We start from the raw sequence: 57,671 nt of genomic DNA, 5'->3' as shown, positions 1-57,671 counted from the left end.
GGCACGTCGACGACGTGGAGCGGCCTGACCAACGGCGTGGCGTACACGGTGCGGGTGCAGGCCGTCAACGGCGCGCCCGACCCGTCGGACTGGAGCGTGCCGTCCGCCCCGATGGTGCCGGCAGGCCCGCCGGAGCGGCCGGGCGCCCCGAGGGCGACGCGCACCGACACCGCCCTCGGCGGCGTCGCCCAGGTGACCTGGAGCGCGCCGGACGGCAACGGCGACGGCCCCACGCGCTACCACGTCACGACGGTGCGGGACGGGCAGTCGATCGCCACGGACACCGTCACCGGCACGACGTTCGAGGCGCGCGACCTCGACCCGGGCGCGTCCTACGCGTTCGTCGTGGTCGCCGAGAACAAGGCCGGACGCTCGCCGGCCTCCCCGGCGTCGGCCGCCGTCGTGCCCTACGGCACGCCGGCCACGCCGACGGGGGCGAGCGCCGCGGTCGACCCGGCGACGCCGTCGGGGCGCGTGATCGTCTCCTGGTCGCGGCTGGCCGCCGCGGACCTGCGCGGGCCGGACGGGTACTACCAGGTGCGTACCGCGGGCGGGGAGTGGAAGACGGGCGACCAGGCCACCACCGACTCCGGCAGGTTCGTGTACACGGGGCTGAGCAACGGCACGCGCTACACGTTCCAGGTGCGGGCGTGCAACCAGTACAGGTGCGGTCCCGCCGCGGACACGAACGCGGCGACGCCGTACACCACGCCGGACCGCCCGGGCGTCAGCTACTCGCGGACCGGCGAGCAGACCGGCCGGTTCACCGTGCGCGCGGGCGGCGACGGCGGCGAGAGCGTCGACCGGCTCGAGTACCGCCTCAACGGCGGCGGCTGGCAGCGCACCGGCGGGACCGTCGACGTCGGGCCCGCGTGGGCGACGACGTACACCCTCGAGGCGCGGGCGTGCAACGCTGCCGGCTGCGGGCCGTCGCAGTCCGCCTCGGGCCGCACGGACCCCGACCCGGCCACGCGCACGATGACCATCACCAAGGGCGCGAGCAGCGACAAGGGCACGGCGGACGACGGCTGCTACACGGAGACCTACGGCCCGGACGTGCAGGACTGCCACTACCTGCACCTGGAGCTGCGCAACGGCACGCCGAGCACCACGGTGACCTACACGTGCTGGACCACCGACGACTACTGGGGCAGGGCGGAGTCGCCGCGGCAGTACGCGGGCCCGTACACGTTCCGCACGGACGGCAACGGCAGCTTCTCCGGGGACCTCACGTGCCAGCACACCTACGTCGGCGAGTCCACCTGGATCGTGGCGACGAGCCCGGCCTGGGGCGAGTCCAACCACGCACCGTGGTGACCGGGACAGGCGGCCGGTGACCGCGTCCGGGGGATGGGGAGCGCTCCCCATCCCCCGGACGAGACGCGCCGCAGGCCTCCGGCTATCCTCGTCCCGGCGCGACGTGGCAGGGCGGCGCCGCACCGGGGGAAGGGACGCCCCACGAGGGCACGGGGGACATTCGTGAGCCTGAGGGGCATGCTCGGCGAGAAGCGGCGCGCCGTCGCGTCGACGACGGTCGTGACGGTCGCGGCGACCCTGGTGGTCGCCGCGGTCACGTACGACGGCGAGGCCACGGCCGACGTCGCCCTCAACGACTCGGGCGTGTGGGTCACCAAGACGTCGGCCGGCCTCCTCGGCCGGTTCAACGCCGAGGCGCAGGCCCTCGACGGCACGCTGCTGGCGGGCAGCTCGACCTTCGACGTCCAGCAGGACGCCCAGCGCGTGCTGCTCACCGACCCCGGAACGTCCTCGGCCTCCCCGGTGGACCCGGCGCACCTCGAGCTCGGCGGCACGCTGCGCGCCCCGTCCGGCGCGCAGGTCGCCTCGGGCGGCGCGACGACGGCCGTCCTCGACGCGAAGGACGGGAAGCTCTGGGTGCTGCCGTTCGCCTCGGCGACCAGCTTCGACCCCGAGGAGACGGAGCCGGTCCGGGCGTTCGAGGGCGCCGGCGCGCTCGCCGTCACGCGCGACGGCACCGTCCTGGCCGCGCTGCCGCACGAGGGCGTGCTGGTCGAGGTGCCGACCACCGCCAACGGGGTGGCCGAGGAGCCGCGCGAGCGCGAGCTGGACGTCGCCCCCGGCGCCGAGGTGGAGGTCACCGCCGTCGGCGACGAGGCGGTGGTGCTCGACCGCTCGGCCGGCCGGCTCGTCCTGCCCGGCGGCGACGCCGTCGACCTCCCTGACCCGGGTGAGGCGCGTCTGCAGCAGCCGTCCGCGGCGTCCGACGTCGTCCTCGTGGCCACGACCTCCGGCCTGGTGAGCCAGCCGCTCGACGGCGGCGACGCGCGGGTGCGCCCCGCGTCCGGACTGCCGGGCGCGCCGGTGCAGCTCGGGGGGTGCAGCTACGGCGCCTGGGCCCAGTCGGGCCAGGTGGTCCGCGACTGCGCGGGCACCGACCTCGACGTCGACCGGACCCTCGAGGGGCTCGGCACGGAATCCCGGCTCGAGTACCGCGTCAACCGCGACGTCATCGTGCTCAACGACCTGTCGGCGGGCACCGTCTGGCTGGCCGCGGAGGAGTACCAGAAGGTCGACGACTGGGACCAGCAGATCCCCGAGGACGCCGAGGGCGAGGAGACCGAGTCCGAGGAGACGACCCCGGAGCAGGTCGACCAGGTCGTGGCCGACCGCACGCAGCCCAACCGGCCGCCGCGGCCCCAGGACGACGCGATGGGCGCGCGGCCCGGCCGCACCACGGTGCTGCCGGTGCTCGCCAACGACGTCGACCCGGACGGCGACGTCATCACCGCGGAGGTGGTCGAGCCGCCGGCGCTCGAGGGCGTCGAGGTGCAGCGGATCATGGGCGGCGCGGCGCTGCAGGCTGTCGTCGCCGAGGGCGTGGAGGGGGTCGCCACGTTCCGCTACGCCGTCTCCGACGGCCGCGGCGGGGTGGCCGAGGCGCAGGTGACCCTGACGGTCGCGCCGACGCAGCAGAACTCGGCGCCGGAGCAGACCGGGGAGCCGGTGCTCAAGATCGCCAAGGGCGGCACCGCGTCGATCGACGTGCTGCCGTACTTCCTGGACCCCGACGGCGACGACCTCGTGCTGGCGAGCGCCGACGCCACCGCGGCGGGCGACGAGGTGCGCTCCCGGCCGGACGGCACGGTGGAGATGCGCGACGCCGGCACGTCCACCGGCCGCAAGATCGTCGACCTCACCGTCTCCGACGGCCTTGGCCTGGTGGCCGAGGGGCGCCTGCTCGTGGACGTCGTGGCCGCCCCGGAGCCGCCGATCGCCGTCAACGACCACGTCACCGTGGTGGCCGGCCAGCCCGTCACGGTCGAGCCCCTGCGCAACGACACCGACCCCAACGGTGACACGCTGCGCCTGGTGGGCGTCGCGGACGCCGCGCCCGCGGAGATCACGCCGAACCTCGACGCCGGCACGTTCGGCTTCGTCTCGACCGAGCCCGGCTCGTACGACGTCACCTACCAGGTGAGCGACGGCCCCTCGGCGACCACCGGCCTGGTGCGGGTGGACGTCACCGAGCCGCCGGCGCAGGACGAGGGCGTGCCCGTGGTCGTGGCCGACCAGGCGCTGCTGCCGACCGGCGGCTCGACGCTCGTCGACGTCCTGGCCAACGACACCGACCCCGCGGGCGGCGTCCTGGTGGTCCAGTCCGTCGACGTGCCGGCGGACGCCGGCGTGAGCGTGGCCGTGCTCGCGCACGACGTGCTGCGGGTGACCGAGGTGCGCCGCCTCGACGGGCCCGTGACGGTCCGCTACACCGTCTCCAACGGCAGCCGCTCGGCCACCGGCGAGGTCCGGGTCGTGCCCGTGCCCGCGCCGGACCGGCTGCAGCCGCCGGACGCCGCGCCGGACGAGGTCACGGTGCACGCCGGCGACGTCGTGACGATCCCCGTGCTGCGGAACGACTCGCACCCGGACGGCCTGGAGCTGTCGCTGGCGCCCGAGCTCGGCGAGACGCCCGACCCCACGCTCGGCGAGGCGTTCGTGGCCGAGGACGTGGTGCGGTTCAAGGCCGGGAGCCAGGGCGGCACCGCCTACCTGGTCTACGAGGTCACCGACCCCAACGGCCAGAAGGACTCCGCCCAGGTCACCGTGCACGTGCGAGAGGGCGAGGAGAACAGCGCGCCGCGGCCGCCGGACGCCGAGCTGCGGCTGCTCGCCGGCTCCGCCGCCCGCGTGGACCTCTCGCTCGACGGCGTGGACCCCGACGGCGACTCCGTCACGCTCACCGGCGTGGCCACGGCGCCCGCCAAGGGCACCGCCCGCATCGTCGACGGCTTCCTGGAGTACCAGGCGGGTGCCACGTCCTTCGGCACCGACACCTTCACCTACGCGGTGCAGGACGCCCGCGGCGCCACCGCGACCGGCACCGTCCGCGTCGGCATCGCCCGCGCCGCCGACGGCAACCGGCCCCCGGACCCGGTCGACGACGAGGTCACGGTGCGCCCCGACCGCACCGTGGCGGTCCCCGCGCTGCGGAACGACTCCGACCCCGACGGCGACCTCGTGAGCCTCGTGGCGGACGGGCTGGAGGGCGCGGTGGAGCTGCACGGCGAGGTGGTCGACGACCGCGTCGTCGTCACCACGCCGAAGGCCGATGCGGTCGACGCCTTCTACTACACGGTCGAGGACCCGCACGGGGCCCGGGCCGGCGCCGCGATCACCGTGACCACCAGCAGCGACGCCCCGCTGCTGCGGCCCGTGGCCCGCGACGACGTCGTCACGCTGGAGCAGGCGTACGGCAACCCGACCGTGAGCGTGGACGTGCTCGCCAACGACGAGGACCCGGACGGTACCGCCGACGCGCTGACCGTGTCGGTCGACGACGAGCGGGTCACCGTGGCCGAGGACGGCACGCTGGAGGTGCCCGTCACGGACCGGCGCCAGATCGTCACCTACACGGTCACCGACCGCGACGGGCTCGAGGCCCACGCGTTCGTGCACGTGCCCGCCGTGCCGGGCGGCAACCGCCCGCTGCCGGTCATCGCGCCCGGCCCGCCGCTCGAGGTGGTGGCCGGCGAGCCGCTGACCCTCGACCTGACCGAGATCGTCACGGTCGCCGAGGGGCGCGAGGCCCGGATCACGGAGGAGCGCAGCGTCAAGGGCGTCGAGGGCAGGGCCGAGGTCACCGGTCCGCAGCAGATCGTCTTCACCGCGCCCGAGGACTACGCCGGGCCGGCGTCGGTGACGTTCGAGGCGACCGACGGCTCCGGCCCCGACGACCCGGAGGGCAACGTCGCTCTGCTCACGCAGCCGATCACCGTGCTGCCGGTGCAGAACATGCCGCCGGAGTTCGTCGGCGCCACGCTGCAGGTCTCCGCCGGCGAGGAGGCCACGCTCGACCTGTCGCGGGCGGCCACCGACCCGGACGGCGACGACCTGGTCTTCGCCGTCGACGGCGCCGGCAGCGGGATCACCGCCGCGATCGAGGGGTCCGTGCTGCGCGTGCAGGCGGAGGCCAGCGTGCCCAGGGGGACGGCCGTGCCGGTGACCGTCAGCGTGCGCGACGGCGAGAACCCGCCCGTGACGGGCCGGGTGCAGGCCGAGGTCGTCGCCTCGACGCGCCCGCTCGCGCGCGCCAACCCCGACCGCGTGGACGACGCCCACCAGGGCGAGCCCACCACCGTGCCGGTGCTCGCGAACGACACCAACCCGTTCCCGGAGACGCCGCTCGAGCTCGTCTCCGCGGTCGTCGAGACCGGGCGCGCGGACGCGCCCCGGATCTCGGGCGACGACGTCGTCGTGACGCCCGCCGCCGACTTCGTCGGGGTCATGGTGGTGCGCTACCGCGTGCAGGACGCCACGGGCGACCCCGACCGTCAGGTCGAGGGGCGCGCGCAGGTGACCGTGCTGGGCCGGCCGGAGGCGCCCCGCGCCCCGCAGGTGCAGGAGGTGCGGTCGCGCACCGTGGTGCTCACCTGGGACCCGCCGGCCGACAACGGCACGCCGATCACCGGGTACACGGTGCGCACGAACGACGGGCACGCGCAGGAGTGCGCCACCACCACGTGCACCATCACGGGCCTGACGAACGACGTGACCTACACGTTCACGGTGACGGCCACCAACGACGTGGGGGAGTCCGACCCGTCGCCCGCCTCCGAGGAGGCGCGGCCCGACGAGCGGCCCGACCCGCCGGCGCCGCCGACGCTCGAGTTCGGCGACCGGAGCCTCACCGTGACGTGGACGAACAGGACCTACACGGACCGCTCGCCGATCCAGTGCGTCAACCTGGAGATCTCGCCCGCGCCGAGCTCGGGCGCCATCCAGAAGACCTGCCTGGCGGGCGGGTCGGTGACCTGGACGGGCCTGACCAACGGCGTCGCCTACAAGGTGCGCGCGCAGGCGGTCAACGCCGCCCCGGAGCCGTCGGAGTGGGGCGACTACTCCGCCGAGGAGGTCCCCGCCGGCGTGCCGGTCACCCCGGCCGCGCCCACCGCGACCCGCGTCAGCACCGCCCTGGGCGGCCAGGTGCAGGTCTCCTGGCCCGCGCCGGACGGCAACGGCGACGCGCCGTCGGCCTACCGGCTGGAGGTCCTCGCCGGCGGGGGCGTGGCACGCACGCTCACCGTGGCGGGCACCTCGCAGACCGTCCAGGACCTCGACCCGGCGACGACCTACGCCTTCCGGGTGTCGGCGCAGAACAAGGCCGGCTGGTCCGAGGTCGGCCCGCAGTCGGCCGCCGTGGTGCCGTACGGCAAGCCGGCGGTGCCGGGCGGCATCGCGGCGTCGCTCATCGACGGGGACACGTCGGGCAAGGCCCGCGTCACGTGGGACGCCATCGCCGGCTCGGCGTTCTACGGGCCCGGCGGGTTCTACGAGGTCCGGGCCGACGGCGCCGGTGCGCGGCAGGCCACCTCGCCGTACACCTACGACGGGCTGAGCAACGGCACCGCCCACTCGTTCCAGGTGCGCGCCTGCAACGCGTACGACTGCTCGGACTGGTCCGGCGCCTCCAACGCGGTCACGCCGTACACGACCCCGGGCTCACCGGGCGTGACGTGGCACCAGAGCGGGACCAACGGCGGCTACTTCACGGTGACCCGGCCCAACAGCGACGGCGGCAACGCGATCACCAGCGTCCAGTGGCAGTACAGCGGCTCAGCCGGCGGGAACGGCACGAACGGCGGCTTCCCGTTCGACGTCGGGGTGCCGGCCGGCTACGACCGCAGCTACACCCTCGAGGCACGCGCGTGCAACGCCGCCGGGTGCGGGCCGTGGGGCCGCGCGAACGGCAACACCGCGCCGAAGCCGCAGCCGTCGTTCACCGTCGGCCGAGGCAGCCCCACCTTCTCGGGCACGTGCACGGACCCTTCCTGCGCCTCCCTCACCCTGACGATCCGCGACGCCCAGCCGAACGCCGCGTTCAGCTACATGTGCCAGGCCTCGAACGGCGCCATCGGCACGAGCCGGCAGACGAGGATGCGCGACGGCACCGTGGCGCGCACGGACGGTAACGGGAACTTCGGGCCTCTGGAGGCGTGGTGCCACTACGGCTACAAGGGCAAAGAAGTCTGGATCGAGACAGACATCGGCACGACCAACCGCATGATCTGGTGACGACCGGGCCCCGTCCGGCACCTGCTCCACCCACGACCGAACACGAAGGAAGAGACACGACCCGATGAGCACCATGACCCCGGAGCAGGCCGCCTGGTTCGCCCAGACCTTCGACCGGCTGGTCGGCAACGTGGGCCAGGCGGTCCTCGGCAAGGCGCACGTGGTGCGCCTGACGCTGACCTGCATGCTGGCCGAGGGGCACATGCTCCTGGAGGACGCGCCGGGCACCGGCAAGACGATGCTGGCGCGCTCGCTGGCCGCGAGCGTGCACGGCACGAACAACCGCATCCAGTTCACCCCGGACCTGCTGCCGTCCGACGTCACGGGCGTGACGATCTACGACCAGCAGTCCGGCCGGTTCGACTTCCACCAGGGCCCGGTGTTCGCCTCGATCGTGCTCGCCGACGAGATCAACCGCGCCTCGCCGAAGACGCAGTCGGCGCTGCTGGAGGTCATGGAGGAGGGCCGGGTCACGGTCGACGGCGTGCCGCACCCGGTGGGCCGCCCGTTCATGGTCATCGCGACGCAGAACCCCATCGAGCAGGCGGGCACCTACCGGCTGCCCGAGGCGCAGCTCGACCGCTTCCTCATGAAGACGTCGGTCGGCTACCCGGACCACGCCTCGACGGTGGAGATCCTCTCGGGCGCCGCGGTGCGCGACCGCAGCGCGGGCCTGCAGCCGCTGGTCACCACCCAGGCCGTCGTCGAGATGTCCGAGCTGGCCGCGACCACGCACGTGGACCCCGCGGTGCTGGAGTACGTCTCGCGCCTGACCGAGGAGACCCGCGAGGCGCCCGAGGTGCGGGTCGGCGTGTCCGTGCGCGGCGCGCTCGCGCTGGTGCGCTGCGCCAAGGTGTGGGCTGCCGCGCACGGGCGCAACTACGTGCTGCCCGACGACGTCAAGGAGCTCGTCCAGCCGGTGTGGGCGCACCGCATCACGCTCGACCCCGAGGCCGAGTTCGCGGGGGCCACCGCGGCGCAGGTGCTGGACCGCATCCTCACCACCGTGGCAGCCCCGCAGGAGAAGGCCCACGCATGACGCAGGGCAGGACCGGGCGGGCCGCCGCCGCCCGCGGGGCAGCGCGCGGCGCGTGGCGCGCCGCCGGGCGGGCCGTGCGTCCGGCGCTGGAGCGGGTCGACGCCGCCGCCCGGCGCGTCGGCGAGGCGGCCCGTCCCGTCGTGGGCCCGGTGGCCTCGGCGGTGAGCCCCTACGGCTGGGCGGTGCTGCTGGCCGCCGCGGTGGCCTGGGCGCTCGGGCTGGCGTTCTCCTGGCTCGAGCTGCTGGTGGTCGCGGTGCTGCTCACGGTGGCGCTGCTCGCCGCCGTCGGGTTCGTGCTGGGGCGCTTCCGCTACACCGTCGGGCTCGACCTCGCCCAGCGCCGCGTCACCGTCGGCGACCGCGCCGTGGGCCGTCTCGACGTGCGCAACGAGTCGTCGCGGGCGCTGCTGCCGTCGGTCATGGAGGTGCCCGTCGGCACCGGCGCCGCCGCGTTCCCGGTGCCGCGCCTGGCCGCCGGCGCCGCCCACGAGGAGATCTTCACCGTCCCCACCCGCCGCCGCTCGGTCATCACGGTCGGCCCGGTGCGCTCCGTGCGCGCCGACCCGCTGGGGCTGCTGCGCCGGGAGGTGCGCCTGACCGACCGCGAGGAGCTGTTCGTCCACCCGGTCGTCAAGAGCCTCGCCGGGTCCTCGACGGGCTTCCTCAAGGACCTCGAGGGCCGCGTCACGCAGGACATCTCCAACTCCGACGTGTCGTTCCACGCCCTGCGCGACTACGTGCCCGGCGACGACCGCCGGCACATCCACTGGAAGACCACCGCCCGCACCGGCCAGCTCATGGTCCGCCAGTTCGAGGAGACCCGCCGGTCCCACCTCGCGGTGCTGCTCTCCACGCGCGCGGAGGACTACGCCGGCGACGACGAGTTCGAGCTCGCCGTGAGCGTCTGCGGCTCGCTGGGGCTGCAGGCGATCCGCGAGGACCGCGGCGTCACCGTGCTGGTCAACGACGGCCGCCTGCGCGGCGACGACCGCACGCGCCTGCTCGACGACCTCGCGCGCGTCGAGGCGGTGCCCTCGAGCACCCGGCTCGTCGACGTCGCACGCGTCGCTGGCGCCACGGTGGGGGACGCGTCCGTCGTGGCCTTCGTCGTCGGCAGCGGCGTCGGCGCGCGCGAGCTGCGGGCCGCCTCGGCCCGCCTGCCCCAGGAGGTGCACGTCATGGCGCTGCAGTGCGTGCCCGGCGCGGCGATGAGCCGCGACACCGTCGCGGAGCTGACGGTGCTCACCCTCGGCAGCCTCGGCGAGCTGCCCCTGGCCATGCGGAGGCTGAGCGACGCATGAGCGACCGCACCAGCTCCCCGACCCCCGCGCCGGAGTCGACCGCCGGGGCGACCGGCACGAGCACGAGCACCGGCACCGGCACCCGCGCCTCGCGCCGGCTGCGCCCGTCGGACCGCACGGGCTCCACCACCCGGCGCGGTGCGACCACGCGCTCCGCCGGCGACGCGGCGCCCCGCGCCGTCACCCCGGCGGGCGCCGGCGACGGCCTGGCGCTGCTGCTCCTGCTCGGCACGGTCGTCGTCGGCTTCGGTCCCGTGTGGGGCACGACCGGCTACCTGCGCCCCGCGGTCGGCGGCGCGCTGCTCGGCCTGCTCGTCGCCTGGCTCGGCGCCTGGCGCCGCTGGCCCCTCCTGCCCGTGGCGGCGGCCACCGTCGCCGCCTACCTGCTGCTCGGCGGCGCGCTCGCGCTGCCGGGCACCACGGTCGGCGGCGTGCTGCCCACCCTGGGCACGGTCCGCGAGCTCGCGCTCGGCTCCGTGCACGGGTGGAAGGAGTTCGTCACCACGGTGCCGCCGCTGCACTCCTTCCCGGACCTCGCGGTGGTGCCGTTCTGCGTGCTCTACCTCGTCGCCGTCGTGGCCGGCACCGTCGCGTGGCGCGCCCGGCTGGCGGCGTTCGCGCTGCTGCCCGTGGCGGCCGGCCTGGTGGCCACGATCCTGCTCGGCACCGTCGAGCCCGCGCTGCCGGTGGTCCAGGGCCTGGTGGCCGGCGTCGTCGGCCTGCTGTGGGGCGCGCTGCGGGTGATCGAGGCCCGCGTGGGCAGCCACTCGGTGCTCACCGACTCGAGCCGCGAGGCGAGCCGCCGCCTGCGCTGGTACCGCCTGCGCACCGGCGCCACGATCCTCGGCGTCGGCGCGGTCGCAGCGGCGCTCGTCGCACCCGTGCTGCTGCCGGCCGCGCCCCGCACGGTCGTGCGCGACGTCATCACGCCGCCGCTCGACCTGCACGAGTTCGTCAGCCCGCTCGTGGGCTTCCGCAAGTTCGCCAAGGAGCAGCGCGAGGACGAGCTGCTGCGCGTCGAGGGGCTGCCCGCCGGGGCGCGGCTGCGGCTGGCCACGCTCGACACCTACGACGGCGTCGTCTACGACGCCTCGAGCGACCAGCCCGGCTCGGGCGTCTACACCCGCGCGGGCGAGGAGATCGCCACGGCGGACACCACGCCGAGCCGCGAGCTCGAGGTCGAGGTGCTCGGCTACGCCGGCGTGTGGGTGCCGGACGCCGGCAGCCTCACCGGCATCACGTGGACCGGCGACCGCGTCGATCAGCTCGCCGACTCGACGTACTACAACGTCACCACGCGCACCGCGCTGGTCACGGCCGGGCTGCGGCCGGGCGACGGCTACCGCCTGCGCGCCCAGGTCGCGCCGCCGCCCACCGAGGAGGACCTGCGGTCCGGCGAGATCGTGGAGGACACGCCGCTGCCCCCGCTGCCGGAGGACGCCGTGCCGGGCTCGGTCGCCGCCAAGGCCGCGCAGTTCATGGGGGAGGAGACCGACCCGGTCGAGCGGCTGTTCGCGCTGCGCGACGGGCTCGTGGCCTCGGGCATCTTCTCCAGCGGACTGGAGGACCAGGCGCCGTCGCGGCCCGGGCACTCGGCCGACCGCGTCGACTCGCTGCTCGCGGACGACGAGATGGTGGGCGACGACGAGCAGTTCGCCGTCGCGCTCGCCCTCATGGCGCAGCAGGCGGGCATCCCGGCCCGGGTGGTGATGGGCTTCTACGCCGACCCGGAGACCGACACCCGCAAGGACGGCGAGAGCTACACGGTCACCGGCGCCGACGTCCACGCCTGGGTCGAGGTGCCGTTCGAGGGCTACGGCTGGGCGCCGATCGACGCGATCCCGGACGAGGACAACAAGATCCAGCCCGAGCTTAAGAGCGAGGAGGTCCCCAAGCCCCCGGTGCTCGAGGACCCCGAGCCGCCGGAGGAGCCGGCCGACGCCGTGCCCGGCGACGTCCAGGACGAGGACGACGAGGAGCAGGACACCGAGGGCTTCGACTGGGGCCTGGCCGCGCGCATCGCCGCGGCCGTGCTGATCCCGCTGGCGGTGCTGCTGGCGCCGGTGCTGCTGATCCTGGCGCTCAAGGCGCGCCGGCGGCTGGTCCGCCGCACCGCGGGCCGGCCGTCCGACCGCGTGGCGGGCGGCTGGCGCGAGGTGCTCGACGCCGCCACGGACCTCGGCGCGGCGGTGCCGCAGGGCGCGACGCGCCGCGAGGCCGCCGGCGTGCTGGTCGCCACGCTCGAGGCGCCGGAGACGGTGCCGCTGGCCCACCGGGCCGACGCCACGGTGTTCGGCGCCGCCGAGCCCACGGCCCAGGAGGTCGAGGCGTACTGGGCCGAGGTCGAGGCGCTGCTCGGCGGCCTGCACGCCCGCGTCCCCCGGCGGCAGCGGTGGCGCGCGCGCCTGTCGCTGCGCTCCCTGCGCGGTGCCCGCGGGTGGGCGGCGCTGCGCGACCTGGTGCGACGCAAGCCGTCCGGCGGCCCGGGGCAGCCCGGGACCGACGGCGAGACGAAGGGAGAGGCATGAGCGTGTGCGACGTCTGCGGGTCGCCGCAGGCCGCGCCGGGGCCGTTCTGCACGGTCTGCGGCACGCCGCGCGGCGACGGTGCCGCGCGGGGGGCGGAGCACCCGGTCGGGACGACGACGGAGCCGGAGCTCGTCGCCGCCACCCGCCGGGGGACGCCCCCGGCCGAGGAGGCGCCGGCGCCGCTCGCCGGCGTGGGCCGGCGGTTCGCGGTCGCGGTGCTGGACGCCCTGGCCGCGTCGGTGCCGCCGTGGCTGGTCCTCGTGGTCGGGACGGCAGTGACGGGCGACGGCCTGGCCGCGGCGACGACGCCGGCGGGCGCGGCCGACCTGCTCGCCGCCCTGGCCGGCTGGTACCTCGGTGCCGGGCTCCTGTCCCTGGCGCTCTGGCTCGGGCTGTGCGCATGGGAGGGGCGCACGGGCGCTGCCGTGGGCGGGCGCGTGCTCGGCGTGCGCACGGTGGACCAGGACTCCCGCCGGCCGATCGGGTTCGGCCGCGCGGTGCTGCGCTCGCTGGTCGTGGGCCTCGGGTCCCTGGTGCTCGGCCTCGGCTGGGTCTTGGTGCTCCTGAGCCCGTTGTTCGACGCCGGCGGCCGGCTGCAGGGCTGGCACGACAGGGCGGCGCGGTCCGTCGTCGTGCGCGCCGCGGGCCGGGAGCCACGCCCGGCGGCCGCCCGGCCGGCCGCCGCCCGACCGGCTGCCGCAGCGCCGGCCGACCCGTGGGCGTTCCCCGTCGGGGCGCCGCCCGCGGACGGCATCGTCACCGGCGTGCCGGGCGGGTCCGCGACGCCGGCCCCCGCGCCGTCTGCCGCCGCGGCCGCGACGCCCGCGCACCCGGGGCCCGCGCAGCTTGGGCCCGCGCAGCCGGAGCCCGAGGAGGAGGGGTGGGACGCGACGCGGCTGTCCGCCCCGGCGGCCGCCGGCGTGCCCGACGGCGGGGCGCGGCTCACGGCGGCGCCCGTGCGCCCCGTGCCGCTCGAGCTGCCCACCGGCGCGGTGCACGTCGTCGCCGGGCCCACGCTCGTCGGACGTGACCCGCAGGCCGCCGACGGCGGCTGGGCGCTGCTGCCGCTCGACGACCCGCGGCGGTCGGTCTCCAAGACCCACGCGGAGCTCGGCGTCGACCACGGTGGGTTGTGGGTCAGCGACCGCGGCTCGACCAACGGCACTGTCGTCTCGGCGCCCGGGGCGCCGCCGCGCGTCGTCGAGCCGGGCGCCCGGGTGCGGGTGCCGGCGGGCGCGTCGATCCACCTCGGGGAGTACCGCGTGACCGCGCGGGAGGCGAGCCCGACGGGGGAGGCACGGGTGGGGGAAGCATGAGCGGCGCCGAGGGGGTCGTCCTGGCGTGGGGCGCGGCGACGCACCGCGGGGCGCGTCGCACGCTCAACGAGGACCGCTACCTCGTGACGCCGTCGCTCTTCCTGGTCGCCGACGGCATGGGCGGGCACGACGCCGGCGAGGTCGCCAGCACCACGGCCGTCGACGTGCTCGGCGGGCTCGGCGCGCGGGGTCCCGTGGGCCGCGACGACGTCGCGCAGGTGCTCGCCGCGGCGCACGAGCGCGTGCGGGCCATCGCGACGCAGCCCGGCCGCGGCGCGGGCACGACCGTCTCGGGCGTCGTGCTCACCGAGGTCGACGGGGTGCCGCAGTGGCTCGTGGTCAACCTCGGCGACTCGCGCACCTACCTGATGACCCGCGGCCGGCTCGAGCAGGTCAGCGTGGACCACTCCGAGGTCCAGGAGATGGTGGACGCCGGGATGATCACGCGCGCCGAGGCGATGACGCACCCGCGCCGGCACGTCGTCACCCGCGCCCTCGGGTCCCTCGACGCCCCGCAGCCCGACCTCTGGTTCGTGCCCGTCGAGTCCCACGACCGGGTGCTCGTCTGCTCCGACGGCCTGACCAGCGAGCTCACCGACGAGCGGGTCGCGCACGTGCTGCGCGAGACGCCCGACGCGCAGGCCGCCGCGGACCGCCTGGTGGCCGAGGCCCTCGCCGCGGGCGGCCGGGATAACATCACCGTCGTCGTCGTGGACGCCGTCGCGCTGTCCCAGGCGCCCGGGGGCGGGCTGCCCGGCGACGACGCGGACGAGGACACGCGTCCTCGCGCGGCCGCGGTCGGGGCCGGCCGGTGAGGCCGCGCGGTCCGGACGGGCGGCACGTCGAAGGAGGGGACCGAGACATGGGTGTGCGCTACGCCGCCGGGGCGGGTCGCGCCGTCGTGCGGGGCGACGTCGTCGTCGCGCTGCGGCAGCCGCCGGAGCCCGGCGTGCTGGACCGCCTGTGGGAGGCGCTCGACCCCGCGCAGGACGCCGAGCCGGGCGTCGTCGACGCCCTGCACGTGCTCACGGACGGCGTGGGCGGGATGCACCGCGTGCCGCCGTTCGCGGTGGCCGTGCTCCGGGCCGGCGACGCCCACGTCCTGGTGCGCGGCGCCTGCGCCGTCGAGCTCGAGACGCTCGACGGCGGCGCCGTGACCGTCGACGGCGTGGGCGTGGCCACGTGGTCCGAACGGACGGTGCCCGGCGTGGCCGGGCTCACCGTGCGGGTCGACGGCGGCACCGGGCTGCTGCCGGTGCAGGGCACGTGGCCGCTGGCCGGCGGCGTCGTCGCGGCGGGCGCCGTGGGCGTGCGCCCGGCCCTCCCGGCCGGCTCGGCCGCCGTCGGCGAGCCGGCGGCGGTGCCCGAGGAAGCCACCGTGCTCGCCGCGCGGCCCGCGGCGGGCGCCGAGGCCTCGCCCGACACCCTGCTGCCCGAGCACAGCACCATCGGTGGCACCGTCGGCACCGTCGCGCCCGCCGCGGCCCTGCCCGACGCCACGGCCCTGCCCGACGCCGCGGCCGCCGTCGGGACGCCGGCGGACGACCCCGTCGAGGAGACCTACGGGCACCTGTGGGGGCAGACCGTGATGCGCGGCGTGGAGGCCGCGGCCGTGCGCCCCGAGGAGTCCGAGGATCCCGGCGAGCCCGACGACGCGGACGGGGCAGCGCACGCCGCGCCGTCCGCGCCGTCGTTCGCCCCGCCGGCCGCGCCCGAGCCGGATCCCACCACTGTCGCCCCGCCCGTCGACCCCCCGGGGGCTGCTCCCGTCCCCGCTGCGCCCGCGCCGGCCGCGCCCGCCGGCCTGCCCGAGCCGCCGCCCGGCGTCCTCGCGGGCGTCCCGAAGGTCTGGGACGCCTCGCCGGTGGCGCCGCCCGCCCCTGCTCCTGCTCCTGCCCCTGCCCCTGCCCCGGCCACCGCGCCGCCGGCACCGCGGCCACCGGTGGACGACCTCGACCACGACGGCAACACGGTGCTGTCCTCGGCCGTCGCCGGCCTGCGCGGCGCCGCCGTGCCGGCCCCGCCCGGCGCGGCCGGCACGGACGCCGCCGCGCCGCCGGAGCCCGCCGCCGGTCCGCAGATCCTGGCGCGCACCTGCCCGCAGGGGCACGCCAACCCGCCGTCGTGGGAACGGTGCCGTACCTGCGGCGCGGAGCTGACCGGGGACGCCGCCCTCGCACCCCGTCCGCGGCTGGGCCGGATGCGCACCTCCGGCGGCGAGGTCGTCGAGCTCGACCGCACCGTCGTCGTCGGCCGCCGGCCGCGGGGCCCGCGCACCGCTGGTGGCGACGCGGCCCGGCTGGTCACGGTGGACAGCCCCAGCCAGGACATCTCCCGCTCCCACGTGGAGGTGCGGCTCGAGGGCTGGCACGTGCTGGTCAGCGACATGGCCACCACGAACGGCACCACGCTCGTGCGGCCGGGTCAGCCGCCGCAGCGCCTGCACCCCGGCGAGGGCGTGCTCGTCGTCGACGGCGACGTCGTGGACCTCGGCGACGGCGTGACCCTGACCTTCGAGGAGATCTGGTGAGCAGCAAGCGGCCGCCGTCCGCCCCGCCGCGCATCGAGGGCTTCGAGTACGTCTCGCTCGTCGGGTCCGGCGGGTTCTCCGACGTCTTCCTGTACCAGCAGCAGCGCCCGCGCCGCCGGGTGGCGGTCAAGGTGCTGCTCAGCGAGCGCACCGCCTCCCAGCGTGCCGCGTTCGACGCCGAGGCCGACCTCATGGCGACGCTGTCGACGCACCCGTCGATCGTCACCATGTACGAGGCGTCCATCGCCGAGGACGGGCGCCCGTACCTGGCGATGGAGTACTGCTCGCGCCCCAACCTCGGCTCGCGCTACCGCACGGAGCGGTTCTCGGTCGCCGAGGCTTTGCGGGTGGCCGTGCAGATCGCCGGCGCGGTGGAGACGGCGCACCGCGCCGGGATCCTGCACCGCGACATCAAGCCGGCCAACATCCTCGTCACCGACTACGGCCACCCGGTGCTCACCGACTTCGGCATCTCGTCCACGCTCGACGACGCGCGCGCGGCCGAGGGCATGTCGATCCCGTGGTCGCCGCCCGAGTCGTTCGGCGACCCGCCGGTCTCCGGGGTGGCCACTGACGTGTGGGCCCTCGCGGCGACCCTCTACACGCTGCTCGCGGGCCGCTCGCCGTTCGAGGTCCCCGGCGGCCCCAACGGCAGCGCCGACCTCGTCGCGCGCATCGAGCGCGCGCCGCTGCAGCCCACGGGGCGCGACGACGTACCGGCCTCGCTCGAGCGCGTGCTCGCCACGGCGATGGCCAAGCGACCCGAGTCGCGCTACCCGTCGGTGCTGGCGCTCGCCCGCGCCCTGCAGCACGTGCAGACCGAGCTGCGGCTCGCCGTGACCCCGATCGACCTGCTCGACGACTCCGGCGAGGTCGCGGAGGAGGAGCCCGACGACGAGCCCGGCACCCGCCTGCGCAGCGTCACCTCGATCGACCCGGCGGCGGCGCCGGTCGCGCCGCGGCCCGCGAGCACCCCGGCGTGGTCGCCGCAGGCCGAGGCGAGCGAGGCGACGGCGCTGCGCGAGGTCCGCGCCGTCGGTGACGACGCCGTGGCGGACAGCACCATGCTGCGCGCCGCGGCGCCGGACGATGCCGCGGCGCCCACGGCCGAGCCCGGTTCGGCGCGCCGGGGCCTCGGGATCGTCGTCGGCGTCGCCGTCGCCCTGGTGGCGGTCGCCGGCGTGCTGTGGGGCGTGCTCGGCGGGGGTGACGAGGAGCCGGCTGCCGACGCCGTGGCGCGGCAGACGGAGTCGCCCACCGGACCGCCGCGCGACAACATCGGCTCGCTCGTGCCCGCCGTGCGCGGCCTCGAGGGCACGGTGGCGGGCGACCGTGCGACGTTCACGTGGCAGCCGCCCACCGACTCCCAGGACGGCGACCGCTACGCGTGGCGCGTGCTGAGCCTGACCGAGGAGAACCTCTACCAGCCCATCGAGGGCACCACCGTCACCGTGCCGCTGTCGCCGGACGGGCAGACCTGCGTCGAGGTCGTGGTGGTGCGCTCCGGCAAGCAGTCCGCCAGCCCCCAGGATGCGTGCGTCTCATGACCCAGCCCAGCACGGCCGACGCCCCGGCCGCGACCCCCGTCCCCGCGGCGCCTGGCGGCCGCCTCGCCGTCGAGTTCTGCGGGGAGTGGTTCTACCCGGACCCGGACGGTGCGCCCTTCGAGGTGGGCCGCGACGGCGACCTGGCGATCGACGACAACCCGTACCTGCACCGGCGGTTCCTGCAGTTCACCCACGAGGGCGGCATCTGGTGGCTCGCCAACGTCGGGTCGCTGCTGTCGGCCACGGTGTGCGACGCCGGCGGGGGCGTGCAGTCGTGGGTCTCGCCCGGCAACCGGCTGCCCGTCGTCTTCCCGGCCACCCAGGTGGTGTTCACCGCCGGTCCCACCACCTACGAGATCGGCGTGACGCTCGAGGGTGCGCCGTACCACCAGGTGCAGGCCGTGGACGAGGAGGACGGCGGCGCGACGACGATCGGGATGATCCCGTTCACCCGCAGCCAGCGCCAGCTCATCGTCGCGCTCGCGGAACCGCTGCTGCGCCGCGACGGCACGAGCCTGGCCCAGATCCCGTCGTCGGCGTCCGCCGCGGCGCGCCTGGGGTGGACGACCACCCGGTTCAACCGCAAGCTCGACAACGTCTGCGAGAAGCTCGACCGCATCGGCGTGCAGGGGCTGCGTGGCGGGCCCGGGTCGCTGGCCACCAACCGGCGCGCCCGGCTCGTCGAGTACGCCGTCGCCTCGCGACTGGTCACCGGCGCGGACCTGCCGCTGCTCGACGAGCCCGGCGAGGGCGACGAGTGAGCGCCGGTCCCACGCCCGGCCGCGTGCTCGTCGCCTGGCCGGTCGCGGCCGCGGCGGTCGTGCTCGTCGTCGCCGTCGCGCTCGAGGTGCTGCTCCACGGGGCCGGGACGGGGAGCTTCGCCGACCCGTACCGGGCGGCCGGCCGCGCGCTGACCGCCGGGAGCACCTGGGCGGCCGTCGGGCTCGCCGCCGGGGCGGGCCTCGGCGTCGGAGCGGTCCACGCGGTCGTCCTGCGGCGCCGCGGCTGACCCGCACCAGCACGAAGCAGCACCACCAGCACGATCACCAGCACGATCACCAGCACGATCACCAGCACGATCACCAGCACGATCACCAGCACGGCACGAGGCAGGGGAAGCATGCACGTCAAGGCCACGCTGCGCCGCGTCGACGGCACCGCGGACGACGTCGTCATCACCGCGGACGCGGGCGCGACGATCGGCGAGATCGCCGCGACCGTCGCGCGCGTCGACCCGCACGGCGGGTACGGCGACCCGGACGCACCGCGCACGCTCGAGGCGCGGCTGCCCGGCCAGGAGCAGCCGGTGCGGCTGCCGCAGGACGCCGCGCTCGGCGAGGCGTGGATCGGCTCCGGCGCCGAGATCGCCGTCGTCGACCTCTCGCTGCCCGGCTTCGACTACCCGCGCTCGCAGGACGTGCGCGCCCTGGTGCGGGTCGAGGGCGGCCAGGTGTTCCAGCTCACCGAGGGCAGCTGGACGGTGGGCCGCGCGCCCGAGTGCGACGTGGTGCTCGACGACCCGCTGGTGTCGAAGAAGCACCTGCGGCTCGACGTCTCCGAGACCGTCGACGTCGTCGACCTCGGGTCCGCCAACGGCACCCTCGTGGACGGCGCACCGGTGACGCGGCTGCGGGTCGACGGCGTGCAGCGCGTCGTCGTCGGCGACACCGCCGTGGTCGTCGAGCGGCGCCGCGAGGCGGCGCGCATCAGCGGCGTCGCGCCCAAGGCGGGGCCGGTGCCGTTCACGCGCTCGCCCCGGGTCGAGGCGCGCTACGCCGGCGAGACGTTCGAGGCGCCGGACGCGCCCGACGAGATCGAGCCGCGGGAGTTCCCGTTCCTGGCGCTCGTCGCGCCGATCCTGCTGGGCCTGACGATGTTCTTCGTCCTGCACCGGCCCACGGCGCTGCTGTTCGTGCTCATGACCCCGCTCATGCTGCTGGGCAACCACCTCACGCAGGGGCGGCAGAACCGCAAGCGGCTCGAGCGCCAGGTGCAGCGGTTCGACGAGCGGCTGGAGTCGCTGCGCACCGCGCTGGCGCGGGAGAAGGAGCAGGAGCGCTCCGTGCGGCTGCGCGAGGCGCCGGCCACCCAGCACGTGTTCGTCGAGGCCATGCGGCACGGACCGCTGCTGTGGACGCGCCGACCCGAGCACTGGAGCTTCCTCAACGTCCGGTTCGGCCTGGGCACCATGCCGTCGCGCAGCTCGATCAAGACCGGCGACCGCGGCAAGCTGCTCAAGGAGCACCAGGAGCAGCTCGACGCCGTCGTCGCGCAGTACGACACGGTCGACGGCGTGCCCGTGGTGGAGAACCTCTACGACGCCGGAGCGCTCGGTTTCGCGGGCCCGCCGCCGCGGGTGGCCGGCTCGCTCAACGCGATCCTGCTGCAGCTCACCGGCCTGCACGCCCCGAGCGAGCTCGTCGTGACCGCCATGGTCAGCCCCGTGTGGACACGGACGCTGGAGTGGCTCACCTGGGTGCCGCACACCTCCAGCCCGCAGAGCCCGGTCGACGGCCTGCACCTGGCCGACTCGGCCACGGGGGCCGCGCGCCTCGTGGCGCAGCTCGAGGAGCTGGTCGCCACGCGCCTCAAGGTCAACCGGCCGCGCCGGCGCGGGGCCGTCGACGAGGACGACGCCGCGATCGAGCGCGGCGCCGACGTCGGGGCGTCCGCGCACGAGGCCGGCACGAGGTCGCCGATCCCCGCCGTCGTGGTGGTGGTGAGCGACGACATCGACGTCGACCGTGCCCGCCTGGTCCAGCTCGCCGAGCAGGGCCCGGACGCCGGCGTGTACCTGCTGTGGGTCGCCACCGAGGCCTCGCGCCTGCCGGCAGCCTGCCGCACCTTCGTCGACCTCGGCGCCGCACAGCCGCGCGTCGGGCTCGTGCGGCTCGGCCGCTGGGTCGAGGACGTGCAGCTCGAGGAGCTCGACGCAGCCGCTGCGCTCGACTACGGCCGGCGCCTCGCGCCGGTGTTCGACGCCGGAGCCGTCGTCGAGGACGCCAGCGACCTGCCGCGCTCGGTGTCGCTGCCGGCCCTGCTGGGCCACGACCCGTTCGAGTCGGCCGAGGCCGTGCTCGACCGGTGGCGGCAGAACCAGTCGGTGTACGACCGCACCGGCCAGGCGCGGGCGCGGCGGCGCGCCGGGTCGCTGCGCGCCGTCGTCGGCTCCGCCGGCGTGGACGCCCAGCACCTCGACCTGCGCTCCCAGGGCCCGCACGCCCTCGTGGGCGGCACGACCGGCGCGGGCAAGTCGGAGTTCCTGCAGGCGTGGGTGCTCGCCATGGCCGCCGAGTACAGCCCGGACCGCGTGACGTTCCTGTTCGTCGACTACAAGGGCGGCTCGGCGTTCGCCGACTGCATCCACCTGCCGCACAGCGTCGGGCTGGTCACCGACCTGTCGCCGCACCTCGTGCTGCGGGCCCTGACGTCGCTGCGCGCCGAGCTGCACCACCGCGAGCGGCTGTTCAACCGCAAGAAGGCCAAGGACCTGCTCGAGCTGGAGAAGCGGGGCGACCCCGAGACCCCGCCGGCGCTGGTCATCGTCATCGACGAGTTCGCGGCCCTGGTCAGCGACGTGCCCGAGTTCGTCGACGGCGTCGTCGACGTCGCGCAGCGCGGCCGCTCCCTGGGCATCCACCTGATCATGGCCACCCAGCGCCCCGCCGGCGTCATCAAGGACAACCTGCGCGCCAACACCAACCTGCGGGTGGCGCTGCGCATGGCCGACGCGTCCGACTCCACCGACGTCGTCGAGGTGCCCGACGCCGCCTACGTCGACCCCAGCATCCCCGGCCGCGGCCTGGTGAAGACCGGCCCGGGGCGCGTGCAGGCGTTCCAGTCCGGGTACGCCGGCGGATGGAGCACCCGCGCGCCGGAGCGCGCCAAGGTCGCGGTCGCCGGCCTGCGGTTCGGGCGCGAGGAGGCGTGGGAGGAGCCGGTCGACGAGGCGGCGGCGGCCGCCGCCGAGGACCTGGGCCCCAACGACCAGCAGCGACTGGTGGCGCGCGTGCGCGAGGCGTTCGAGGCCGGTGGCCTGCCGACGCCGCGGCGCCCGTGGCTCGACTCGCTCGCGGACGTGTACGACCTGACCCGCCTGCGCCAGCGCACCGACGCCGAGCTGCTGATCGGCGTCGCGGACCTGCCGCAGGAGCAGGCGCAGCGGCCGGTGTACTTCCTGCCCGACCTCGACGGCAACCTCGGGATCTACGGCACCGGCGGCTCGGGCAAGTCGACGGCGCTGCGCACCATCGCCACCGCCGCCGGCATCACCCCGCGCGGGGGACCCGTGCACGTCTACGGGCTGGACTTCGCCTCCGGCGCCCTGCGCATGCTCGAGGCCCTGCCGCACGTGGGGGCCGTGGTGCGCGGCGACGACGGCGAGCGCATCGTCAGCCTGCTGCGCATGCTGCGCGACGAGCTCGAGCGCCGCGGCGAGGCGTTCGCCGCGGTCTCGGCGTCGAACATCACCGAGTACCGGCAGATCACCGGCCGGCACGACGTGCCGCGCATCCTGCTGGTCGTCGACGGGTTCGCCGCCTTCCGCGACGACTGGGAGGTCGGCACCGGTCGCTCCGAGTGGTTCGACGTCTTCCGCGACCTCATGACGGAGGGCCGCGGCCTGGGCATGCACGTGGTCTTCACCGCCGACCGCGCGGGCGCCGTGCCCACCTACGTCAGGTCGCTCGTGCAGCGCAACGTGCTGCTGCGGATGACCGACGACGGGTACCTGTCCTTCAACGCGCCGCGCGACGTCGTGACCGCGACGTCGCCGGCCGGGCGCGCCGTCGTCGACGGGCTCGAGGTGCAGGTCGCCGTCGTGGGCGGGGCGAAGGCCGTGGCCGACCAGGCCGCGGCCACCGAGCGGCTCGCGGCGTCCATGCGCCGTGCCGGCGTGGCGCCGGCGCCGGCGGTGCGCGTGCTGCCGCAGTCGTACTCCGCGGCCGAGCTGCCCGACGCCGTCGACGGGCGCCCCGTGCTCGGCCTCGACAACGTCGGGCTCGCGCCCCTGGCGTTCGAGCCGACCGGCGCGATGGTGGTCTCCGGCCCGCCCGGGGCCGGGCGGAGCAACGCCCTGGTCGCGATCGCGCGCGCGGTGCAGCGGGCCGACCCGAAGGCACGCTGCTACCTGTTCGCGCAGACCCGCTCGGCGATCGCGGGAGAGCTGGCGTGGGAGGACGTCGCCACCGGCCCGGACAAGGTCGCCGAGCTGGCCAAGGACCTGCTCGCCGCCGTGACCGACGAGGACGTCGAGCCCGGCATCGTCGTCGTGATCGAGGGCATCAACGAGTACCTGCAGACGCCGGCCGACAAGCCGATCCAGGAGCTGACCAAGGCGATGCGCAAGAGCGACCACCTGCTCGTCGCGGAGGCCGAGACCGCGGCCTGGGGCTCGACGTGGCCGCTGCTGGCGGAGGTCAAGAACGCCCGCCGCGGGCTCCTGCTGCAGCCGGAGAACCTCGACGGCGACACCATCCTCAAGACGTCGCTGCCCCGTGCCGCCAAGGGCGAGTTCCCGGTGGGCCGTGGCGCGTACGTTGCCCGCGGCAAGCACGTGCGCGTGCAGCTGCCGCTGGTGATCGACGGCTGAGGCGTGGCGGGCGTCGGGCGGCCGGGGGCCGAGGGATGGGGACCGCTCCCCATCGACGGTGCTCGCGGCCTTCGCTAGCTTGACCGCAGCAACGGAACTCGACTGCAGGGGACGGGGATGGCCGGGTACGACCTGAGCATCGACATGGGGACGCTCTCGCAGCTCGCAGGCGACCTCACGACGATCGTGAGCGAGCTCGAGAACGCCGACGACAACGCGGGCGACGCGGCCGAGGCGACCGGGCACGACGAGCTGCGCGACCGGGTCGCCGACTTCGCGGCCAAGTGGGCGATCAAGCGCGAGGAGATGCTCGGCGACGTCAAGACGCTCAGCGACATCCTCAACCAGATCGTCGACACCTTCACCGAGGTCGACACCGAGCTGGGCAGGGCGCTCGAGGACTCGGTCGAGAAGGCCGCGAAGTAGGCCGGGGGGAAACCATGGCAGACACGCCGTACCAGGAGCTCCAGGGGTCGCCGGCCCTGGTGGCGTCCAAGGCTCGCAAGTACATCGAGATCGCCGACGCCATCCAGCGCTCGACCAGCGCGCTGAAGAAGATCTCCGACGAGATCGAGACGAAGTCGCTCGCGATGGACGAGACCCGCGAGAAGGCGGAGAAGGTCCGCGAGAGCATCGAGAAGGCGCAGGACCGCTACCGGGAGACCGGCTCGGCGCTGCAGGACTACGCCACCGCGCTGCGGGCGGCCAAGGACGACGCCCACAGCGCGATCCTCGAGATCGACAAGGCCGAGGCCGAGCTGGCGGTGGCCCGGACCGCGCAGCACAACGCGGAGCGGCACGAGTCGGGCCTGCCTGCGACGGCCACCCCGCAGGAGGCGGTGGAGGCCCGCACCGCGAGCAGCCGCGCGGGCGACCGCGTGTCGGACGCCGAGGGCGACCTGGCCTACTGGCAGGGCCGCTGGCGCGAAGCGTCGGAGGCCAAGGACTCCGCCGCCCGTACGGCCGTCGGGCGCATCGAGGAGGTCGTCACCGGCAAGAACACCCACGGCCTGAAGGACGGCACCTGGGACAAGGTCACGAAGGCCTGGGACTCGTTCTACGAGCTGGCCAAGGTCGTGTGCGACGTCGCAGGCTTCCTCGCGATCTTCTTCTCCTGGGTCCCGGTCCTCGGCCAGGCCCTGCTCATCCTCGCCGCGGCCGGCGCGATCCTCGCCGTCGTGGAGGCGGCGATGAAGTGGAGCAAGGGCGAGGGGTCGTTCTGGGGAGTGCTCGGCGCCGCCGGTCTCGCGGCCCTGTCGCTCTTCGGCGGCAAGGCCATCAGCTCGATCGCCCAGTACTCCAAGGCGCGCATGATCGTCCAGACCTCGGCGCGGATGTCCGGCTCGACCGCCCGGGCGACGTTCGGTCGCAGCGCGATCACCAGCGCACGCAAGGTCTTCGCGCAGACCACCGGCCAGCGCGTCACCGAGGTCATCAAGTCGCCGTTCGTCCGGTCCACCACGGACAAGGCCGTCGCGGGCATGTTCCGCAGCGGCAGCTACGGCCACGGGTTCAGGACGCTGTTCCCCAACCCGTTCACCGGGTCCGGCATGCGCGCGCTGTTCACGAACGACGACGTGAGCGACATGCTGAGGATCATGAACACCGACGGGATCCGGATGGACACCGTCAGCACCGTGACGTCGTCGGTCGCGGTGGGCCTCGCCTACGCCAACAACGCCTACGCCCAGGGCAAGAACCTCGTCGACTTCGCGACCGAGGCGGCCGCCGGCGACTCGGGCCAGGCCGCCAAGCCCGGCGCCGACATCGCCACGTCACCGTTCGGCGGCCCCTACGGCAAGATCGTCGGGTACGGGGCGCAGCTGATCGACAACCCGACCGACGACGCGGTGACCGTCCCGTGACGGCACGCCTCGTGGGGTTCGACCTCACGCTCCCGGAGGCGTGGGTCGTGCTGCCGCGCGCCGTGCCGGACGTCGACCGCTGGGCGCGCGAGACGGCGGAGGCGCTCGTCGCACGCAGCGGGCGTGCGCCCGCCACGACCGGGGTGGACGCGCGGCCCGGGGACGAAGCGCTGGTCGACCCTGCCGTGGCGCTCGCCGACGGCATCGCCGGGGTGGCGCTGGTGGCCGCCGACGCCGGGGTCGCCGGGATGGAGACGGCCTTCCTGGTGCGCCGCCCGGACCTGGGCCGGCTCGACGCGATGCTCACGCTCGTCGCGCAGCAGGGCCTGTCGGCCGAGGCGTTCGACGCCGACCTCGAGCGCGTCGTCGCGGACGGCGAGGAGAACTACCTCGTCGCCGCCGAGATCCGTGGTGACGTCCCCGCCGGCGAGGTGCGGGGGCTGCACCTCATGATCGGCCACACGGTGCCCCACCTGGGGGAGGGCGTCGCCCACCTGGAGGAGCGCGTCTCGCTCGGTGTGTTCGCGCCCGGCTGCCCCGACATGGTCGAGGTCACCGCGATCGCCAACGGCGTGGGCGCGTTCGACGACCTCCCGCAGGCCGTGCTCGACCTGCTCACCGGGCTGACGCTCGAGACGGAGGTGGCCGCGTGACGCGCGCGGTGGGTGCCGCCGGCGGGCGGCTCCGGTTCGTCCTGCCGGGGACGTGGGCCAACGTCCCGCTGGACGACGCCGAGGTCACCGCACGCTTCGTCAAGCAGTTCGTCCGACGTCAGGTCGGCCGCGCGGACCGGCTGGCGCGCGCCCGCCGCGAGGCGGCCACGGAGCTGACCCGCAACGCCGCGGACGCGGCCGCTCTCGGCGCGCACACGTACCTGATGTCGCTGGAGCTCCTGCCGGGCGTGCCGTTCCCGGCGGCGATCGTCGTGTTCGACGAGGGGTGGCCCGACGCGGCGCGCGCGACGCTCGAGCGGGGCGACGTGGCCCAGGCGCTCCGCGAGGCGTACCCGGCGGCGGAGGTCGCGCCGCAGCGGAACGGGCCCGTGGCGCGCGGCGTCGAGATGACCCGCGCGACGACGGACTCCGGGCAGGAGCTCGTGACGATGCGCCTGGAGTACCACGTCCCGTACCCGGACCGCTCGCGCTTGCTGATGGCGCGGGTCAACGTGCCGAACATCCCGGCCGCCGAGCCGTTCGCCACGCTGTTCGACGAGATCATCGACTCGGTGACGTTCACGGACGGGCCGGGGGCCGGCCACGGCCCGGCGGCGGCCGAGGCGGCCGCGGCTGGTAGCGTCCGGTGACCGTGGAGGATCTGCCCCGGTCGGACACCGCCCCTGCCGTGCGCCCGCGGAGCCGCGCCCAGCTGGCGCTGCGTCCGCTCGCGTACCTGTTCCTGGCGATCTTCTGGAGCGCGATGGGGCTCGTGTTCTTCGCGCTCGGCCCGGGCTTCCTCCTCTACGCGCTCCTCGACGGGGAGCTGACGCTCGGCGAGCAGTGGCAGAGCCTCGTCTCCCAGCCCTCGGAGATGGTCGCGTTCGTCCTCGCGGTCCCGCTGCTCTCCCTCCTGTGGGGTTCCGCGGTCCTGTGGATGCTGCCGTGCGCCTCGTGGCCCCTGGCTGCGCTGGCGTGGGTCCACTTCGTGCGGTCGCTGCGCCCCCGCTTCGCCGGCGACGCGCTGTCGTACACGACGGGGGCCGGTCGGGGGCAGACCTTCGGCATCACCGCGACCAACGTGGCGCTGTCGCTGCAGCCGGTGCACCGGTCACGCTTCACCGACCTGCTCATGCGGTTCTACTGGATGGGCTGGACGCCGCGGTGGCGCGAGATCGGCTGGGCGATCCCTGCGGGCCTGGCCTGGCTCCTGTACGTCGTCGTGGTCGCCGCCGACGCCCCGCCCGTGCTGCGCGTCGTCCTCGCGCTCGTGGGTGCCGCGCTCGTGGCCCTGACGGTGGTGAGGCTCCGCGAGGAGTGGCGCGCCCGGTACGACCCGACGTTCGCCCGGCGCGGGGCCGCGGTGCGGCGCAGCCGCCCGGAACGACGCGTCGGCGACATGTCCGCGGTCGAGCGCCGCGAGCGGCTCGAGGAGCTGCGGCGGGCGCGCGATCGCCGCGCCGGCGAGCGCTGACGTCGACGGGCGCAGGGGGTCGACGGGGCGGCACCGTAGCCGGTGCCCCGGGCACCCATGGGGACTCCTCCCCATCGACCTGGGCAGCGCGCCTCCTCTACTGTGCTGGCAGGCGGTACGGCCGAGGGGGCCGGCCCAACGAGGGAGGAATCCTGACATGGCGAACATGAACGTGACCTACGAGGAGCTCAACTCCACCGCTGACCAGCTCACGCAGGGTCAGGCCCAGCTCGAGGACACGCTCAACATGCTGCAGACCCAGGTGAACAACCTGGTGGCCTCCGGCTTCCAGACCGACGCCGCGTCGGGCGCGTTCCAGCAGTCCTACGACGACTTCACCAACGGCGCCAAGCAGACCATCGCCGGTCTCGAGGGCATGTCGCAGTTCCTCAAGCAGGCCGCCACGACGCTGCAGGACGTCGACTCCCAGCTGGCGCAGGGCATCCGCGGCTGACGCCGCTGCACACCGCGGGGCGGTGCCGGGCTCGGGCCTGGCACCGCCCCGCTGTGTTCGGTCGCCGTCCCCACTTCTGCACGCCCCGCTGCTGCGCGGCGCGGGCCGCCCGGACGCTCGCCGCGGGAGAGGCGGTGGGTGCGCTGCTGCTCGGCGGGTGCACCGCGGGCGGCGAAGGGACGGGGGAGCCGCCGTCCTCAGCGGGCACCACCGCGGGCGACCGCGGCGCGGGTCCCAGCACCGCGGCCGACCCGGAGGCGGTGGTGGAGACCCTGTCCCTGACCGCCGGCGGCGGAGAGCTGGACGTGGACGTCCACCCGCTGGTGCGGTCGGCCGGCCACGTGGTCCTGACGCTCGACCTGCGCCCGGCGTCGTCGCCCGACGAGGACGGCGGCCTGCTCCTGGCGGGGCTGCTGGACGGCGAGGTGCTGCCGGACCGGGCCGCGCAGGGCGGCGCGATCCGCCTGCTCGACCTGGAGGCAAAGGCGGTCTACCTGCCGGGCGTCGGAGACGACGGGCGTGCCGTGCGCCGGCTCGCCGGTGGTCAGACGGCGACCCTCGCGGCGGTCTTCCGCGGCATCGAGGGGACGGACACCGTGGCGGTCCAGGTGGCCCTGCGGCCCTCAGCCCGCGAGCCGCGCGAGGCTCAGCGCCGCCGCCGCGCCGGCCAGCATCCACGGTCCGAACGCGAGCGCGGTGTGCCGCGTCGCGCGCCGCGTCATCACCAGCGCGAGCGCGGCGAGCCCGCCGAGCAGGAACGGCAGCACGCCCGTCCACCACACCGCGTCCCAGCCCGCCCACCCGGCGGGCAGGCCGAGCAGCACGGCGAGCTTGACGTCGCCCAGGCCCAGCCCGCGCCGGTTCACCAGGTGCAGCAGCAGGTAGGCACCGCCGAGCACGGCTGCGGCGGCGACGGACCGCAGGAGCCTGCCGTCGTCGTCGCTCGCCGCGCCGGCGAGGCCCAGCAGCAGGGCCGCGGCCGCCACGGCGGGCAGCGTCACGGCGTCGGGCAGGCGGTGCGTGCGGGCGTCGACGACGCCGAGCGCCGCACCGGCCACCGCGGCGACGACGAACGCCGGCGTGGCCCATGACGGGCCGCTCGCCCAGACCGCCCATCCCGCGGCGGGCGGTGCGAGCAGCGCGACGGCGCGTCGGTGCGGCGCCAGCTCGGCGCGCAGCCGGCGCGGAAGGCCGGTGTGGGTCCTCGACGCGGCAGCGGGCACGCCTCGCATGCTAGGCGGCGCCGGGCCCCGGCCGCCCGCCGTCGTCCACAGGGCCGTCGTCCCGGGCTCCGGCCGGTTGGGCCAGCCGGGAGTGGCGCCGGGAGTAGGCGAAGTAGATGACCATGCCGATGGCGAACCAGGCCGCGAACCGCAGCCACGTGACCGGGTCCAGGAACGTGATGAGCCACAGCGAGAACACCACGCCGATCGCCGGGACGAACGGCACCCCGGGGCAGCGGAACGACCGGGGCAGGTCCGGGCGGCGGTAGCGCAGGACGATCACCGCGATGCACACCACCACGAACGCCAGCAGGATGCCGATGTTCGTCAGCTCGGCCGCCTCGCCGATGGGCAGGAAGCCGGCGATGACCGCCGCCGCGCCGCCCAGGATCCACGTCATCCGGGTGGGCACCTGGCGCGTGGGGTGCGTGCCCGACAGCCACCGCGGCAGCAGGCCGTCGCGGCTCATGGAGTACCCGACGCGGGTGGCGCCGAGCAGGAATGTGAACAGCACGGTGAGGATGCCGAGGATGGCGCCGACGGCGATCACCGCGCCGAGGGCGGGCAGACCGACGTCGGCGAAGGCGCTGGAGAACGCGCTCTCGGTGTCGATGTCGCGGAAGGTCACCATGCCGGTCAGGACCATGCAGGCGAGCACGTACAGCACCATCGAGATCGCCAGCGAGTACAGGATCGCCTTGGGCATGTGCCGGCGGGAGTCCTGGGACTCCTCGGCCGCGGTGGACATCGCGTCGTAGCCGAACACCGCGAAGAAGACGGTGGCCGCACCGGTGAAGGCGCCTCCGAGGCCGTAGGGGAAGAAGTCCTGCCAGTTGCCGGTCTGGACGTGGAACGCGCCGACGACGATCACCAGCGCGACGATCGCGACCTTGAGGTACACCAGCGACGTCTCGAAGCGCGCGGCCGAGCGCATGCCGCGGTTGAGCACCCAGGCGATGAGCAGGCACAGCAGCGCGGCGAACAGGTTCACCCGGTACGACCCGGCGGGCACGCCCTCGGTCTCCGTGCCCGGCGCGCCGGACATCCACAGCGGCAGCTCGACGTGCAGGAACGAGAGCAGGTCGTTGAAGTAGCCCGAGATGCCGATGGCGACGACGGCGACGATCGCTGTGTACTCCAGCAGCAGGTCCCAGCCGATGAACCAGCCCACCAGCTCGCCGAGCACGGCATAGCCGTAGGTGTACGCGGAGCCGGCCCGCGGGATGAGCCCGGCGAACTCGGCGTAGGAGAACGCGGCGGCGGCGCTCGCGATCCCGGCGATGAGGAACGAGATCACCACGGCGGGCCCGGCGGTCTCGTTCGCCACGGCCCCGGCCAGCGAGAAGATCCCCGCGCCGATGATGCCGCCGACCCCGATGGCCGTGAGCTGCCACAGGCCGAGGGTCCGTCTGAGACCGCCCCCGGTGTCCTCGGGCTCGATCTGCTCGATCGGCTTGCGCCGGAACACGCTGGTCGGTGGCGTGGACGCGGACATGGACAGCACCTCCTCGCGCTGGCGACGGCGGCACGCTATACCCGCCCGTCGCCACCGGCCCGCGGGGGCGGGCGGTGCGGGCCCCTCGGCCCTCAGCCCTGCGGCTCCGTCGGCCCGTCCCGGCCGGCGACCAGGTCGCCGCAGGTCGTCTCCTGGGCGGTGGCCACCACGGGGTCGTCGGCCGCCGCGCCCCGCGCCACGGTCCGGGTCTCGCCGTTGCGCGCCACCGCGCCGGCGTCGCCGAGCTCGACGAACGTCCGCGTGACCGTGAACGTCTCGCCGTCGTCGGACGCCGCGTCCAGCCCGGCCAGCCGCAGGCGGCCGGCCACCGTGGAGCAGCCGACGCCGGTGCCGTAGCCGGTGAACCCCTTGTCGAACGTGTACGGCTCGCCGGTCGGGCCGTCGGCGGTGGCGGCCTGCGTCGGGGTGAGGGCGCAGCCGGCGGCCGAGTACAGCAGCACCTCGCGCCCGACGTCCACGAGCACGATCGGCACCCCGCCGTCGTCGGTGCTCACGGTGGCGACGACGGCGCTCGCGGCGACCGGGGACGCCGACTCGACGGGCGCCGAGAAGGTCGCCCCGGACGCCGTGGTGATGCCCACCGCACGGTCCGCGCCGCCGGTGAGCCAGGCGGTGTCGGCCCGGCCGTCGCCGTCGACGTCGGCGACCTCGTGCGTGCCCGCGCCGTGCGGCGTCCCGCCGCCGGTGGCGGGGCAGCCGGCGGCCGCCGACGCCGGCGGGGAGGCGGGGGAGGCTCCGGGCGAGGTGGCGGCCCCGCCCGTCGGCGCGGCCGCAGCGGGGCCGGACGAGGTGGGCGACGCGCCGCCGGCCGACGGTGCGGCGCCGGAGCCGGCGTCGGAGGCGGTGCCGGACGGGGGCGCGCCGCCGGCGCACGCGGCGGTGGCCGCGAGCACCAGGCCGGCGGTGAGCGCCGCCGCGAGGCGGGCCCGGGCCGCGGCGCGGGGACGGGCGCCCCGACGTGCGTCGCGCGGGTCGCCGGACCGGACACCGTGCCGACCGCCGTGCCGACCGCCGTGCCGGAGGGAGGGGTCGCTTCTTCCGCCGCGGGTGCCGAGACTGGTCATGCCACGAGCCCATCACCGATCGATGCCCGAGGCATCTGGGAGGGACCTCGTGTGGAGATCGTGCGCTCGGCGCGAACCCGGGTAAGGCATGCCTCACCCGGCCGTAGAATCGAGGCCGAGCAAGCCAACGAACCGCGAACCGGAAGGCACCTTCCGCTGTGACCAGCACCCGCCCCCTGCGCGTCGCCATCGTCGGCGCAGGCCCCGCCGGCATCTACGCCGCGGACATCCTGTCCAAGACCGACCTCGACGTCTCGATCGACCTGCTCGAGCGCCTGCCCGCCCCGTTCGGCCTGGTGCGGTACGGCGTCGCGCCGGACCACCCGCGCATCAAGCAGATCATCGTGGCGCTGCACAAGGTGCTGTCCCGCGGCGACGTGCGCCTCCTGGCCAACGTCGACTACGGCGTGGACGTCAAGCTCGACGACCTGCGGCAGTTCTACGACGCGGTGATCTTCGCCACCGGCGCGATCAAGGACGCGGCGCTGACGGTGCCGGGCATCGACCTGCCCGGCTCCTACGGCGCGGCCGACTTCGTCTCCTGGTACGACGGGCACCCGGACGTGCCCCGCACGTGGCCGCTCGAGGCCAAGGAGATCGCGGTGCTGGGCGCCGGCAACGTGGCCCTCGACGTCGCGCGCATGCTCGCCAAGCACCCGGACGACCTGCTGCCGACCGAGATCCCGGCCAACGTCTACGAGGGCCTCAAGGCCTCGCCCGTCACCGACGTGCACGTGTTCGCCCGCCGCGGCCCGGCCCAGGTGAAGTTCTCGCCGCTGGAGCTGCGCGAGCTGGGCCACGTGCCGGACGTCGACATCGTCGTCTACCCCGAGGACTTCGACTTCGACGAGGGCTCGATGGCCGCGATCGAGTCCTCGAACCAGACCAAGCAGGTCGTCAAGACCCTCACGGACTGGACGCTCGTGGACCCCTCGACGCAGACCGCGTCGCGCCGCATCCACCTGCACTTCCTGCACCGGCCCGACGCCGTGCTCGGCGACGGCAAGGTCGAGGCGCTGCGCACCGAGCGCACCGCGCTGCAGGGCGACGGGACCGTCAAGGGCACCGGGGAGTTCCACGAGTGGCCCGTGCAGGCGGTCTACCGGGCGGTCGGGTACTTCGGCTCGCCGCTGCCCGAGATCCCGTTCGACGAGGCCAAGGGCGTCATCGCCAACCGCGAGGGCCGCGTGGTCGACATCGACGGCCAGCACCTTGACGGCGTGTACACCACGGGCTGGATCAAGCGCGGCCCGGTCGGCCTCATCGGCCACACCAAGTCGGACGCCTCCGAGACGATCCGCCACCTGGTCGAGGACGTCACGGGCGTCGGCGACGGCGGCGACGTCGCGAGCGGTGACCTCGCGGGCGGCCGCACGGCCACCCACGCGGACCCGCAGGCGGTGCTCGACTTCCTCGTCGAGCGCGGCGTCGAGCCCGTCCAGTGGGCAGACTTCGAGCTCCTGGACGCGCACGAGAAGTCGCTCGGCGAGCCGCACGGGCGCGAGCGTGTCAAGGTCGTGCCGCGCGAGGAGATGCTCCAGATCGCCAGGGGGCGCCTCCCGCGCTGAGCCGGCGGAGCGTACGGGCCCGGTGACGGTGGGAACCGTCACCGGGCCCGGCGCGTTGCTGGGGCAGGACCGGTTCCGGTGCCGGCACGACGACCGGGCCGGCGGACCGCAGGTCTGCAGGATCGGGAAAGGACAGGGATGGGCCACAAGCACTTCAACGGGCTCAAGACGGCGGCGCTGTTCGGCGTCATGTGGGCCGTGGTCCTGGGCCTCGGCTGGGTCGTGGGCGGCGGCACCGGGCGCTTCCTGTGGCTGTTCACGATGATCGGCCTGGTCATGACGTTCGTCGGGTACTGGAACTCCGACAAGATCGCCATCCGCGCCATGCACGCCTACCCCGTCACGGAGCTCGAGGCGCCGGAGATGTACCGGATCGTGCGCGAGCTGTCCACGGCCGCGCGCCAGCCGATGCCGCGGCTGTACATCTCGCCCACCCGGGCCCCGAACGCCTTCGCCACCGGCCGCAACCCCAAGAACGCGGCGGTGTGCTGCACCGAGGGCATCCTGCAGATCCTGAACGAGCGGGAGCTGCGCGGCGTGCTGGGGCACGAGCTGATGCACGTCTACAACCGCGACATCCTCACCTCCTCGGTCGCCTCGGCCCTCGCGGGCGTCATCACCTCGCTCGCGCAGTTCCTCATGTTCTTCGGCGGCGGCGACCGCCGCGAGGGCAACGGCAACCCGCTGGCCGCCCTCGCGATGGTGATCCTCGCGCCGATCGCGGCCACGCTCATCCAGCTGGCCATCTCGCGCACCCGCGAGTTCGACGCCGACGAGGACGGCGCCCGCCTCACCGGCGACCCGATGGCCCTGGCGAGCGCGCTGCGCAAGCTCGAGGCGGGCACCGCCGCGGCGCCGCTGCCGCAGACCCGCGAGCTGGAGAACGTCTCCCACCTCATGCTCGCCAACCCCTTCCGCGGCGCGGGGCTGGCGCGGCTGTTCTCGACGCACCCGCCGATGGACGAGCGCATCCGCCGCCTCGAGGCGATGGCGGGCGGCCCGGGCTCCATGGGTTACGGCGGCATCACGCGGTACTGACGCCGCGGCACTCATGCCGCGGTACTGACGCCGCGGTAGTTACCACGCGCGCGGCCCGGCCCGCGCCGTCAGCCGGCGTCGGCGAGCGCCTTCTCCAGGGCCTCGGCGACGCCGTCCGCGTCGTTGTCGCCGACGACGGCGTCCGCCTCGGCGAGCACGTGCGGGTGGGCGTTGCCGACGGCGATCGCCCGGCCGGCCCAGCGCAGCATCGGCAGGTCGTTGGGCATGTCGCCGAAGGCCCAGACGTCCGCGGCCTCGACGCCGAGGCGCGCGCACCAGCGGGCCAGGGCGGCGTCCTTGGTCACGGTGGGGGCCAGCAGCTCGGCGAGCCCGGCGGCGCCGGAGTACGCGAGGTGCGCGCGCTCGCCGGCGACCTCGCGCACCCGGTCGAGGAACGCCTCCTGCGCCGCCGTCGGGGCGTGCGGCGCGGTGGCCGGGCCCGATCCGGCAGCCCGGGACGCGCCGTCGCCGCCGGCGCGGGCGAGGATCTTGGCCACCGGCGGGGCGTCCGCGCCGAGCGACGCCTCCGGTGCGACCGGGCCCGCCGCGGCGTCGTCGTCGGCCGTCGCGCGGAACCCGGGGTCGAACGTGGGGCCGTCGACGCGCTCGAAGGCGAGGCGGACGCCCGGCACCGCCGCACGCAGGTCGGCCACGAGCGCCCGGGCGACGGCGTCGTCGAAGCCGCGCACGTCGAGCGCGCGGCCGGACGCCAGGTCCCACACGGCCGCCCCACCGAGGCAGATCACGCGCCCGTGCCCGCCCGCGGCGTCGGCGACCTCGCCCAGCCACCGCGGCGGGCGTGCGGTCACCATCACGAGCTCGACGCCGGCGGCCTCCACCTGGGCCAGCACCCGCCGCGTCCGCGCCGAGACGGTGCCGTCCGAGCGCAGCAGCGTGCCGTCCAGGTCGGTGGCGACGACGCGGGGGAGCGGCACGGTGCTCACGGGCCGGGAGTCTACCGACGCCCGCTCACGCCACCGCGGCCAGCCCCATCAGGAGCGCGGCCGCGACGAACGCCAGGACGACGAGCACGGCGAAGGCGACGACCGCCCAACCGAGCACGATCGCGGCGACCGCCATGCCGCGGCCGGCGGTCGGCAGCCCGGCGCGCCGGTCGCGCCCCGTCTGTGCCAGGGCGACGTGCCCGCAGACGGCGCCGGCCACGCCGGGGGCGAGCCCGAGCCACCCGCCGCCCGTCACGGTCTGGACGGCGAGCGCCAGGACGCCGACGAGGCTGCACACCAGGGCCACCACGGCGACCGGGTTGGTCCGCGGCGCCCCGGGGCCGCCGGCCCCGTGCCCGGGCGCCTGGTACGTCGGGGGGACCTGCCGGGGCGCGGCGTACGGGGGCGTCGGCGGCGGGAACGGGCTGCTCATGGGTGCCAGTATGGCGCCCTGACCTGCGGGTTCAGCGGTAGTTGACGAACTGCAGCGCGAAGTCCAGGTCGGCGCCCTTGAGCAGGGCGATGACTGCCTGCAGGTCGTCGCGCGACTTGCTGCTCACGCGCACCTCGTCGCCGGTGATCTGCGTCTTGACGCCCTTGGGGCCCTCGTCGCGCACCAGCTTGGTGATCTTCTTGGCGTTCTCGCCGCTCAGGCCCTCCTTGAGGGTGGCGCTGAGGCGGTACTCCTTGCCGGACGGCTTGGGCTCGCCGTCGCCGGTGTCCAGCGCCTTGAGCGAGACGCCGCGCTTGATGAGCTTGCTCTGCAGCACGTCGAGGATCGCCAGCACGCGCTCGGCGGAGTTGGCGACCATGAGGATCGCGTCCCCGCTCCAGGAGATCGAGGCGCCGACGTTCTTGAAGTCGTAGCGCTGCTGGATCTCCTTGGCGGCCTGGTTGAGGGCGTTGTCGACCTCCTGGCGGTCGACCTTGCTCACGATGTCGAACGACGAGTCGGCCACGGCGGCGCTCCTTCGGGTGGAGGGTCAGGTGCTGGTCGGTGCTGAGGACAACCGTAGCGGCCGCGGGGTCGCCGGGACCCGCCCGGTGGCCGCCCCGGCGGGCGCCCGGGCGTGCGCCTCAGCGCGCGGCGCGGGCGGCGACGCGGCTCGCGCGGGCCTGGCGGACCCCGTCCGTGGTGAGGATCACCAGGGCCACCCACACCAGGCCGAACCCGACCCACCGCGTCAGCGGCATGTGCTCGTGGAACACCACCAGCCCGCACAGGAACTGCAGCACCGGGCCGAGGTACTGGATCATGCCGACGGCGGTCAGCGGCAGGCGGCGGGCGGCCCCGCCGAACAGCAGCAGCGGCAGGCCGGTGATGACGCCGCTGGCCATGAGCAGCAGGACGTGGCCGGCGCCGTGCGCACCGAACGTCGAGGTGCCCTGCGCGGTGAGCCAGGCGAGGTAGGCGAGCGCGAACGGCGTGGCCACGACGGTCTCGACGGCGAGGCCGGGCAGGGCGTCCACGCTGCGCCCCACGCGGTTCTTCAGCAGCGAGTAGATGCCGAACGAGCAGGCCAGGACCAGCGCGATCCAGGGCAGCCCGCCGCCGGACCGGCCGGTGGAGATCACCACGACGGCGGCCGCGCCGAAGGCCAGGGCCACCCACTGCACCGGGCGCAGGCGCTCGCGCAGCACCACGACGGCGAGCAGGACGGTCAGCAGCGGGTTGATGAAGTAGCCGAGCGCGGCGTCGAGCACGTGCCCGGTGAGCACGCCGTAGACGTACACCGTCCAGTTGCACACGATGAAGACCGAGGCGACGGCGAGCACACCCAGCGTGCGCGGGGTGCGCAGCACGCGCACGAACGCCCCGAACGAGCGCGTGGCCGCCAGCAGCAGCGCGCAGAACACCAGGCTCCACACCACCCGGTGCGCGATGATCTCGAACGCGCCGGCCGGCTCCAGCAGCGGGAAGAACAGCGGCATCCCGCCCCAGATGACGAACGCGCCGACGCCGAGCGGCAGGCCCCACCGGTCGGGGGCGCCCGCGACGGGGCGCGCGCCGGCGGGGGCCGCGGGCGACGCGGTGTCGGCGGAGGTGGTGGCGGGCCCGGTGGCGGGCTCCGGGGCGCCGGCGACGGCGGTGGCCGGCTCGGGAGGCGGGGTGGTGCTCACGCCCGTCACTGTAGGGCGCGCCCGTGCGAGGTCCGCGATCGGCGTCGGAGGCCGATTTCGCGACTGGGCGGGTGGGCCGCTATCGTTGTGCCGCCCCGCTCCGGCGGGTGCGCACAACTCCACACCTGGCAGGTTGCCCGAGCGGCCAAAGGGAGCTGACTGTAAATCAGCCGCGTCATGCTACGGGGGTTCGAATCCCTCACCTGCCACCTCGGACGGGGCGTCGCCGGCAGGCGGCGCCCCGTCGTCGTACGTGCGCGGCGCTGCGGCCCCGACGGGTCGGGTGCGGGCACCGCTGCGGCGGTCCCGTCGCGGTGGCCCAGGTCACGGCGTCGCAGGGGCCCGATCCGCGGAATCCGGCCGATTTCGCGCTCGGCGCGGATCCGTGTAGTGTTTTCCCCGCTGCCCCGATAGCTCAGTCGGCAGAGCATCTCCATGGTAAGGAGAAGGTCAAGGGTTCGATTCCCTTTCGGGGCTCTGTGATCACGCGAGACCGCCCGTCCGGAAACGGGCGGGCGGTCTCGCGTCGAGTCACGTCGCGGCGGGGTAGCTCAGCTGGTCAGAGCGCACGACTCATAATCGTGAGGTCGCGGGTTCGAGCCCCGCCCTCGCTACCAACTCAGATCCGACGGTCCTGTGGACCATCGGCACGGCGGCCGGCGTCGTGCCGTCCCGAGATGCACGAGGCGCCTTCCGGGGGCGCGAGAGGTGACACACCATGGCTTCGAAGAGCGCGGACGTCCGCCCGAAGATCACGCTCGCCTGCGTCGAGTGCAAGGAGCGGAACTACATCACGAAGAAGAACCGGCGCAACGACCCGGACCGTCTCGAGATGAAGAAGTTCTGCCCGCGCGACGGCAAGCACACGCTGCACCGCGAGACCCGCTGACCCAGCGGTCCAGCACATCCCGATGACGGTCGCGCTGCCCGACCCGGCCTTCGCCGGACGCGAGTACCCCGCCACGCCGGCGTACTCCGTCGGCCGGGAGAAGGTCCGCGAGTTCGCGGCCGCCGTCGGCGCCCAGCACCCCGCCCACCACGATCTCGAGGTGGCGCGGGGTCTCGGCTATGCGGACGTGGTCGCGCCCGCGACGTTCGCCGTCGTCGTCGCGCAGCGCGCCGAGCAGCAGTACGTCGCGGACCCGGCCGCGGGGATCGACTTCTCCCGGGTGGTCCACGCCGACGAGCGGTTCACCCACCACCGCCCGATCGTGGCCGGTGACGAGCTCGTCACCGTCCTGCACGTCGACTCCGTGATGCACCGCGCCGGCATCGCGATGGTGACCACGCGCAGCGAGATCTTCGCCGTCGGCGCCGACGGCGACCGCGAGCCGGTCTCCACCGTCGTCTCGACCCTCGCGGTCCGTGGGGAGGGCAAGTGACCGAGGCCGTCTCCGTGGGTGCTCCCGCGCTCGAGGACCTCGCCGTCGGCGACGTCGTCGCCACCCGCACGCTCGAGCTGGACCGGCCCCGCCTGGTGCGGTACGCCGGCGCGAGCGGCGACTTCAACCGCATCCACTGGGACGAGGCGTTCGCCACGTCGGTGGGGCTGCCGAACGTCATCGCCCACGGCATGCTCACGATGGGCGCGGCCGTCGGCGTCGTCGAGGACTGGGCCGGCGACCCCGGTGCCGTCGTCGACTACCAGACCCGGTTCACGCGCCCCGTGCCGGTGCCGGCCGACGGCGCCGCCGCCGTCGAGGTGACCGCCACCGTCGGCGCGATCGACGCCGAGGCGCGCACCGTCCGCGTGGACCTCACCGTGGTGCACGAGGGCGTGAAGGTGCTGGGCAAGGCCCAGGCCGTCGTCCGCCTCTGACGCCGCCCGCCCACCCGGCCGAGATAGAGAGCCCTCCCGCCGAGATAGAGAGCAACCTCGCCGAAGTAGAGAGCCCTCCGCGGGACAGTCCTCTATCTCGGCGGGACAGCTCTCTACTTCGGCGGGAGGGCTCTCTACTTCGGCGATGACGCGGGGGCGAACGGGCGGCTTCAGCCCAGGTCCGGGGCCGGGCCCGTCGTGGTGCCCGGCACGAGACGCACCGGCAGGGTCGTGACGAGGGGCTCCTCCTCGGCGAGCAGCCCCAGCACGGCGCGGCCCAGCGCGGCGCCCTTCTCCGTCAGCGGCTGGTGCACGCTGGTGAGCACGTCGGGGGAGAGCCAGGGCATGTCGATGCCGTCGAACCCGACGATCGACACGTCCTCCGGCACGCGCATGCCCAGCTCGCGCGCCGCGATCACCGCCCCCGCGGCGAGCAGGTCGGAGTGCGCGAACACGGCCGTCGGCCGCTCCGACGCCGGGACCCACTGCCCGAGGATCTCGACCGCGGCGTCGCGCCCGTGCTCGACGAGCGAGGCGGGCGTCTCCCAGCTGAGCACCGGCTCGACGACGTCGCGCACGCCGTCCAGCCGGTTGCGGGCGGGCGTGCGGTCCGCCTGCGCGAGCCGGGCGGCGTCGATCGGCCCGGAGCGCTCGTCGCGCCCCAGCGGCAGCGTGATCTCCGCGATCCGCGTGTGGCCGAGGTCGCGCAGGTGCCGGACCGCCTCGGCGGTACCGGCGCGGTCGTCGATCCGCACCAGCGGCGCGTCCGCCACGGCGTGGCCCTCGCCGACGACGACCGGCACGCCGCGCCGCTGCAGCGCAGCGAGGTGCGGGTCGTCGGACAGCACGCCCCACACGAGCACGGCCACGTCCATGGCCGCCGACTCCACGAGCGGGTCGACGGGCGTCACGCGCGGGGACGCGTCGTCGACGGCGGCGGCCCGTGCGTCGTCGCCCGAGGCGGGGAACCGGTCGCTGCCCGGCACGAGCAGCACCCCGAGCCCCTGCTCGCCGAGCACCGTCATGAGCCCGTCGAGCACCTGGACGCTCACCGGGTCGCGGAACGCCCGGCCGGGCTGGTCGCCGATGACCACGCCGACGATCCCGGACCGGCCCGAGCGCAGCTGGCGGCCGAGCGGGTTGGGCCCGGAGTAGCCGAGCTCGGCGGCGGCGGCCAGCACGCGGTCGCGGGTCTCGGGCGTGATGGGCCCGGCGCCGGAGAACGCGAGCGAGGCCGTGGACACGGAGACCCCGGCGAGCTCGGCCACCCGGGCGAGCGTGGGGCGGCCCCCGGTGCTGCGGCCCATGGATCCTCCTCGTCGTGCGCCGGCGGGACGCCGGCACGGCGTGCGCCCGGACTGCCCGGGGAGCCGGGCGGCGGGACGTCGCCGCGACTCTACCCAACCCGCCGTCCCGCCGCCCGAAACGATTTGACGGACCGTCACGACTGCGGGAGCGTCGGGCATCGTGAGCACACGCGCGCCCGCCGGCCTCGCGCGCCGGACGTCCGCCGCCGCCTGGGCGGTCTTCGTCGTCTTCGCCGTGAACGGCCTCGGCGTCGCCAGCTGGGCGGCGCGCATCCCGGCCGTGCGCGACGGGCTGGGCTACTCCGAGGCCCAGATGGGCCTGCTGCTGCTGACCGGCGCCGTCGGCTCGGTCCTCGCGCTGCCCCTGTCGGGGATGATCTCCTCCCGGCTCGGCGCGGCGCGCAGCGTCGTGGCCTTCGCCGCCGTGTGCGCCGTCGGCTACGTCACCGCCTGCCTCGGCGTGCTGGAGTCCTCCCCGCTCCTCGTGCGCGCCGGCCTGTTCGTCGGCGGCATCGGCATCGGCGTGTGGGACGCCGCGATGAACCTCGAGGGCGCCGTCGTCGAGCAGCGGCTCGGGCGCGCCATCATGCCGCGCTTCCACGCGGCGTACTCCTTCGGCACGGTGGCCGGCGCGGGCCTCGGTGCGCTCGCCGCCGGCGCGGGCGTCCCGCTCGGCGTGCACGTCGGGGTGATCGTCGTGCTCGACGTCGTGGCCGTGGCGGTGGCGGTGCGCTGGTTCCTGCCCACGGTGGCCGGGGCGGCGGCGCACGCCGACGCGGCGGCCGGCGCCGCCGGGGCCGACCCAGGCACGGCCGTCCAGCCGGAGCACGCGCCGCACTCGTTCCGCGACACGCTGAGCACGTGGCGCGAGCCGCGCACCCTGCTCGTGGGCCTCGTCGTGCTGGCGGCGGCCCTCACCGAGGGCGCCGCGAACGACTGGGTCGGCCTCGCCGTCGTCGACGGCTTCGGCGCCGTGGAGTCGCTGGGCGCCCTCGGGCTCGCGCTGTTCCTCGCCGCGATGGCCGGCGCCCGGCTGGCCGGCACGGTGCTCATCGACCGGCTCGGTCGCGTGGCCGTGCTGCGGCTCAGCGGCGCCGCCGCCCTCGCCGGCGTGCTCGTCTTCACGCTGGTCCCGGTGCTGCCGCTGGCGCTGGTGGGTGTGCTGCTGTGGGGCGCGGGCGCGGCGCTGGGCTTCCCGCTGGGCATGTCGGCGGCCTCGGACGACCCGCGGCGCGCCGGCCTGCGCGTGGCCACCGTGTCGACGATCGGCTACTCCGCGTTCTTCGTCGGCCCGGCGCTCATCGGCCTGCTGGCCGAGCACACCGGCTACCGGCACGCCCTGCTCGTGCTGGCGGTGCCCGTGGCCCTCGGCCTGCTCGTGGCGGGCGCCGCGCGGCCGCTGCGGGCGGGCGACGACCGTGCCGCGGGCACGCCGTCGCACTGACCCGTCCGCGCAGCGCGAACGCGCTCCGGGGCGGCGCCCTCCCGGGGCGGCCTACCCTGGACCGGTGAGTCTCCCCGCGCCCAGCCCGACGACCGCCCCCCTCCTCGCCGACCTCACCACGCTGCGCGTGGGCGGCCCCGTCGACGCCTACGTCGAGGCCACCACGGAGGCCGAGCTCCTCGACGCCGTCCGCGCGGCCGACGACGCCGGCCGGCCGCTGCTGGTGCTCGGCGGCGGCTCGAACGTGCTGGTGTCCGACGAGGGCTTCGCCGGTGTCGTGGTGCGCGACCGCCGCAGCGGCATCACGGTCCAGGCCGAGGACACCTGCGGCGGCGCGAGCGTCACCGCGCCCGCCGGGCAGGACTGGGACGAGCTCGTCCAGGCCGCCGTCGAGAACGGCTGGGTGGGCGTGGAGGCGCTGTCCGGCATCCCCGGCACGGTCGGCGCCGCCCCGGTGCAGAACATCGGCGCGTACGGCCAGGAGGTCTCCGGCGTGATCGCCACGGTGCGCACCTGGGACCGGCTCGAGGCGCGCGTGCGCACGTTCGCCGTCGGGGAGCTCCAGTTCGGCTACCGGACCTCGCTGCTCAAGCGCTCGATGCGCGGCGTCCCCACGGCCGACGACCCCGGCGCCCCGTGGTACCCGACGCCGCGCTACGTGGTGCTCGAGGTCGGCTTCCAGCTGCGCCTCGGCACGCTGTCCGCGCCCGTCGCGTACGCGGAGCTGGCCCGCCGCCTCGGCGTCGAGGTGGGCACCCGCGCGCCGTCGGCCGACGTCCGGGCCGCGGTGCTCGAGCTGCGGGCCGGCAAGGGCATGCTGCTCGACGGCGCCCACGGCGCCGAGCCGGGCGCCGACCACGACCGGTGGTCCGCCGGGTCGTTCTTCACCAACCCCGTGCTGCCGGCCGACGCCGCCGACCACCTGCCGCAGGACGCGCCGCGCTACCCGGTGCGGTCGGCGACCCCGGAGACCTCCACGGGGCCGAGCCTCGGCGCGATCGACCCGACGCTGGTCAAGACCTCGGCGGCGTGGCTCATCGAGCACGCCGGCTTCGGCAAGGGGTTCGGTCTGGCGGGGGACCGCAGCCCGGCGCGGCTGTCCACCAAGCACACGCTCGCGCTGACGAACCGCGGCGGCGCCACCGCCGACGACGTCGTGGCGCTCGCCCGCGAGGTGCGTGACGGCGTGCGCCAGGCGTACGGGATCGACCTGGAGCCCGAGCCGGTGCTGGTCGGCGTCTCGCTGTGACCCCGTGGGCGCTGTGACCCCGTGGGCGCCGGCACCTCAAGCAGGCGCCGCCAGCCGGCCCCGGCCAGCCGGCCCTGTCCAGCAGAGGCCCGTCCAGCAGAGGCCCGTCAGTAGACGAGCACCCGCGTGCCCTGCGGCATGCCCCAGTCGTCCCAGAGCCAGTTCATCGCGGCGTTGGACACCCGCACGCACCCGTGCGACGCCGGCCACGGCGGGACCGAGCCCGAGCCGTGCACCGCGAACGCCCCGGTGAAGTACTTGGGCCGCCACATGCTGCCCAGCTCGAGCGTCGACTCGTGCATGCCGTCGGTCTCGCGGTAGACGGCGAAGTCGCCGCGCGGGGTGGTCGCCCGGTAGGTGCGGCCCTGCGCCTGGTACGACTCGCCGTTGCCGGAGGAGGCGTTCAGCACCCGGGTGACGCGGCCGTCGTCGACGGCGAGCACGAGCTGGCGGTCGAGGTCGATCTCCACCACGTGCCCGGCGTCCGAGCGCGGTCGCGGCACGACCCCGCCGTCGAGGGCCTCCTGGGTCCGGGGGCCGACCACGCCGTCGCGGGTCAGCCCGGCCGCCTTCTGCAGCGCCCAGACCGCCTGCTGGGTCGCCGAGCCGTACTTCCCGTCCGCCTCCGCGAGGAAGTAGCCGAGGTCCTGCAGCCGCTGCTGCAGGGCCACGACCTCGTCGCCCGCCGCGCCCCGCTCGAGGTGCTCCGGCTGCGTCGGCGTGGGCGACGGGTCGGCGGAGGGCTCGGCGGAGGGCTCGGTCGACGGGGACGCCGACGGCTCCCCCGAGGGTTCCGCCGACGGCGTCATCGAGGGCTCCGCGCTCGGCGTGGGTGACGGCGTCGCCGACGGCTCGACGGACGGGGTGGCCGAGGTGCTCGGCGCCGACGACGCCGAGGCGCCGCCGGACGCGGAGGCCGTCGGCGACGGCGCCGCCGTGTCGGCGCCCGGCCAGGCGCAGCCTGCGAGCGCCAGCACGGCGAGCGCCGCGCCGGCGCGCAGGGCGGCCCGGCGCAGGGGCGTGCGGCCGGTCGCCCCCTGGTGGCCCGTGGTCGTGCGTCCCCGCTGGCTCATCGCGTTCCCCTCGCCGTGCGTCCCCTGAGGCGTGCGCTCGCCCGTCCCCCCGGCGTGGGCTCGCCGCTCCACCGTGCCCGGGCGGAGGCGCGGGCGCACGGTGACGCGGCGATCGTCACCGATTCGTGACCCGGTCGCCGGCGGCGACCGCGTCGGCGGGGTGCCGGGTGCGCGCCACGTCGGGGTCGGCGGGCCCGGCGTCGGCCGGGTCGGGCGCGGCCAGCCATGCCTCGACGCCGGCGAGCAGCCGGGCCTTGGTGCCCGACGACGCCAGGCTCGCGCGGATCGACGAACGGGCCAGGTCGGCCAGCTGCGCGTCGGAGAAGCCGTGCACTGTGCGGGCCGCCTCGTACTGGTCCACCAGGCGCGCGCCGAACAGCAGCGGGTCGTCGGCCCCGAGCGCGACCTGCGCCCCGGCGTCGACGAGCGTGCGCAGCGGCACGTCCTCGAGGCCCGGGTACACGCCGAGGCTGACGTTCGACGACGGGCACACCTCGAGCGTCACGCCGGCGTCGACGACCCGGGCCAGGACCGCGGGGTCCTCGCTGGCGCGCACCCCGTGGCCCAGCCGGTCGGGGTGCAGCTCGTCGAGCACGGCGGTCACGTGGTCCGGGCCGAGCAGCTCGCCGCCGTGCGGCACCGACGCGAGCCCGGCGCGCCGGGCGATGCGGAACGCCCCCGCGAAGGCTGCCGTGTCGCCGTGCCGCTCGTCGTTCGACAGCCCGAAGCCCACCACCTCGCCGGGCCCGTCTCCGGCGTACTGGGCGGCCAGCCGCGCGAGCGTGCGCGCGTCCAGCGGGTGCTTCATGCGCGACGCCGCCACCACGACGCCCACCTCGAGGCCGTGCGCGGCGCTCGCGGCGCGGGCGGCGTCGAGCACGATCTCGACCGCCGGCGTGATGCCGCCGACGAACGGCGCGTACGACGTCGGGTCGACCTGGATCTCCAGCCGCCCGGAGCCCTCGGCCGCGTCGAGGCGGGCGGCGGAGTCCACGATGCGGCGCATGTCCGCCTCGGAGCGCACGCAGGCGCGCGCCGCGTCGTACAGCCGCTGGAACCGGAACCAGCCGCGCGCGGTCGCGGGCACGCGCAGCGGGTCGGCGTCGACGAGCGCGGACGGCACGCGGATCCCGTGCTCCGCCGCCATGTCCCGCAGCAGCGGCACGTCCATCGACCCGGTGAAGTGCAGGTGCAGGTGGGCCTTCGGCAGCAGGGAGAGGTCACGCATCTCGGCAGTCTGCCACCGCTCGGCGCCGCTCGACGTCAGGACCGGGGCGTCGTCTCAGGCGAGCCAGCCCCGCTCGCGCGCCACCGTCACGGCGGCCGTCCGGTCGTCGACCCCCAGCTTGGCGAACGCCCGCAGCAGGTGCGTCTTGACCGTCGCCTCGGAGATGTACAGCTCGCGGCCGATCGCCGCGTTGGACAGCCCGCGCGCCACGAGGCCGAGCACCTCCGCCTCGCGGGCGGTGGGGCGCTCGCCGGCGGTCCGCACCGAGGTCACGAGCCGCGTGGCGACCGTCGGGGCGAGCACCGTCTCGCCGCGCGCGGCCGCCCGGACGCCGGCCACCAGCTGGTCGCGGGGGGTGTCCTTGAGCAGGTAGCCGGTGGCGCCGGCCTCGACCGCGCGCAGGATGTCGGCGTCGGTGTCGTAGGTGGTGAGCACGACGACGCGGGTGCGCCCGGCGGACTCCCGCAGGAGCGCGGCGGTGGCGCCGACGCCGTCGAGCCCGGGCATCCGCAGGTCCATCAGCACGACGTCGGGCGCCAGCTCGCGCGCCTGCGCCACGGCGGCGGCGCCGTCCGGCGCCTCGCCGACCACCTCCAGGTCGGGCTCGCCCGCGAGCATCCCCACGATGCCGGAGCGCACCACGGGGTGGTCGTCGGCGACGAGCACCCGCACCGGCGTCACGTCCGGCGTCACGTCCGGCGTCACGTCCGGCGTCACGACGCCACCGCCGGCACCCGCACCCGCAGCGTCGTGCCGCCGGCGCGGCCGGGGCCGACGTCGAGCGTGCCGCCCACGGAGGTGACCCGCTCGCGCATGCCGCTGAGCCCGAACCCCTCGACGTTGCCGGCCGGCAGGCCGCGCCCGTCGTCCGTGACCTCCAGCTCCGCCGCGCCGTCGGCGCGCGCCAGCCGCACGACGACGGAGCGGGCCCCGGCGTGCCGGCGCACGTTGGCGAGGGCCTCCTGCGCCGCGCGCAGCAGCACGACGTCGGAGGCTGGGGCCAGGCCGTCGCCCGGCCCGACCTCGACCCGCACGCCCACGCCGGTCTCGGCGGCGAACCGGTCGCCGAGCCGGCGCAGCGCCTCGGCCAGCGTGGCGTCCTGCAGGGGGAGCGGGGCGAACGCCGCGACCAGGGCGCGCGCCTCGGCGAGGTTCTCGCGGGCGGTGGTCTCCACCACCCCCAGCCGGTCGCGCACGGCAGCCGTCTCGCCGCGGTCGAGCGCCGCGGTGGCCGCCTGCGCCTGCATCACCACGCTCGTGAAGCCCTGGGCGAGGGTGTCGTGGATCTCCTGGGCCATGCGCTCGCGCTCGGCGGCGACGCCGGCGCGGTGGTGCGTCTCGGCCAGCGCGTCCTGCGCGGCGCGCAGCTCGCACACGAGCCGCGCGTGCTCGTCAGAGCGCCGCATCGTCGTCGCCGTCCACATGCCCAGCAGGACGGCGAAGGCGAGCGCGACGCCCATCTGCGGCGCCGCCGCCACCAGGGACGGCACGTCGAACCCGTCCTCGAAGGCCATGCCCACGGTCACCGCGGCCGCCAGGACCGTGCTGGCCACGACGGCGCGCCACGGCGGCTCGAGCAGCATCCAGATCTGGGTGAACGCCGCGAACAGCAGGAAGGTCGCGAGGCCGCCCTGCGACACGGCCAGCGCCGTGCCCGCGACCAGGACGACGACGTAGGCGGTGGCGCGCCGCTGGTCGCGCGTGCGGGCCGCGCGGGCGCCGAGCGCGGCGTACGCGGCCAGGAGCACCGCCATCGCGCCGTAGGCGACCCACAGGCGGCGGCCCTCCTGGCCGCCGAGCGCCAGGGCGGCGGCCGTCAGCACGACGATCGCGACGAACGCGCCGTCCCACCAGCGCACCACGCGCTCCCAGTCGTCGACCGGACCCGGGGCGGCCGGCACGGCCGTCACCGCGCCGGCCGTCTCGCCACCGGCCCTCGCCCCGCCGGCCGAAGCCTCAGCGGCCGAAGCCTCACCCGTCGTCACGCCGCCTCCACCGGAACGTGCGGACCCCCACGACGAGGCCCGTCACCAGCCATGCGACCAGTACAGCAGCGGTGGCGCCGTGCTGCCACGACCCCCCGACCTCCAGCGTGGCCATGTCGTCGGGCAGGAACACCGAGCGCATGCCCTGCGCCAGCCACTTGAGCGGGAACACCGACGCGACGGACTGCAGCCAGCCCGGCAGGGCGTAGAAGGCGAAGAACACGCCGGAGACGAACTGCAGCAGCAGCACCACCGGGGTCACCACGGCGCTCGCGGACCGGCCGGAGCGCGGCAGCGAGGAGAACGCCACGCCGCACACCGTACCGGTGGCGGTGCCGAGCACGAACACCCAGGCGAACGTGGCCCAGCGCCCGGCGTCGCTCGGCAGCGGCACGTCGTAGGCGAGGGCGGCGACCGCCAGCAGCGCCGCGGTCTGCACCAGGGAGGTGGCCAGCGTCAGCAGCACCTTGCCCAGGAAGTAGGACGTCGCCGGCAGCGGGGTGGCGCGCAGCCGGCGCAGCGTGCCGTCGTCACGCTCGACGGCGATCGAGATCGCCAGCGTCTGGAAGCTCGTGAGCATGACGCCCGTGGCGATCATCCCGGGCAGGAAGTAGCGCGCGAAGTCGACCTCGACGCCGTCGGCGCCCTGCGTGTCCCCGCCGAACACGGTGGCGAAGACCGCCAGCAGCAGGATCGGGTAGGCGAACACGAAGACGACGGCGTCGCGCTCGCGGGCGAACTGGCGCAGCTCGACGCCGGCGCGCACGAGACCGAGGCGCAGCACGCCCGGCAGGGGCGCGCGCGGCCGTGCGGGCGCGGCGGGCGCGGTGACGGACGGGTGCTGGGCGGGGACGGGGGCGGTGGCGGTCATGCGTCGGCCTCCTGCAGGAGCCCGAGGTAGACGTCCTCGAGGCTGGGGCGGGTCACGCGCAGGTCGGCGACCTCGCCGTCGGGCCCGGCGGCAGTGGCGGCCAGCTCGGCGACCAGCGCGGTGGGGGAGGTGGTGCGCCGCGAGCGCGCGACGCCGCCGGCCGTCCACGAGACGACCGGCACGCGCGCCTCGGGGCCGCCGAGCGTCTCGGGCGTGCCCTCGGCCACGACGCGCCCGTCGCGCACGACGACGACGCGGTCGGCCAGGTGCGCGGCCTCGTCGAGGTCGTGCGTGGTCAGCAGGACCGTGGTGCCGTCCGCGCGCAGGGACCGCACGAGGTCCCAGAACACCCGGCGGGCCTGCGGGTCGAACCCGGTGGTCGGCTCGTCGAGGAACAGCAGCTCGGGGCGCCCGACGATGCCGAGGGCGACGTCGAGCCGGCGGCGCTGGCCGCCCGACAGCCCGCGCACGCGGGCGCGGGCCTTGTCGGCCAGGCCGACGGCCGCGACGACCTCGTCGGGGTCGCGGGGCGCCGGGTAGTACCGCGCGGTGTGCCGCACCGACTCGGCCACGGTGAGCTCGGCCTGGTCGCGCGAGTCCTGCGCGACCACACCGATGCGGGCGCGCCAGGCGCGCCCGGCGCGGGCCGGGTCGGCGCCGAGCACGGACACCTCGCCGCCGTCGCGGTCGCGGAAGCCCTCGAGGACCTCCACGGTGGTGGTCTTGCCCGCGCCGTTGGGCCCGAGCACGGCCACGATCTCGCCGCGGGCGATGTCCAGGTCGAGGCCGTCCACGGCGCGCTTGTCGCCGTACGTCTTGCGCAGCCCGCGCACGCGGACCGCCGCGGCCGGCGGGGAGGCCGGCGGGGAGGGCGGCGGGGAGGGCGGCGGGGTGGCCGGTGCCGGGCCGGCGCCGGGGGAGGGGGCCGGTGTCGTCGTCGTCATGCGGCCAGCCTGGCCGCCGCGCCGCCGACCGCGTGAGGCCCGGACGGCGGGACCCGGCGTCCACCGGACGGTTGACGCCGGACGGCCGCACGGGCCCCCACCGAGCCCCCGAACCGGCGCGTCCACCGGGGCGTCCACCGGGGCGTCCACCGGGGCGTCCACCGGCCCGACGGCGCCGGCGACGAGGCGCGGTTCGACCCACGCCGCCGGTTCGCGTACAGTTGACCCTCGGTGGTTGACGACCGCCACGCTGGAACGCGCCCCGGGCTGTGCTCGGTGCGGTGACCGGACGGGGTCGTCGAGCACGAAGGGTAGTGGCGCAATTGGTAGCGCAGCGGTCTCCAAAACCGCAGGTTGCAGGTTCGAGTCCTGTCTACCCTGCCAGCGTGATCCCCCGCGGGGCCGCGCGCAGCGGGGCCCTGACCGGTGTCCCCGGAACGCCAGGAGTCCGTGCCGTGCCGCGTCGCCGACAGGCGGTGCGGGGCGGCTGTCGCGAAACGGGGTTGGGCAAGTGAGCGAGTCGACCGTCCAGGCAGGCGGCACCGCGCGCGACGAGAAGAGTCGCAAGGGCCTGTTCGCACGCATCGCGCTGTTCGTGCGCCAGGTGGTCGCGGAGCTCAAGAAGGTCGTCTCCCCGACGCGCTCCGAGCTGATGACCTACACCGCCGTCGTGCTGGTGTTCGTCGTCGTGGTCATGATCTTCGTGTCGGTGCTCGACTACGTCATCGGGCGGGGCGTCCTGGCCCTGTTCGGCTGAGCACCGCACGGTCAGCAGCACAACCATCCCGACTTCTCGGAAAGCAGGTTCGTTCGTGTCCCAGGAGCCTCTGGACCAGACGGAGAACGTCGACGCCCTCGAGCCCGGCGAGGACGCCGTGGCGGACCTCGACGTGCCCGCCGACGCGACCGAGCAGACGCCGGCCGACGCGGACGAGACGGCCGACGCGGACGAGACGGCCGACGCGGACGAGACGGCCGACGAGCGTCCCGAGGACGCCGACGGCGACGTCATCGTCGACCCGCTCGAGGAGTTCAAGCGCACCCTGCGCATGCAGGAGGGCGACTGGTACGTCATCCACTCGTACGCCGGCTACGAGAACCGTGTGAAGGCGAACCTGGAGAACCGCATCCAGAGCCTGAACATGGAGGACTACATCTTCCAGGTCGAGGTCCCCATGGAGGAGGTGACCGAGATCAAGAACGCGCAGAAGAAGCTCGTGCGGCGCGTGCGGATCCCGGGCTACGTCCTCGTGCGCATGGAGCTCACCGACGAGTCGTGGGGCGCCGTGCGGCACACGCCCGGCGTCACCGGCTTCGTGGGTCACACGCACCAGCCGGTGCCGCTGACCCAGGACGAGGTCGTCTCGATGCTCGCGCCCGTGCTCGAGGCGCCGAAGGAGGCCGGCAAGCCCGCCCAGCAGGCCGCCGCCGCCAAGGCCGCCGTCGAGGTCGACTTCGAGGTCGGCGAGTCGGTCACCGTCACCGACGGCCCGTTCGACACGCTGCCCGCCACGATCTCCGAGATCAACGTCGAGGCCCAGAAGCTCAAGGTCCTCGTCTCCATCTTCGGCCGGGAGACCCCGGTCGAGCTGTCGTTCAACCAGGTCGCCAAGATCTGACGCCCCCGGGCGCGGGCGGCGCGAGCCGCCCACGGCAGCATGCAACCGGGTCATCGCCCACGGCGTCGGCCCACGACACAGAAAGCACGGATCTCCCATGCCTCCCAAGAAGAAGGTCGCGGGGCTCATCAAGCTCCAGATCAACGCCGGCGCGGCCACCCCGGCCCCGCCGATCGGCCCCGCGCTCGGTCAGCACGGCGTGAACATCATGGAGTTCTGCAAGGCCTACAACGCGGCCACCGAGTCGCAGCGCGGCAACGTGATCCCGGTGGAGATCACGGTCTACGAGGACCGTTCCTTCACCTTCATCACGAAGACGCCGCCGGCCGCGGAGCTCATCAAGAAGGCCGCCGGCGTGGCCAAGGGCTCGGCGACCCCGCACACGGTCAAGGTCGCGACGCTCACCGCCGACCAGGTCCGCGAGATCGCCCAGACGAAGCTCGAGGACCTCAACGCGAACGACATCGACGCCGCGATGAAGATCGTCGCCGGCACCGCCCGCTCCATGGGCATCAACACCGAGCTCTGACGGGCGTCGGCACCTGATCCCCCCGGCGGTCACCGACCGCCGGCCCCGGGCGGGCGCCCGGCCCCCGCGGGCCCGGGCGCCGCGCCCGTCCACCGAGAACACCCGGTGCCGACCGGCGCCGGGGCGTGGCAGGGCCCCCGGGCCCGCGACGACCACACGAAGGAGAAGCCATCATGGCGAAGCACGGCAAGGCCTACCGCGCCGCGGCCGAGAAGATCGACCGCGACGCCCTCTACGCGCCGCTCGAGGCCATCCGCCTGGCCCAGGAGACGTCGACCACCAAGTACGACGCGACCGTCGAGGTCGCGTTCCGTCTCGGCGTCGACCCGCGCAAGGCGGACCAGATGGTCCGCGGCACCGTCAACCTGCCGCACGGCACCGGCAAGACCGCCCGCGTCCTGGTCTTCGCGAACGCCGCGAAGGCCGAGGAGGCCCGCGCGGCCGGCGCCGACATCGTCGGCGGCGACGAGCTCATCGACCAGGTGGCCGGCGGGTTCACCGACTTCGACGCCGCCGTCGCGACGCCCGACCTCATGGGCAAGGTCGGCCGGCTCGGCAAGGTGCTCGGCCCCCGCGGCCTCATGCCGAACCCGAAGACCGGCACCGTGACCATGGACGTGGCCAAGGCCGTGTCCGACATCAAGGGCGGCAAGATCGAGTTCCGCGTCGACAAGCACGCGAACCTGCACTTCATCATCGGCAAGGTGTCCTTCAGCACCGAGCAGCTGGTGGAGAACTACGCGGCCGCGCTCGAGGAGGTCCTGCGCCTCAAGCCGTCCGCGTCGAAGGGCCGCTACCTCATCAAGGCGACGATCGCGACGACGATGGGCCCGGGCATCCCGGTCGACCCGTCGCGCACGACCAAGCTCCTGGAGGAGTCCGCGGCCTGAGCCGCGCTCCCTCGCCGAAGGGCCCGGCACCCCGCCGCAGCGCGGGGCGCCGGGCCCTTCGGCGTCCGGGTGCGGAGCTCGGCGGCGGCCGGGTGTGACGCACGTGGCGCCGAGGCGGCGACGGGCGCCTCCCGGCGTCGTGTAGAGTGTTCCCGTAACCCAAGACCGCCGGTCGTCCGACGCTGCCCGCTCAGGGAGGCGGAGGACCGAAGTCTCGCGAACGAGCGGGGACCTGCGCAGGTGACACCGGAACCTTCGTCGCGGCTCGCCCGCGGCGCTGCGAGCCCCGTGCGCCTGCGCCGGGGCTCTTCCTCGTTCCCGGGCCTTCCTCCCTCGGGAGCCGGTGGCACCACCACCGGAAGGATTGCCATGGCGAGGCCGGACAAGGCAGCCGCCGTCGCGGAGGTCGCGGAGAAGTTCCGCGCGTCGAACGCGGCCGTGCTGACCGAGTACCGCGGGCTCACCGTCAAGCAGCTCAAGGAGCTGCGTCGGTCGCTCGGCGGCAACGCAAGCTACGCCGTGGTGAAGAACACGCTGACGCAGATCGCGGCCAAGGAGGCCGGTGTCGAGGGTCTCGACGCCGAGCTGAAGGGCCCGTCCGCGATCGCCTTCGTGACCGGCGACCCGGTCGAGGCCGCGAAGGGTCTGCGTGACTTCGCCAAGGCGAACCCTGCTCTGGTCATCAAGGGCGGTGTCCTCGAGGGACGCGCCCTGACCGCTGCAGAGGTCACCAAGCTCGCGGACCTCGAGTCCCGCGAGGTGCTGCTGGCCAAGGCGGCCGGCGCGATGAAGGCCAAGCTCTACCAGGCTGCCTACGTCTTCACCGCGAACACCGCCCAGGCCGCTCGCGTCATCGATGCCCTGCGTCAGAAGCAGGAGTCGGCCGCCGCGTGACCCGGACCCGGCTCAGCCGGACCGGGCGCACGCGCGCACATCACCACCCCGTTGCTTCTGACAGCGAGACGCCCAGAAGCGTGATCGACCCGCCGGCCGCCGGCGGGCACAGATTGAAAGGAACGCCATCATGGCGAAGCTCAGCACCGAGGAGCTCATCGAGCAGTTCAAGGGTCTGACCCTGATCGAGCTGTCCGAGTTCGTGAAGGCCTTCGAGGAGGTCTTCGAGGTCACCGCGGCCGCCCCGGCCGCCGTCGCCGTCGCCCCCGCCGCGGGTGGCGCCGGTGGCGAGGCCCCGGCCGAGGAGGAGAAGGACGAGTTCGACGTCATCCTCGAGGCCGCCGGCGACAAGAAGATCCAGGTCATCAAGGAGGTGCGCGCGCTCACGTCCCTCGGCCTGAAGGAGGCCAAGGACCTCGTGGACGGCGCCCCGAAGCCGGTCCTGGAGAACGTCAACAAGGAGGCGGCGGAGAAGGCCAAGGCTGCCCTCGAGGGCGCCGGCGCCACCGTCACCCTGAAGTGACGATCGCGGCCTGAGCCGCGACCCGCACGCGAGGCCCGCACCCGCCACCTGGTGGGTGCGGGCCTCGCGCGTCCCCGCCGGTCCGGTCCGGCCGCGTGTCCGACGTCACCTCGACGCCGTCGGGCGCCGCGCCGTAGACTGGCCGGCACCGCTGTTCTTGGGCGGCATATGGCGGCCACCGAGACAACGCCTCGCACCACCCGGTTCCGACCCACCCCGAGAGGGGAGGATCACCGAGAGACCGGCCCTGGCCAGGCGTCCGTCGGCGCGCCCGCGCGTGGTGGACATCCTTGGTCGAGCCGGGTATGCTAGCGCTTTGCGCTCGCGTGTGCCCTCCACGCCCCCTCACTGCCCCGAGAACAGCTCCTGCGACGCGACCCTGCGGTCGCGGCGAGGCTCCCGGAAGCAGCGACGGCGCCGGGTCCGGCACGCGAAGCGTACAGCGTGCCATCGAACTGCAGGGAAGGACCCCTCTTGGCTGCCTCGCGCACCCCTTCTGCTCCGTCCGCCGACGCTATCGCGAACCGCACCGCTTCCCGCCGCGTCTCCTTCGCCAAGATCTACGAGCCGCTCGAGGTCCCCGACCTCCTCGGGCTGCAGGTCGAGAGCTTCGACTGGCTCCTCGGCAACGACGCCTGGAAGGCGCGCGTCGAGGCCGCCCTGGAGCCCGGCCGCAACGACGTGCCCGAGACGTCGGGCCTCGAGGAGATCTTCGAGGAGATCTCGCCGATCGAGGACTTCGGCCAGTCGATGTCGCTCTCCTTCTCCAACCACCGCTTCGAGCCGCCGAAGTACACGGCGGAGGAGTGCAAGGAGAAGGACTTCACCTACGCGGCGCCGCTGTTCGTCACCGCCGAGTTCGTCAACTACACCACCGGCGAGATCAAGTCGCAGACCGTGTTCATGGGCGACTTCCCGCTCATGACCCCGCGCGGCACCTTCATCATCAACGGCACCGAGCGCGTCGTCGTCTCCCAGCTCGTCCGCTCCCCGGGCGTGTACTTCGAGCGCGTGCCGGACAAGACGTCGGACAAGGACGTCTTCTCGGCCAAGATCATCCCCTCGCGCGGCGCCTGGCTCGAGTTCGAGATCGACAAGCGCGACGCCGTCGGCGTGCGCGTCGACCGCAAGCGCAAGCAGTCCGTCACCGTGCTGCTCAAGGCGCTCGGCATGACGGAGTCGGAGATCCGCGAGGAGTTCTCGGCGTACCCGTCGATCATCGACACGCTCGAGAAGGACCACGTCCACACCCAGGACGAGGCCCTCGTCGACCTGTACCGCAAGATCCGCCCGGGCGAGCCGCCGACCGTCGAGGCCGGCCGCGCCCTGCTGGAGAACTTCTACTTCAACCCGAAGCGCTACGACCTGGCGAAGGTCGGCCGCTACAAGCTGAACAAGAAGCTCGGCGTCGAGGCGCCGCTGAGCGACTCCACGCTGGCGCTCACCGACGTCGTCGCGACGATCAAGTACCTCGCCGCGCTGCACGCCGACCAGGCCACCATGCCGGGCCGCCGGGGCGGCGAGGACATCGAGGTGCGCGTCGAGGTCGACGACATCGACCACTTCGGCAACCGCCGCATCCGCGCCGTCGGCGAGCTCATCCAGAACCAGGTGCGCACGGGCCTGTCCCGCATGGAGCGCGTGGTCCGCGAGCGCATGACGACGCAGGACGTCGAGGCCATCACGCCGCAGACGCTGATCAACATCCGCCCCGTGGTGGCGTCGATCCGCGAGTTCTTCGGCACCTCGCAGCTGTCGCAGTTCATGGACCAGAACAACCCGCTCGCGGGCCTGACCCACAAGCGCCGCCTGTCGGCGCTGGGCCCCGGCGGTCTGTCCCGCGACCGCGCGGGCATGGAGGTCCGTGACGTCCACCCGTCGCACTACGGCCGCATGTGTCCGATCGAGACCCCTGAGGGCCCGAACATCGGCCTCATCGGCTCGCTCGCGTCGTTCGGCCGCATCAACCCGTTCGGCTTCATCGAGACGCCGTACCGCAAGGTCGTCGACGGCCGCGTGACCGACGACATCGACTACCTGACCGCAGACGACGAGGACCGCTACGTCATCGCGCAGGCCAACACCCCGCTGACGGCCGACGGCCGCTTCGCCGAGCAGCGCGTCCTGGTGCGCGTCAAGGGCGGCGAGACGTCCGACGTGCCGGTCAGCGAGGTCGACTACATCGACGTCTCCCCGCGCCAGATGGTGTCGGTCGCCACCGCGCTGATCCCGTTCCTCGAGCACGACGACGCCAACCGCGCGCTCATGGGCGCCAACATGCAGCGCCAGGCGGTGCCGCTGGTCCGGTCCGAGATGCCGCTGGTCGGCACCGGCATGGAGCGCCGTGCCGCCGTCGACGCCGGCGACGTCATCGTCGCGACCAAGCCCGGCGTGGTCACCGAGGTCTCCGCGGACCTCATCGTCGTGGCCAACGACGACGCGACCACGTCCAGCTACCGCGTGGCGAAGTTCGTCCGCTCGAACCAGGGCACCAGCTACAACCAGCGCGTGCTCGTGGACGAGGGCCAGCGCGTCGAGGTGGGCTCGGTCCTGGCCGACGGCCCGGCGACGGACGAGGGTGAGCTCGCGCTCGGCCGCAACCTCCTCGTGGCGTTCATGTCGTGGGAGGGCCACAACTACGAGGACGCGATCATCCTGTCGCAGCGCCTCGTGGAGGACGACGTGCTGTCCTCGATCCACATCGAGGAGCACGAGGTCGACGCGCGCGACACCAAGCTCGGCCCGGAGGAGATCACGCGGGACATCCCGAACGTCTCCGAGGACGTGCTGGCCGACCTCGACGAGCGCGGCGTCATCCGCATCGGTGCCGAGGTGGGCGCGGGCGACATCCTCGTCGGCAAGGTCACCCCGAAGGGCGAGACCGAGCTGACCCCGGAGGAGCGCCTGCTGCGCGCGATCTTCGGCGAGAAGGCCCGCGAGGTCCGCGACACCTCCCTGAAGGTGCCGCACGGCGAGTCGGGCACCGTCATCGGCGTGCGCGAGTTCAACCGCGAGGACGGCGACGAGCTGCCCGCCGGCGTGAACCAGCTGGTGCGCGTGTACATCGCCCAGCGCCGCAAGATCACCGTGGGTGACAAGCTCGCCGGCCGTCACGGCAACAAGGGCGTCATCTCGAAGATCCTGCCGCAGGAGGACATGCCGTTCCTGCCCGACGGCACGCCGGTCGACGTCATCCTCAACCCGCTGGGCGTGCCCGGCCGCATGAACGTCGGCCAGGTGCTCGAGACGCACCTCGGCTGGGTCGCCAGCCGCGGCTGGGACGTCGACCTCGCCGAGGACTCGAACACCGAGTTCAAGTCGCACCTGCCCGAGGTGGCGCACCGCTCGGAGCCGTTTACGCCCGTCGCGACCCCGGTCTTCGACGGCCTCGAGGAGACCGCCCTGCGTGGCCTGCTCGCGACCACGCTGCCCAACCGCGACGGCGACCGCATGGTCGGCGCGGACGGCAAGGCCCGCCTGTTCGACGGCCGCTCCGGCGAGCCGTTCCCCGAGGCGGTCTCGGTCGGCTACATGTACATCCTGAAGCTCCACCACCTGGTGGACGACAAGATCCACGCGCGCTCGACCGGCCCGTACTCGATGATCACGCAGCAGCCGCTGGGTGGTAAGGCGCAGTTCGGCGGCCAGCGCTTCGGCGAGATGGAGGTGTGGGCCCTGGAGGCGTACGGCGCCGCCTACACCCTCCAGGAGCTCCTGACCATCAAGTCCGACGACGTCCCCGGCCGCGTGAAGGTGTACGAGGCCATCGTCAAGGGCGAGAACATCCCCGACTCGGGCATCCCGGAGTCCTTCAAGGTGCTCCTCAAGGAGATGCAGTCGCTCTGCCTGAACGTGGAGGTGCTGTCCAGCGACGGCGTCTCCATCGAGATGAAGGAGTCCGACGACGAGGTGTACCGCGCCGCGGAGGAGCTGGGCATCGACCTGTCCCGGCGCCCCAACTCGGCGTCCACGATCGA

46 protein-coding genes and 4 tRNA genes (2 of these 50 only partly in view) are annotated in these 57,671 nt (G+C 74.9%); 36 read left to right on the top strand and 14 right to left on the bottom strand.

Annotation, left to right across the window (positions count from 1 at the left end; all coding sequences use genetic code 11):
• From GSF02_RS00580 to GSF02_RS00495, 18 genes are all read left to right on the top strand, one after another.
• Positions 1–1,317, top strand: the final stretch of a protein-coding gene (locus tag GSF02_RS00580) for an Ig-like domain-containing protein (RefSeq protein WP_159791683.1). 4,764 nt of this gene lie to the left of the window's left edge; only the last 1,317 of its 6,081 coding nucleotides appear in the window; its start codon lies off the left edge, out of view; the stop codon is at positions 1,315–1,317.
• 177 nt (positions 1,318–1,494) lie between these two features.
• A complete protein-coding gene (locus tag GSF02_RS00575) occupies positions 1,495–7,548 on the top strand; it encodes an Ig-like domain-containing protein (RefSeq protein WP_201308715.1) in 6,054 nt (2,017 codons plus the stop codon).
• A 64-nt stretch (positions 7,549–7,612) separates the two neighbouring features.
• Positions 7,613–8,587 carry an AAA family ATPase gene (locus GSF02_RS00570; RefSeq protein WP_159791679.1) on the top strand — a complete coding sequence of 325 codons (975 nt, stop codon included), beginning with the start codon at positions 7,613–7,615 and terminating at the stop codon, positions 8,585–8,587.
• Entirely contained in the window at positions 8,584–9,888 is a 1,305-nt protein-coding gene (locus GSF02_RS00565) for a DUF58 domain-containing protein (protein WP_159791677.1), read from the top strand. The genes GSF02_RS00570 and GSF02_RS00565 overlap by 4 nt, the downstream gene beginning before the upstream one ends.
• Positions 9,885–12,416, top strand: coding sequence for a transglutaminase-like domain-containing protein (locus GSF02_RS00560; RefSeq protein WP_159791675.1), 2,532 nt, complete (start codon positions 9,885–9,887; stop codon positions 12,414–12,416). Before GSF02_RS00565 ends, GSF02_RS00560 begins: the two co-directional genes overlap by 4 nt.
• The gene (locus tag GSF02_RS00555; protein WP_159791673.1) at positions 12,413–13,732 is read left to right on the top strand and encodes an RDD family protein; all 1,320 of its coding nucleotides are present in this window, start codon (positions 12,413–12,415) and stop codon (positions 13,730–13,732) included. Before GSF02_RS00560 ends, GSF02_RS00555 begins: the two co-directional genes overlap by 4 nt.
• A complete protein-coding gene (locus GSF02_RS00550) occupies positions 13,729–14,547 on the top strand; it encodes a PP2C family protein-serine/threonine phosphatase (RefSeq protein ID WP_159791671.1) in 819 nt (272 codons plus the stop codon). Before GSF02_RS00555 ends, GSF02_RS00550 begins: the two co-directional genes overlap by 4 nt.
• 47 nt (positions 14,548–14,594) lie before the next feature.
• Entirely contained in the window at positions 14,595–16,262 is a 1,668-nt protein-coding gene (locus tag GSF02_RS18670; protein ID WP_235915270.1) for an FHA domain-containing protein, read from the top strand.
• Complete coding sequence (locus tag GSF02_RS00540) at positions 16,259–17,809, top strand: serine/threonine-protein kinase (RefSeq protein WP_159791669.1); 1,551 nt, start codon at positions 16,259–16,261, stop codon at positions 17,807–17,809. Before GSF02_RS18670 ends, GSF02_RS00540 begins: the two co-directional genes overlap by 4 nt.
• Positions 17,806–18,570, top strand: a complete 765-nt coding sequence (locus tag GSF02_RS00535; RefSeq protein ID WP_159791667.1) for a hypothetical protein — start codon at positions 17,806–17,808, stop codon at positions 18,568–18,570. The genes GSF02_RS00540 and GSF02_RS00535 overlap by 4 nt, the downstream gene beginning before the upstream one ends.
• Positions 18,567–18,818, top strand: a complete 252-nt coding sequence (locus GSF02_RS00530; RefSeq protein WP_159791665.1) for a hypothetical protein — start codon at positions 18,567–18,569, stop codon at positions 18,816–18,818. The genes GSF02_RS00535 and GSF02_RS00530 overlap by 4 nt, the downstream gene beginning before the upstream one ends.
• Positions 18,819–18,929: 111 nt before the next feature.
• A complete protein-coding gene (locus tag GSF02_RS00525) occupies positions 18,930–23,399 on the top strand; it encodes an FtsK/SpoIIIE domain-containing protein (RefSeq protein ID WP_159791663.1) in 4,470 nt (1,489 codons plus the stop codon).
• A gap of 117 nt (positions 23,400–23,516) precedes the next feature.
• Positions 23,517–23,825, top strand: a complete 309-nt coding sequence (locus tag GSF02_RS00520; RefSeq protein ID WP_159791661.1) for a hypothetical protein — start codon at positions 23,517–23,519, stop codon at positions 23,823–23,825.
• A gap of 14 nt (positions 23,826–23,839) precedes the next feature.
• Positions 23,840–25,264: a coiled-coil domain-containing protein gene (locus GSF02_RS00515; RefSeq protein ID WP_159791659.1), complete on the top strand. Its 1,425-nt coding sequence runs from the start codon at positions 23,840–23,842 to the stop codon at positions 25,262–25,264.
• On the top strand, positions 25,261–25,917 hold the full coding sequence (locus tag GSF02_RS00510) for a hypothetical protein (RefSeq protein WP_159791657.1): 657 nt from the start codon (positions 25,261–25,263) through the stop codon (positions 25,915–25,917). The genes GSF02_RS00515 and GSF02_RS00510 overlap by 4 nt, the downstream gene beginning before the upstream one ends.
• The gene (locus GSF02_RS00505; RefSeq protein WP_159791655.1) at positions 25,914–26,567 is read left to right on the top strand and encodes a hypothetical protein; all 654 of its coding nucleotides are present in this window, start codon (positions 25,914–25,916) and stop codon (positions 26,565–26,567) included. The genes GSF02_RS00510 and GSF02_RS00505 overlap by 4 nt, the downstream gene beginning before the upstream one ends.
• 2 nt (positions 26,568–26,569) lie before the next feature.
• Positions 26,570–27,391, top strand: a complete 822-nt coding sequence (locus GSF02_RS00500) for a hypothetical protein (RefSeq protein ID WP_159791653.1) — start codon at positions 26,570–26,572, stop codon at positions 27,389–27,391.
• 157 nt (positions 27,392–27,548) lie between these two features.
• On the top strand, positions 27,549–27,845 hold the full coding sequence (locus tag GSF02_RS00495; RefSeq protein ID WP_069983514.1) for a WXG100 family type VII secretion target: 297 nt from the start codon (positions 27,549–27,551) through the stop codon (positions 27,843–27,845).
• 623 nt (positions 27,846–28,468) lie between these two features.
• Here GSF02_RS00495 and GSF02_RS00490 read toward each other — a convergent pair.
• The 3 genes from GSF02_RS00490 to GSF02_RS00480 form a co-directional block, all read right to left on the bottom strand.
• Positions 28,469–29,068: a prepilin peptidase gene (locus tag GSF02_RS00490; RefSeq protein WP_235915269.1), complete on the bottom strand. Its 600-nt coding sequence runs from the start codon at positions 29,066–29,068 to the stop codon at positions 28,469–28,471.
• Positions 29,069–29,078: 10 nt separating this feature from the next.
• Complete coding sequence (locus tag GSF02_RS00485; RefSeq protein ID WP_159791650.1) at positions 29,079–30,563, bottom strand: amino acid permease; 1,485 nt, start codon at positions 30,561–30,563, stop codon at positions 29,079–29,081.
• A gap of 92 nt (positions 30,564–30,655) precedes the next feature.
• Positions 30,656–31,648, bottom strand: coding sequence for a hypothetical protein (locus GSF02_RS00480; protein ID WP_159791648.1), 993 nt, complete (start codon positions 31,646–31,648; stop codon positions 30,656–30,658).
• Between the two features lie 158 nt (positions 31,649–31,806).
• Here GSF02_RS00480 and GSF02_RS00475 point away from each other — a divergent pair, with 158 nt between their 5' ends.
• Both GSF02_RS00475 and htpX read left to right on the top strand, forming a co-directional pair.
• Positions 31,807–33,216, top strand: a complete 1,410-nt coding sequence (locus tag GSF02_RS00475) for an FAD-dependent oxidoreductase (protein ID WP_159791646.1) — start codon at positions 31,807–31,809, stop codon at positions 33,214–33,216.
• A 138-nt stretch (positions 33,217–33,354) separates the two neighbouring features.
• Positions 33,355–34,254: a zinc metalloprotease HtpX gene (htpX, locus tag GSF02_RS00470; RefSeq protein ID WP_159791644.1), complete on the top strand. Its 900-nt coding sequence runs from the start codon at positions 33,355–33,357 to the stop codon at positions 34,252–34,254.
• A gap of 68 nt (positions 34,255–34,322) precedes the next feature.
• Here htpX and GSF02_RS00465 read toward each other — a convergent pair whose 3' ends face one another.
• The 4 genes from GSF02_RS00465 to rarD form a co-directional block, all read right to left on the bottom strand.
• On the bottom strand, positions 34,323–35,198 hold the full coding sequence (locus GSF02_RS00465) for an HAD family hydrolase (protein ID WP_328798980.1): 876 nt from the start codon (positions 35,196–35,198) through the stop codon (positions 34,323–34,325).
• Positions 35,199–35,223: 25 nt separating this feature from the next.
• Positions 35,224–35,631 (bottom strand): DUF4190 domain-containing protein, encoded by a 408-nt coding sequence (locus GSF02_RS00460; RefSeq protein ID WP_159791642.1) that lies wholly within the window; start codon positions 35,629–35,631, stop codon positions 35,224–35,226.
• Positions 35,632–35,662: 31 nt separating this feature from the next.
• Positions 35,663–36,157: a YajQ family cyclic di-GMP-binding protein gene (locus GSF02_RS00455; protein WP_159791640.1), complete on the bottom strand. Its 495-nt coding sequence runs from the start codon at positions 36,155–36,157 to the stop codon at positions 35,663–35,665.
• 118 nt (positions 36,158–36,275) lie between these two features.
• Positions 36,276–37,319: an EamA family transporter RarD gene (gene rarD, locus GSF02_RS00450; RefSeq protein ID WP_159791638.1), complete on the bottom strand. Its 1,044-nt coding sequence runs from the start codon at positions 37,317–37,319 to the stop codon at positions 36,276–36,278.
• A 127-nt stretch (positions 37,320–37,446) separates the two neighbouring features.
• On the opposite strand from rarD, the gene GSF02_RS00445 reads away from it, so the two are divergent.
• The 6 genes from GSF02_RS00445 (at position 37,447) to GSF02_RS00420 (ending at position 39,138) form a co-directional block, all read left to right on the top strand.
• Positions 37,447–37,528, top strand: a tRNA-Tyr gene (locus tag GSF02_RS00445).
• Positions 37,529–37,723: 195 nt separating this feature from the next.
• Positions 37,724–37,796, top strand: a tRNA-Thr gene (locus GSF02_RS00440).
• A 63-nt stretch (positions 37,797–37,859) separates the two neighbouring features.
• Positions 37,860–37,936, top strand: a tRNA-Met gene (locus tag GSF02_RS00435).
• 101 nt (positions 37,937–38,037) lie between these two features.
• Positions 38,038–38,208: a 50S ribosomal protein L33 gene (rpmG, locus tag GSF02_RS00430; RefSeq protein ID WP_069983208.1), complete on the top strand. Its 171-nt coding sequence runs from the start codon at positions 38,038–38,040 to the stop codon at positions 38,206–38,208.
• A gap of 22 nt (positions 38,209–38,230) precedes the next feature.
• A complete protein-coding gene (locus GSF02_RS00425; protein ID WP_159791636.1) occupies positions 38,231–38,701 on the top strand; it encodes an FAS1-like dehydratase domain-containing protein in 471 nt (156 codons plus the stop codon).
• A gap of 14 nt (positions 38,702–38,715) precedes the next feature.
• On the top strand, positions 38,716–39,138 hold the full coding sequence (locus GSF02_RS00420; RefSeq protein WP_159792082.1) for a MaoC/PaaZ C-terminal domain-containing protein: 423 nt from the start codon (positions 38,716–38,718) through the stop codon (positions 39,136–39,138).
• A 170-nt stretch (positions 39,139–39,308) separates the two neighbouring features.
• On the opposite strand, the gene GSF02_RS00415 is transcribed toward GSF02_RS00420, so the two are convergent.
• Positions 39,309–40,445 carry a LacI family DNA-binding transcriptional regulator gene (locus tag GSF02_RS00415; protein WP_159791634.1) on the bottom strand — a complete coding sequence of 379 codons (1,137 nt, stop codon included), beginning with the start codon at positions 40,443–40,445 and terminating at the stop codon, positions 39,309–39,311.
• Positions 40,446–40,605: 160 nt separating this feature from the next.
• Between GSF02_RS00415 and GSF02_RS00410 the strand changes: the two genes are divergently transcribed.
• Entirely contained in the window at positions 40,606–41,889 is a 1,284-nt protein-coding gene (locus GSF02_RS00410; protein ID WP_408003846.1) for an MFS transporter, read from the top strand.
• A gap of 64 nt (positions 41,890–41,953) precedes the next feature.
• A complete protein-coding gene (locus tag GSF02_RS00405; protein ID WP_159791632.1) occupies positions 41,954–43,138 on the top strand; it encodes a UDP-N-acetylmuramate dehydrogenase in 1,185 nt (394 codons plus the stop codon).
• A 107-nt stretch (positions 43,139–43,245) separates the two neighbouring features.
• On the opposite strand, the gene GSF02_RS00400 is transcribed toward GSF02_RS00405, so the two are convergent.
• The 6 genes from GSF02_RS00400 to GSF02_RS00375 all read right to left on the bottom strand — a co-directional run bounded on the left by GSF02_RS00400 (position 43,246) and on the right by GSF02_RS00375 (position 49,239).
• The gene (locus GSF02_RS00400; protein WP_159791630.1) at positions 43,246–44,211 is read right to left on the bottom strand and encodes a L,D-transpeptidase family protein; all 966 of its coding nucleotides are present in this window, start codon (positions 44,209–44,211) and stop codon (positions 43,246–43,248) included.
• Between the two features lie 115 nt (positions 44,212–44,326).
• Positions 44,327–45,439 carry an adenosine deaminase gene (locus GSF02_RS00395; protein WP_159791628.1) on the bottom strand — a complete coding sequence of 371 codons (1,113 nt, stop codon included), beginning with the start codon at positions 45,437–45,439 and terminating at the stop codon, positions 44,327–44,329.
• 54 nt (positions 45,440–45,493) lie between these two features.
• A complete protein-coding gene (locus GSF02_RS00390; protein WP_235915296.1) occupies positions 45,494–46,057 on the bottom strand; it encodes a response regulator in 564 nt (187 codons plus the stop codon).
• Positions 46,058–46,152: 95 nt separating this feature from the next.
• Positions 46,153–47,349, bottom strand: a complete 1,197-nt coding sequence (locus tag GSF02_RS00385) for a sensor histidine kinase (protein ID WP_159791626.1) — start codon at positions 47,347–47,349, stop codon at positions 46,153–46,155.
• Positions 47,350–47,410: 61 nt separating this feature from the next.
• A complete protein-coding gene (locus tag GSF02_RS00380) occupies positions 47,411–48,295 on the bottom strand; it encodes an ABC transporter permease (RefSeq protein WP_159791624.1) in 885 nt (294 codons plus the stop codon).
• Positions 48,292–49,239 (bottom strand): ABC transporter ATP-binding protein, encoded by a 948-nt coding sequence (locus GSF02_RS00375; protein ID WP_159791622.1) that lies wholly within the window; start codon positions 49,237–49,239, stop codon positions 48,292–48,294. The genes GSF02_RS00380 and GSF02_RS00375 overlap by 4 nt, the downstream gene beginning before the upstream one ends.
• A 308-nt stretch (positions 49,240–49,547) precedes the next feature.
• Between GSF02_RS00375 and GSF02_RS00370 the strand changes: the two genes are divergently transcribed.
• The 8 genes from GSF02_RS00370 to rpoB all read left to right on the top strand — a co-directional run.
• Positions 49,548–49,623: transfer RNA gene (locus tag GSF02_RS00370), tRNA-Trp, on the top strand.
• A 127-nt stretch (positions 49,624–49,750) separates the two neighbouring features.
• A complete protein-coding gene (gene secE / locus GSF02_RS00365; protein ID WP_159791620.1) occupies positions 49,751–49,996 on the top strand; it encodes a preprotein translocase subunit SecE in 246 nt (81 codons plus the stop codon).
• Between the two features lie 55 nt (positions 49,997–50,051).
• The gene (gene nusG, locus GSF02_RS00360; RefSeq protein ID WP_159791618.1) at positions 50,052–50,858 is read left to right on the top strand and encodes a transcription termination/antitermination protein NusG; all 807 of its coding nucleotides are present in this window, start codon (positions 50,052–50,054) and stop codon (positions 50,856–50,858) included.
• Positions 50,859–50,955: 97 nt separating this feature from the next.
• Positions 50,956–51,387: a 50S ribosomal protein L11 gene (gene rplK / locus GSF02_RS00355; protein WP_159791616.1), complete on the top strand. Its 432-nt coding sequence runs from the start codon at positions 50,956–50,958 to the stop codon at positions 51,385–51,387.
• A 173-nt stretch (positions 51,388–51,560) separates the two neighbouring features.
• A complete protein-coding gene (gene rplA, locus GSF02_RS00350; RefSeq protein WP_159791614.1) occupies positions 51,561–52,277 on the top strand; it encodes a 50S ribosomal protein L1 in 717 nt (238 codons plus the stop codon).
• A 369-nt stretch (positions 52,278–52,646) separates the two neighbouring features.
• Entirely contained in the window at positions 52,647–53,171 is a 525-nt protein-coding gene (gene rplJ, locus GSF02_RS00345) for a 50S ribosomal protein L10 (protein ID WP_159791612.1), read from the top strand.
• 130 nt (positions 53,172–53,301) lie between these two features.
• Entirely contained in the window at positions 53,302–53,694 is a 393-nt protein-coding gene (gene rplL / locus GSF02_RS00340; protein ID WP_159791610.1) for a 50S ribosomal protein L7/L12, read from the top strand.
• 474 nt (positions 53,695–54,168) lie between these two features.
• Positions 54,169–57,671, top strand: partial view of a DNA-directed RNA polymerase subunit beta gene (gene rpoB, locus GSF02_RS00335; protein WP_159791608.1) — the 5' portion only. The gene runs 10 nt beyond the window's last position; the window shows 3,503 of its 3,513 coding nt (coding positions 1–3,503); the start codon lies at positions 54,169–54,171; its stop codon lies off the right edge, out of view.

Source organism: Puerhibacterium puerhi (assembly GCF_009846865.1).
In the GTDB taxonomy this organism is placed as follows: domain Bacteria; phylum Actinomycetota; class Actinomycetes; order Actinomycetales; family Cellulomonadaceae; genus Puerhibacterium; species Puerhibacterium puerhi.
The sequence above is the reverse complement of the archived record's forward strand: the minus strand, read 5'-3'. Positions and strand labels throughout refer to the sequence as shown.

Coding starts and splice junctions, on each gene's coding strand:
- GSF02_RS00550 (WP_159791671.1), top strand. CDS start 13,729: ATGAGCGGCGCCGAGGGGGTCGTCCTGGCGTGGGGCGCGGCGACGCAC.
- rplK (WP_159791616.1), top strand. CDS start 50,956: ATGCCTCCCAAGAAGAAGGTCGCGGGGCTCATCAAGCTCCAGATCAAC.
- GSF02_RS00395 (WP_159791628.1), bottom strand. CDS start 45,439: ATGCGTGACCTCTCCCTGCTGCCGAAGGCCCACCTGCACCTGCACTTC.
- rplL (WP_159791610.1), top strand. CDS start 53,302: ATGGCGAAGCTCAGCACCGAGGAGCTCATCGAGCAGTTCAAGGGTCTG.
- GSF02_RS00485 (WP_159791650.1), bottom strand. CDS start 30,563: ATGTCCGCGTCCACGCCACCGACCAGCGTGTTCCGGCGCAAGCCGATC.
- GSF02_RS00415 (WP_159791634.1), bottom strand. CDS start 40,445: ATGGGCCGCAGCACCGGGGGCCGCCCCACGCTCGCCCGGGTGGCCGAG.
- GSF02_RS00495 (WP_069983514.1), top strand. CDS start 27,549: ATGGCGAACATGAACGTGACCTACGAGGAGCTCAACTCCACCGCTGAC.
- rpmG (WP_069983208.1), top strand. CDS start 38,038: ATGGCTTCGAAGAGCGCGGACGTCCGCCCGAAGATCACGCTCGCCTGC.
- htpX (WP_159791644.1), top strand. CDS start 33,355: ATGGGCCACAAGCACTTCAACGGGCTCAAGACGGCGGCGCTGTTCGGC.
- rplA (WP_159791614.1), top strand. CDS start 51,561: ATGGCGAAGCACGGCAAGGCCTACCGCGCCGCGGCCGAGAAGATCGAC.
- GSF02_RS00425 (WP_159791636.1), top strand. CDS start 38,231: ATGACGGTCGCGCTGCCCGACCCGGCCTTCGCCGGACGCGAGTACCCC.
- GSF02_RS00400 (WP_159791630.1), bottom strand. CDS start 44,211: ATGAGCCAGCGGGGACGCACGACCACGGGCCACCAGGGGGCGACCGGC.
- GSF02_RS00520 (WP_159791661.1), top strand. CDS start 23,517: ATGGCCGGGTACGACCTGAGCATCGACATGGGGACGCTCTCGCAGCTC.
- GSF02_RS00560 (WP_159791675.1), top strand. CDS start 9,885: ATGAGCGACCGCACCAGCTCCCCGACCCCCGCGCCGGAGTCGACCGCC.
- GSF02_RS00525 (WP_159791663.1), top strand. CDS start 18,930: ATGCACGTCAAGGCCACGCTGCGCCGCGTCGACGGCACCGCGGACGAC.
- GSF02_RS00555 (WP_159791673.1), top strand. CDS start 12,413: ATGAGCGTGTGCGACGTCTGCGGGTCGCCGCAGGCCGCGCCGGGGCCG.
- GSF02_RS00515 (WP_159791659.1), top strand. CDS start 23,840: ATGGCAGACACGCCGTACCAGGAGCTCCAGGGGTCGCCGGCCCTGGTG.
- GSF02_RS18670 (WP_235915270.1), top strand. CDS start 14,595: ATGGGTGTGCGCTACGCCGCCGGGGCGGGTCGCGCCGTCGTGCGGGGC.
- GSF02_RS00390 (WP_235915296.1), bottom strand. CDS start 46,057: ATGCTCGCGGGCGAGCCCGACCTGGAGGTGGTCGGCGAGGCGCCGGAC.
- GSF02_RS00375 (WP_159791622.1), bottom strand. CDS start 49,239: ATGACGACGACGACACCGGCCCCCTCCCCCGGCGCCGGCCCGGCACCG.
- GSF02_RS00565 (WP_159791677.1), top strand. CDS start 8,584: ATGACGCAGGGCAGGACCGGGCGGGCCGCCGCCGCCCGCGGGGCAGCG.
- GSF02_RS00570 (WP_159791679.1), top strand. CDS start 7,613: ATGAGCACCATGACCCCGGAGCAGGCCGCCTGGTTCGCCCAGACCTTC.
- rplJ (WP_159791612.1), top strand. CDS start 52,647: ATGGCGAGGCCGGACAAGGCAGCCGCCGTCGCGGAGGTCGCGGAGAAG.
- GSF02_RS00575 (WP_201308715.1), top strand. CDS start 1,495: ATGCTCGGCGAGAAGCGGCGCGCCGTCGCGTCGACGACGGTCGTGACG.
- GSF02_RS00480 (WP_159791648.1), bottom strand. CDS start 31,648: ATGACCAGTCTCGGCACCCGCGGCGGAAGAAGCGACCCCTCCCTCCGG.
- GSF02_RS00460 (WP_159791642.1), bottom strand. CDS start 35,631: ATGAGCAGCCCGTTCCCGCCGCCGACGCCCCCGTACGCCGCGCCCCGG.
- GSF02_RS00535 (WP_159791667.1), top strand. CDS start 17,806: ATGACCCAGCCCAGCACGGCCGACGCCCCGGCCGCGACCCCCGTCCCC.
- GSF02_RS00380 (WP_159791624.1), bottom strand. CDS start 48,295: ATGACCGCCACCGCCCCCGTCCCCGCCCAGCACCCGTCCGTCACCGCG.